The following is a 50,706-nucleotide window of genomic DNA, read 5'->3' on the forward strand; positions in this document are numbered from 1 at the left end:
GGCATTCTGATTGCGGCGGCGTTCCTGGCGAATCCGGAGCTGGGCCTGGTGACCGGCCTGGCCATCATCGCGCACGAAATTCCGCAGGAAATTGGCGACTTCATCGTGCTGCTGAACGCCGGCTTCTCGCGCACCCGCGCTTACGTGTACAACCTGTTGTGCAGTCTGCTGGCGATTGCCGGCGGCCTGCTGGGCTATTACACGCTGGACCGTGCCAGCAGCCTGATTCCCTATGTGCTGGTGTTTGCCTCGTCCGGCTTCATCTACATTGCCGTCAGCGACCTGATGCCGCAGATGCAGCGCCGCGCCACCATGCGCGAGACCGTGCCGCAAGTGCTGCTGATCGCCGCCGGCGTCGCCATCGTCGTCTTCCTGGTCGGCGGCCACCACTAAGCCTGACCTATCGTCACCGCACGAGTCATGTTAAAAATTCTTGGAAAAGCTTCTTCCATCAACGTGCGCAAGGTCTTGTGGACATGCGCCGAGCTTGGCATTGAGTTCGAGCGGGAGGATTGGGGCGCGGGATTTCAATCCACGGCGCAGGACAGTTTTCGTGCGCTCAATCCGAACGCGATGGTGCCTGTTATCGTCGATGGCGATTTCGTGCTGTGGGAATCGAATACGATCTGCCGCTACCTCTGCAACAAGACGAACGACGGGCGGCTGTTGCCGGTTGAGCCGCAGGCGCGTGCGCGTGTCGAACAGTGGATGGATTGGCAGGCTACCGAATTGAATAATGCCTGGCGCTATGCGTTCATGGCGCTGGTGCGCAATAGTCCCGCGCATCGCGATCCGGCGCAGATCGAAGCTGGTGTCGCGCACTGGAACCGGCACATCGGCATCCTTGATCATCATCTTGCGACCATCGGGCGCTATGCGGCTGGCGATCATTTCTCCCTGGCCGATGTGGTGCTCGGCCTGTCCGTTCACCGCTGGTTATCCACGCCGATGGAGCGGCCGCTGTATTCTGCAATTACCGGGTACTACGAGCGGTTGAGTGAAAGGCCTGCTTTCCATATCTTTTGCCGCAACGGCGAACCTTGAAAGAGAATTCGCTTGCGCAGCAGCCTTCACCCTGAGCCTGCGCCAGCTCAACTTGCCATCGTCTCCACCCGGAGTATGATGGCGGCATGAATTCCCGCCTCAAAAAACAAGCCGAAGCCTTGGCGGCCCTCTCCGCCGCAGACCGCGCTCGCCTCGAGCATTTGGCTGTTCTCGCACAACTTACTGCTGACGAAATCTGGCCTGAAGTCTGGCAATATGGTTTCGACGACGTTGAGCAAAGTATTCAAGCAGATATCGAGGGACAAGAAGACATCGCCGCAGGCAGAACAATATCGAATGAAGACGTAATGGCGCAGGCACTTCAGATTGTGGAAGCAAATGCGCGGCGCAAACGCAAAACCGGCTAGGCTGGTAATCAGTTGGTCAGCGAGAGCACAAAAATCGCTCGATCAAACGATCGGGCATGTCTATGCACAGGACACAAACACTGCCCGGTTGATCATCCAGCGATTGCAGAAAGCGCTCGACCTGATTGCTACGCAGCCTGCCATCGGTACGCCCACTAAAATCGCTGGTTTATATCGATTCCCGATACCGAAAACTGGTCATACGATTGAGTATCGGATTCATCAAACGAGTATTACGATCATGCGCTGGGCGCGGCACACCCGTAAATCTTAGTTGGGGCCGGTGGCGACTGGCCGCGTGGGGTCGCCGACCCATTCGCTCCACGAGCCGGGGTAGAGCGCGGCGCCTGGGAGGCCGGCGACTTCCAGGGCCAGCAGGTTGTGGCAGGCGGTGACGCCGGAGCCGCACTGCATGATGGCTTTCGATGGATCGGCAAACAGCGGCGCGAATTCGGCTTTCAGCTGCTCGGCGTTCTTGAAGCGGCCTTCGGCCGTCAGGTTGTCCTTGAAGAAGCGGTTCTTGGCGCCCGGGATATGGCCGCCCACCGGATCGATGGTTTCGTTCTCGCCGCGATAACGGTCGGCCGCGCGCGCGTCGACCACGGTGCGGCCCTGCATGTCGATGTTGGCCAGCACCTCATCCGCCGACACGGTGCTGACCAGCGACGAGCGCTCGCTGATCGCGCCCGGCGTGCGGCGCTCGGCATGCGTGACCAGCGGCAGGGCCTCGGCCTGCCAGGCCACCAGACCGCCATCCAGCACCGCGACCGCCGCATGGCCGACCCAGCGCAGCAGCCACCACAAGCGCGCCGCGAACATGCCGCCATGGGCATCGTAAGCCACCACCTGGGTGTCGTCGTCGATGCCCCAGCCGCGCAGGGTTTCGATGAACGCCGCCTTGCCCGGCAGCGGATGACGGCCGAGGAACTTGCCGTCCGCCCCGATCTTCGCGCCCGACAAATCCGTATCCACATTGGCAAACTGCGCGCTGGCGATATGGCCGATGGCAAAGCTGTCGAAGCCCGCGTTCGGATGCATCAGGTCGTGGCGGCAGTCAAGGATGACCCATTTCGGATCTTCCAGGTGCTGGGACAGGGTGGCGGCGTCGATCAGGGTCGTGTACATGAACTGGTTCCTTATACTTCGCTGGCGATGGGATCGGTATCGGCAATGGCCTTGCCGCGTGGCGTGCTGCGCGTATTGTAGAACGTTGCCGCCATCCCTGACGCGAGAATGATGCCGATGCCCGCCCAGCTATGCCAGTCGAACACGTCGCCGAAGATAAACACGCCCCAGACGCTGGAGAACACGATGCCGGTGTACTGCAAGTTCGCCACCACCAGCGTGTTGCCAAGGCGATAGGCGCGCGTCATGGCGATCTGCGCGCTGGTGGCGCACACGCCGATGGCCAGCAGCAGCAAGCCGCTGCGCACGCTGGAGATTGGATGCCATACCGGACCGTCGCTGCCGCCGGTCAGGAACACGCCGACGATGCCGGCGGCCAGGTTCATGACGGTGAAGTAGAACACCACCCGGTTTTCCGGCTCACCGGCCAGGCCCATTTTGCGCACCTGCATGTAGGCGGTGGCGGTAATCACGCTGGAACCCAGCGCAATCAGCGCCGGCGTCAGTTGATTGGCATTGAAAGCGGGGCGCAGCAGCAGCGTGACGCCGACAAAGCTCAGCCCCACCGCCACCATCAGCGGCCATTTGATGTCGCCCTTGGCGTGCCACCAGCCCATGGCGAACAGCCACACGGCGATCCAGATCGGCGACATGTAATTGAGGGTCATGGCGGTGGCCAGCGGCAGCTGGCCGATCGAGTAATACCACAGCCACAGCGAGGTGACGCCGATCAGGCCGCGCCAGACGTGGGCGCCCGGCATCGAGGTGCGGAAGGTTTCGCCGCGCAAGGTGACCAGGGCGCCGAGGGTGATCACGCCGACCACGCCCCGGTACATGACCAGCTCGGATGTTGAGAATTCTGCAGAAGCCAGCTTGACGCAGACGCCCATGACGGCAAACATAAAACTCGCAAACAACATCCAGAGTGACTGCATCGTGAAACCTTATAAATCCATTTTACGTTGGTACCACTCGTGGAAGTGTTGCATGCCGTCTTCCATCGGTGATTGATACGGCCCGCCGTCCGTCTCGCCGCGGTCCATGAGGACTTTGCGGCCGGCGTCCATGCGTCGGCCGATTTCGTCGTCTTCGATACAGGTTTCCATGTAGGCGGCGCGCTCGGCCTCGATGAACTCGCGCTCGAACAGCACGATTTCCTCGGGATAGTAGAACTCCACCACGTTCCTGGTGCGGTTCGGGCCTTCCGGCCACAGGGTCGAGACGATCAGCACGTGCGGATACCACTCGACCATGATGTTCGGGTACAGGGTCAGCCAGATGGCGCCGTACGGCGGCGGTTCGCCGCCACGGAACTTGAGCACCTGCTCCTGCCAGTGCTTGTAGATTTCCGAGCCGGACTTCTGCAGGCCCTTGTGCACGCCCACCGTCTGCACGCTGTACTCGCGGCCGAACTCCCAGCGCAGGTCGTCACAGGTGACGAAGCTGCCCAGTCCGGGGTGGAACGGCTCGACGTGGTAGTCCTCCAGGTAGACCTCGATGAAGGTCTTCCAGTTGTAGTCGCAGTGGTGGACTTCCACGTGGTCCAGCATGTAGCCGCTGAAATCCAGATCCTTGGTCACGGACAGCTGGTTCAGCTCTTCCATGACGTTGTAGCCGTTTTGCTCGAACAGCAGGCCGTTCCAGCTTTGCAGCTGGGTCTTCGGCAGGTTCAGGCAAGGCGTTTCCGGGAAGTGCGGCGCGCCGATCAACTCCCCCTTGAGGTCGTAGGTCCAGCGGTGCAGCGGGCAGACGATGTTGCTGGCGTTGCCGCGGCCATTGAACATCAGCGCCTGGCGGTGGCGGCAGACGTTGGACAGCAATTCGATGCCATTGGCGTTACGCACCAGCATGCGGCCTTCGTTTTCGGCGGCCAGTGTGGCGAAATCGCCAACATTTGGCACCATCAGCTCGTGGCCGACATAGCGCGGACCGGCCTTGAATAATTGCTGCATTTCACGCTGCAGTAGCGTTTCGTCAAAATAGACGTTGACCGGAAGTTGCGCGGTTGGCCGCGCTAGCTTGGCGTGGGTACCCAGATCGGACATCCAAACCCCCCTTAATATATACATCAAACCAAGAAGAGACAGAATCCGTAAAGACGACCCGCATTCAAATGCGTTGAGGTGGTATTTAGGACAGAACCGGCGATTATACCGTGTTTTGCGCGGTACAGACAGCCCAGCTTGCTCGCTTATTGTGCAAAACATTGCAATAACTGCATGCTCGACAGGGCAAATGAGGGCGATTGCGCTAAAATCCAGAGTCCGCGGTGTGCCTGGACGCTAATGTTCCACGGGATAAGGTGGTTTGTTCTAAAATATCGGGCTACACTGCGCTGGCCTGGCTGTGCCCAAGATAACTGATAACTATGTCTAAGAAATTAACTGCCGACGCGACCGCCGCCGCCCTCGCTCCCGCTTCGTTTGAAGAAGCGATGGCGGAACTGGCGCAACTGGTCGCACAGATGGAGGCGGGTCAACTGCCGCTGGAAGCTTCGGTGGCCGCCTATGCGCGCGGCTCGGAGCTGGTGAAGTTCTGCGCGGCCCAGCTGGAAAAAGTGGAATCCCAGGTCAAGGTGCTGGAAGGCGAGATGCTCAAGCCTTTCGTGGCCGTTGGCGAGGGCGAACAATGAGCGCCGCCTTCGACGACTGGATGAAAACCGTGCAGGCCGGATCGGAAAACGATTTATCCGGTTTCCTGCCGTCGTCCGACACCATTCCCGCCAAGCTGCACGAAGCGATGCGCTATGCGCTGCTGGGCGGCGGCAAGCGCGTGCGCCCGCTGCTGGTGTACGCGGCCGGCGCCCTGTTCGGCGCCGATGCGGCCACGTTGAGCCGCGCGGCGGCGGCGGTGGAAATGATCCACGCCTACTCGCTGGTGCACGACGACATGCCGTGCATGGACGACGACGCACTGCGCCGCGGCAAGCCGACGGTGCACGTGGCCTACGACGAAGCGACCGCGCTGCTGGTCGGCGACGCGCTGCAGTCGCAAGCCTTCCTGGTGCTGGCCGAGACCGCCACCGTGCCGCCGGCGCGCGTGGCGGCGATGCTGCGCCTGCTGGCCCATGCCTCCGGCTCGGCCGGCATGTGCGGCGGCCAGGCCATTGATCTCGATAGCGTCGGCGTCAGCCTGACGCTGGAACAGCTGGAGTGCATGCACCAGCTGAAAACCGGCGCCCTGCTGCGCGCGTCCGTGGTGCTGGGCGCCCTGGCCGGCAAGGAGCTGGACGACACGGAACTGAACGCGCTGAACATCTACGCGCGCGCCATCGGCCTGGCGTTCCAGGTGGTGGACGATGTGCTTGACGCGACGGCTGATTCGGCCACGCTGGGCAAAACCGCCGGCAAGGACGCCGCCGACAACAAACCGACCTACGTATCCATACTAGGTTTGGCGCCGTCGCGCGCACTGGCGGAAAAATTGCGGCTCGACGCGCATGCAGCGCTCGCGCCGTTTGGAGAAAAAGCTTTGCGATTACGCGAACTCGCGGACCTGATCGTGCAGCGGAAGGCATAAATGAACTTGCTCGAAAAAATAGAATCCCCGGCCGATGTACGCAAACTCTCGTACAGCCAACTGACGCCGCTGGCGCATGAACTGCGCGCCTACCTGCTCGATTCCGTGTCGAAGACCGGCGGCCACCTGTCGTCCAATCTCGGCACGGTGGAATTGACGGTGGCGCTGCACTACGTGTTCAACACGCCGCACGACCGCATCGTCTGGGACGTGGGCCACCAGACCTACTCGCACAAGATCCTGACCGGCCGCCGCGAGCGCATGCACACGCTGCGCCAGCTGAACGGCATCTCGGGCTTCCCGAAACGCGACGAAAGCGAATACGACACCTTCGGCACCGCGCACTCGTCGACCTCGATTTCGGCGGCGCTGGGCATGGCGCAGGCGGCCAAGATCAAGGGCGAGCATCGCCACGCCATCGCCGTCATCGGCGACGGTTCCATGACCGCCGGCATGGCGTTCGAGGCGCTGAACAACGCCGGCGTGCAGGACGACGTCAACCTGCTGGTGATCCTGAACGACAACGACATGTCGATCTCGCCGCCCGTCGGCGCGCTGAACCGCTATCTGGCGCGGCTGATGTCGGGACAGTTCTACGCCGCCGCCAAGAACGTCGGCAAATCGGTGCTGCCTGGCCCGGTGCTGGAGCTGGCCAAGAAGCTGGAAGAACATGCGAAGGGCATGGTGGTTCCGGCCACGATGTTCGAGGAATTCGGCTTCAACTACATCGGCCCGATCGACGGCCACGACCTGGAATCGCTGATCCCGACGCTGCAGAACATCAAGCAGTTGAAAGGCCCGCAGTTCCTGCACGTGGTGACCAAGAAGGGCCAGGGCTACAAGCTGGCCGAGGCCGAGCCTATCCTTTACCACGGCACCGGCAAGTTCAATCCGGCCGAAGGCATCAAGCCGGCGGTTGCGCCGTCGAAAAAAACCTACACCGAAGTATTCGGCGACTGGCTGTGCGACATGGCCGCCGCCGACAAGAAGCTGGTCGGCATCACGCCGGCCATGCGCGAAGGTTCGGGCATGGTGCGCTTCGACCAGGAATATCCTGACCGTTACTTCGACGTCGGCATCGCCGAGCAGCACTCGGTGACCTTCGGCGCCGGCCTGGCCTGCGAAGGCCTGAAACCGGTGGTGGCGATCTACTCGACCTTCCTGCAACGCGGCTACGATCAGCTGATCCACGACGTGGCGCTGCAAAACCTGGACGTGACCTTTGCGCTGGACCGCGCGGGCCTGGTGGGCGCCGACGGCGCCACCCATGCCGGCAACTACGACATGGCCTACCTGCGCTGCATTCCGAACATGGTGGTGATGGCCGCATCGGACGAAAACGAATGCCGCCAGATGCTGACCACCGGCTACCACTACAACGGTCCGGCCGCGATACGCTATCCACGCGGCGCCGGCATCGGCGCGGTGATCAAGCCGGAACTGACGTCGATTGAAATCGGCAAGGGCGAAATCAAGCGCAGCGGCCAGAAGATCGCCATCCTGGCCTTCGGCTCGATGGTGGCGCCGTCCGTGGCCGCCGGCGAAACGCTGAACGCCACCGTGGCCAATATGCGCTTCGTCAAGCCGCTGGACGTGGAACTGGTCAAGCAGCTGGCCGCCGATCACGATTACTTCGTGACGGTGGAAGAGGGCTGCATCATGGGCGGCGCCGGCGCCGCCGTGGCGGAAGCGCTGGCCGCCGCAGGCCTCGCCAAGCCGATGCTGATGCTTGGCCTGCCGGACAAGTTCATCGACCATGGCGACCCGGTCAAGCTGCTGGCCAGCGTTGGCCTGGATGCCGCCGGCATCACCGCGTCGATCAAGCAGCGTTACCTGAGCGACGAACCGCGCCTGGTCGTCAATAACGGCTGATCACCTCCGCCACGGCGGCGGCCATCGCTTCGTATCCGGCGTCGCCCGGATGCAGGTGGTCGCCGCTGTCGTAACGCGGCAGCATGCGCGACGGGTGGTCCGGGTCGCGCAGCAGCGCATCCATATCGGCCACCGCGTCGAATTCCTGACTCTCCCTGATCCATCGATTGACCTGCCGGCGTAGTGCGTCCTTGGCGGGCGTGTAATAGCCTTCGATGGCCGTGCCTTCGAACGGCGGCAGCGTGGCGCCGATGATGCGCACCTTGCGCGCGTGCGCCTGCGCGATCAGCTGGCGGTAGACGGCGATGATGCGCTCCGCCGTCATCGGCGCTTCCTGCGGCGCGAACACGCTTTGCGGCCAGCCGATATCGTTAATCCCCATCAGCACCACTGCCGTTTGCACGCCGGGCTGCGCCAGCACGTCCTGCTCGAAGCGCGCGGCGGCGTTGACGCCCATGCGGTCGCCCAGCAGCCGCGCGCCCGAGATGCCGGCGTTGACGACGCCGACTCCGACGTCAACGCTAGGGCCAGGGCCAGGGCCAGGGCCAGGGCCAGGGCCAGGGCCAGCGCCTGCGTCGACACCAATGCTGAGGCGCGCGGCCAGATAATCCGGCCAGCGCCGGTCGCGGTCCGGCGTCGAGCCATTGCCGTCCGTGATCGAGTCGCCAAACGCCGCCACAGCCTGGGTTGGCTCCGCCGCATCCACCCAGATCCCGCTCAACAGCGCACGCCCATGCAGCGCTTGCGCCGTCTGCCACGTCACCGCGCCGGCCTGATTGCCTTCCACGATGGCGCCGGTCTGCTGCGCGCCCCAGTGAAAAGTCGCCAACGCTGTGCGCTCCGGCAGATACACGCTGACAGCCAGCTTCTCCAGCGCCGCCACCGGCATCTCCAAAGCGTCGCTCACCAAGGGCGCACCGGACGGAATGGCGACGCCACGCTGTCCGCCAAAAGTCAGCAAGCGTCCGGCCTCGCCGTCGCGCGCCAGCCGTGCCTCGCCGATCACCAGCGGCTGCGTGCTGTAGCGGTTCGACAGCACCACCCGCACACGCCGCCCGCCAACGCTGATGCGCGCCGTTTCGCGCACGGTTTGCCGCTCCAGCGCAGCGGGAACGCCCGTCGGCAGCGCAAATTCCTGTTCGCCCCATGCCGCATGCGGGCTGGCCTGCCAGGTCGCGACCCAGTTATCCGCCGCAAGCAGTGGCCCGGCAATGACTGCGCATAGCGCGCCAGCGATAAATCTCTTCATGATTGCTCTCCTGTCGAAAAGCTCACGATAGGTCATTCCAATTGAGCGCAGAAGACGTATAAATTGACTATACTTCATTCAATTATGGAATGAGGTCGCATGGACACTATCCGATCGCTACGCTGTTTTGTCCGCGCCGTGGAACTGGGCAGCCTGTCCGCCGTCGCGCGCGAAGAGGGAACGACGCAGCCGACCATCAGCAAACTGATGGCGGGCCTGGAACGCGACCTCGGCGTGCGCTTGCTGGAGCGCAGCACCACCAGCCTGCAGCCGACGCCGCAGGGACGCCGCTTCTACCAGCGCGCGCTGGCCGTGCTGGCCGAGTACCAGGATGCCGTGGCCGAGGCGCGCGGCCAGACCGAAACGCCGGCCGGCCTGATACGCCTGAACGCGCCGGCCGCCTTCGGCCAGTTCCGCCTGAATGGTTTGCTGGCACCGTTCCTGGCGCAATATCCGCAGGTGGACATCGAACTGATACTCGACGACCGCATGGTCGATCTGGTCAAGGAAGGCGTGGACATCGCCGTCCGCCAGGGACGCCAGCTGCCGCCGGACGCCATCGCCAGGCTGGCCGGCACCTCGCCGCGCCAATTGGTGGCCGCGCCGTCCTACCTGAAAGCGCGCGGCAAACCGAAGCAGCCGCAGGATCTGGCGCGGCACGACTACATCCGCTTCGCCTGGCTGGTCGATGCCGATCTGCTCACATTGCACAATGGTGAACGCACCGAAACCGTCCAGACGCGTGGCCGCTACCGCGTCAACCATGCGCTGGCGATCCGCGAGAGTCTGGCGGCCGGCGGCGGTATCGGCCTGTGTCCCCTGTGGCTGGTGCAGGATCTGCTCAATGACGGCGCCTTGGTGCGCGTGCTGCCCGCGTGGCATGGACAACCGCAGCCGCTGCATCTGCTGTCGCCATCGCGCCGCTACCAGCCGTTGCGCGCACGCCTGCTGCTGGATTATCTGGCGGCGCAGATCGCACTGCTACCTGGATACAACGCTTCCTGAAATTTTCTTGCCTATGGCGCAGGCTGTCCTATATTGATATAAACAGTTTATATCAGGGACTGGCATGAAGCTGATTACCGCAGGCTTGATGTTGTTGGCGATAGCGCTGCCGGCCGCCTCGCAGGTGCCGGAATCCGGCCGTGTGCAGGAACTGGTCTTCAGCGCCGCCGAAGTCGATGCGAGCATGGAGGAGCGCTACATCGACCGTACAGTGGATCTGGCCGCCGACGGCAAACTCGATGAGGACCGCGCGCTGCTGGCGCGCCTGCGCTACATCAGCGCCGAGTTGATACGTGTGGCTATCGAATTGAAACCAGAGGCCGCGCAGTGGCAATGGGAAGTACACACCACCAGCGATGTCGACGTGGATGCCCTGTGTCTGGCCGGCGGCAAGATTCTGGTCGGCAGCGCCTTCGTGCACAGGCTGGCGCTGACCGATGGCGAACTGGCGACGCTGCTGGCGCACGAAGTGGCGCATGCGGTGGCCGAGCATCACCGCGAAACCTTCTCCGAGGCGATGCTGCTGAACCGCTTTCCGGCCGTGCCGCTGGAAGTGGTGATGGCGCGGCTGGACAGCGACCTGTCGCTGCAAATCCGCCTGTCGAAACTATCCAGCCTGCAGGAATCCGAGGCCGATCATCTCGGTATGGTGCTGGCCCACCGCGCCGGCTGGGCGGCGGACGACATGGTCAGCTTCTACCGCAAGCTGGCCGATGGCGAGCAGACGGCGCTGCTCTCCGGCGCCTATCCCGCCAACGCTTCGCGCCTCAGCATGGCGCAGGGGATGGCGCGGCTGTTCGGCGATTAGCCGCGTTTGCGTTCGTGCTGCCACAGCACGTCGCTGCCGCCGGCGTAGCGGTTCAACACGCGCGACAGCACAAACAGCAGGTCCGACAGGCGGTTCACGTACTGGCGCGGATGTTCGTGGATGGTCTCCGCCTTGCCCAGCGTGACAATGGCGCGTTCAGCGCGACGGCAGACGGTGCGGCACACATGCGCCTGCGACGCGGCGCGCGAGCCGGCCGGCAGGATGAATTCCGTCAGCGGCGGCAGCGTGGCGTTGTACTTGGCCAGCAGCGTATCCAGCCGCTCGACGTGCGCTTCCTTGATCATCTGATAGCCGGGAATGCACAACTCGCCGCCCAGGTCGAACAGATCGTGCTGGATCGTGACCAGCTCGTCGCGCAGATCGGCCGGCATCTCCTCGCACAGCAGCAGGCCCAGATGCGAATTCAATTCGTCCACTTCGCCGATGGCGGTGATGCGCACGCTATCCTTGTCCGTGCGGCTGCCGTCGCCCAGACCGGTCGTGCCGCCGTCACCGGTACGCGTAGCAATTTTAGAGAGTCGGTTGCCCATAATATTCAGTCCTTGATGGCGATGCACCGAAGAATACAACAAATGGGCTTACAATCGTGGCTCCATCTGTGTTTTCAGGTGCATGACCATGAACACTGTTTCCGATCTTGTCTCCCGGCGTGCGCAGGTTGCTGCGGCGTTGCAGCATGTGCTGCCGCAGCGCGCTGTGCTGTCGGCTCCGGAGGATACGCGTCCTTATGAATGCGATGGTCTGGCGGCATATCGGCAGCTGCCGATGATCGTCGTGCTGCCCGATACCGAGGCGCAGATTGTTGCGGTGCTCAAGGTGTGCCGCGACCTGAACGTGCCCATCGTGCCGCGTGGCGCGGGCACCGGTTTGTCCGGCGGTGCGATGCCGATTGCCGACGGCGTGGTGCTGTCGACCGCGCGCCTGAACCGCATCGTGCGCATGGACGCTTATTCGCGGACGGCGGTGGTGCAGCCGGGCGTGCGTAACCTGGCGATCTCGGAAGCGGCGGCGCAGCATGGCTTGTACTACGCTCCCGATCCGTCGTCGCAGATCGCCTGCACCATCGGCGGCAATGTGGCGGAAAATTCCGGTGGCGTGCATTGCCTGAAGTACGGCCTGACCGTGCACAACGTGCTGCGCGTGCGCGTGGTGACCATCGACGGCGACGTGGTGGAATTGGGCAGCGAGGCGCTCGATGCGCCGGGACTGGACCTGCTGTCGGTGTTTATCGGCTCCGAGGGCATGCTGGGCATCGTCACCGAAGTGACGGTCAAGCTGGTGCCCAAGCCGGCCACCGCGCGCGTGATCATGGCGTCGTTCGATGAAGTGGTGAAGGGCTGCCATGCGGTGGAGGCGCTGATCGCGGCGGGCATCATTCCCGCTGGCCTGGAGATGATGGACCAGACGTCTTCGCGCATGGTGGAGCCGTTCGTCAAGGCCGGCTACGACACCGATGCTGCCGCCATCCTGCTGTGCGAAGCCGACGGCACCATCGAGGAAGTGGAAGAGGAAATCGCCCGCATGTCGGCGGTGCTGAACCAGGCCGGCGCCAGCGCGATCGCGGTCTCGCAGTCGGAGGCGGAGCGGCTGAAGTTCTGGTCCGGCCGCAAAAACGCCTTTCCCGCCGCCGGCCGCATCTCGCCGGATTACTACTGCATGGACGGCACCATTCCACGCAAGCGGCTGGGCGAGGTGCTGGCGGGGATCGCTGCGATGGAGATCAAGTACGGCCTGCGCTGCGCGAACGTATTCCACGCGGGCGACGGCAATCTGCATCCGCTGATCCTGTTCAACGCGAATATTCCGGACGAGTTCCAGCGCGCCGAAGCCTTCGGCGCCGAGATCCTGGCGCTGTGCGTGGAGGTCGGCGGCACCATCACCGGCGAACATGGCGTGGGCATCGAGAAGATCGATTCGATGTGCGTGCAGTTTGCGCCGGCGGAGCTGGAGGCGTTCTTCTCCGTCAAGCGCAGCTTCGACCCGCATGGCCTGCTCAATCCCGACAAGGCGATCCCCACGCTGCACCGCTGCGCCGAATTCGGCAAGATGCGCGTCAGCGGTGGCGTGCTGCCGTTCGCCCACCTCCCGCGATTCTGATCATGACTGTCTACGACGATTTCGCCGCCCGTATCCGCACCGCGAAGGCGCCGCTGCGCCTGCGTGGCGGCGGCACCAAGGACTGGTACGGCCAGGCGCTGGCGGGCGAGGTGCTGGACACGCGCATCAACAGCGGCATCATTTCCTACGAGCCGACGGAACTGGTGATTACCGCGCGCTGCGGCACGCCGCTGGCGGAGATTGAAGCGCTGCTGGCGCAGCACAATCAGATGCTGGCGTTCGAGCCGCCGCGCTTCGGTCCCGAATCGACCATTGGCGGCGTGGTGGCCAGTGCGCTGTCCGGCCCGCGCCGCGCCAGCGCCGGAGCGGTGCGCGACTTCGTGCTCGGCGTGGTGCTGATGGATGGACGCGGCGAGGTGTTGCGCTTCGGCGGGCAGGTGATGAAGAACGTCGCCGGCTATGACGTCTCGCGCCTGCTGGCAGGCTCACTGGGTACGCTGGGCCTGATACTGGAAGTGTCTTTGAAGGTGCTGCCGGTGCCGCTGCGCGAAGCGAGCCTGCGCTTTAACATGAACGAGATCGATGCGCTGGCGCGCCTGAACGAATGGGCCGGCCAGCCGTTGCCGATATCGGCCAGCTGCTGGCATCAGGATGTGTTGACCTTGCGCCTGTCCGGCGCGGATGCGGCGGTGGAGGCGGCACAGCGCAAGCTGGGCGGGCAGGCGCTGGATGGCGCCGAGGCTTACTGGGCCTCGCTGCGCGATCAGACGCACGCGTATTTCAGCGGCGGTACGTTGTGGCGCATGTCGGTGCCGTCGCATGCCAGCGCGATCATCCTGCGTGGCGAACAGCTGATCGAGTGGGGCGGTGCGCAGCGCTGGCTCAAGGTGGATGATGCTGCCGACGCCGACAGCATACGCCGCACCGTTGCGGCGTCAGGCGGGCATGCGACGCTGTTCCGCGGCGGTGATAAAGCCGCTGGCGTGTTCCATCCGCTGGCGCCGGCGGTGGCGAAAATCCATGAGCGCCTGAAGCAGTCCTTTGATCCTGCCGGCATCTTCAACCCTGGGCGCATGTACTGAACTATGCAAACCAATCTCGCTGACTTCATCAAGAACACGCGCGAAGGCGAAGAGGCCGAAGCGATCCTGCGCGCGTGCGTACATTGCGGCTTTTGCACCGCCACCTGCCCGACCTATCAGCTGCTGGGCGACGAGCTGGATGGGCCGCGCGGGCGCATTTATCTGATCAAGCAGGTGCTGGAGGGCGAGGCGGTGACGGCCAAGACGCAGCTTCATCTGGACCGCTGCCTTACCTGCCGCAACTGCGAGACGACCTGTCCATCCGGGGTGAGGTACGGGCGCTTGATCGATATTGGCCGCAAGGTGGTGGAAGAGCGCGTGCAGCGTCCGCTGGGGCAGCGTGTCAAGCGCAAGGTGCTGGTGGAGGGACTGTCGCGCAAGGCGGTCTTCAAGACGGCTTTGCAGGCGGGGCAGATATTCCGTCCGCTGCTGTCGCCGGCGATGCAGGACAAGGTGCCGCATCGGCAGGATGCGGGTGTGTGGCCAACGCGCGAACATGCGCGCAAGATGCTGGTGCTGGAGGGCTGCGCGCAGCCGGGCATGGCGCCGAATATCAATGCCGCGACGGCGCGCGTGCTCGATGCGCTGGGCGTGCAGCTGATCGTCGCGGCCAAGGCGGGATGCTGCGGCGCGCTGCGGCATCATATGAACCATCAGGAGGCGGCGCTGGACGACATGCGCCGTAATATCGATGCGTGGTGGCCGCATGTGCAGGGCAGCGCGGCGCCGGGCGCGGGCGGCGCGGCGGACGGCGGCGCGGCGGTCGAGGCGATCGTCATGACGGCGTCCGGCTGCGGCGTCACGGTCAAGGAGTACGGCCATCTGCTGGCGCACGATCCCGAATATGCCGGCAAGGCCGCGCGCATTTCGATGCTGACGCGCGACCTGAGCGAGATCATGCCGGAATTCGAGGCCGAGCTTGCGCAGCGCGTCAAGACTGGCGAAGCAGGGCGCGTGGCGTATCACCCTCCCTGCACGCTGCAACACGGCCAGCAGATACGCGGCAAGGTTGAAGGCGTGCTGCGCGCCGCCGGCATCGACGTGGTGCTGTGCGCCGACAGCCACCTGTGCTGCGGCTCGGCCGGCAGCTATTCTCTGCTGCAACCGGAGCTCTCGCTGCAACTGCGCGACCGCAAGCTGGCCAACCTGGAAAACACCGGCGCACAGACCATCGTATCCGCCAACGTCGGCTGCAGCGCGCATCTGCAATCCGGCACCGAAACGCCGGTGATGCACTGGATCGAACTGCTGGACCGCGCCTTAAATTAACGCCAGCTGCGAGGTGCCGCCGGCCGGGGTGCCGTGCAGGCTGAGGATGGGCGGCAGGCTGGCGGCGGCTTGCCACACCTTGGCGGTATCGAAGCTGGCCACCCACGACAGCACCTCGTCTGCCGGCATCGGCCGCGCCACGCCGTAGCCCTGCACCAGATCGCAGCCCAGGCGCATCAGCATCGCGCCATGTTCGATGGTCTCGACACCTTCCGCAATCACACCCAGGCCGAACGAACGCGCCAGCCCGATCACCGCGCTGACCAGGTGCAGGTCGTCGCGGTCCACCAGCATGTTGCGCACGAAGCTCTGGTCGATCTTCAGGATGTCGGCCGGCAGCCGCTTCAGGTAGGACATCGATGAATAACCGGTGCCGAAATCATCCAGCGCAAAACTGATGCCCAGCGCCTGGCAGTCCAGCATGATGCTGCGCACGTGGCTGATATCGCTCAACGCCGATGACTCCAATATCTCCAGCTCCAGCATATGCGGCGGCACTTCCGGGAACTCCGCCAGGATCATCTTCAAGCGCTCGACGAAATCATGGCGCTGGAAATGGCGTGCAGCGATGTTCACGCTGATCACCCAGTCGGTATCGAACGCGCGCCAGGATTGCAACTGGCGCAGCGCCTCGCGCAGCACCCACTCGCCGATATCGACGATGACGTCGGTGTGCTCGACGATCGGCAGAAAATCCATCGGGCCGACGATGCCGCGCAACGGATGGTTCCAGCGCAGCAGCGCCTCCATGCCGACGATGCGGCCCTTGCGCATGTCCAGCTTGGGCTGGTAGTACAGCACCAGCTCATTGGCGCGCACCGCCGCGCGCACTTCGGTGCGGCGGTTGTGGTGGGTGCGTACCTGTTCGTCGAGATCGGCGTCGAAGAAGTGATGGCGGTTGCGGCCCGTGATCTTGGCCTGGTACAGCGCCTGGTCCGCATGCCGCAGCAGGCTGTCCGCGCTGAGGTCATTGCCGGTATAGACCGCGATGCCCACGCTGGCCGACATGCTGACCGCCTTGCCGCTGCAAACGTAGTCGCGCGCCAGTGCGGCCATCAGCTTGCTCATCGCGTACTCGATGGCGGCGCGGTCGCTCAGTTCCGGCAGCAGCAGCACGAACTCATCGCCGCCGAGGCGCGCCACGTAGTGACGCTGGCCGGCAAAGTCGTGCAGGCGGCTGGCAACCTGCTTGAGAATTTCGTCGCCGACGGCCTGGCCCATGGTCTGGTTCACATGCTGGAAGTGATCCAGGTCGAACAGGCATACCGCCAGCAGGTAGTTGTGCTCGCGTGCGCGCTCCACTTCCTGCTCGAAGCGCTGTGCCAGCGCGGTGCGGTTGGGCAGGCCGGTGAGGATGTCGTGATTGCTCTGCCACGAAATCTGCTGCATCAGCTGGCGGCGTTCGGTCACGTCGCGGAACACCAGCACCGAACCTTGCACCTCGCCCTGCGGCGTGCGGATGGCGTTGGCGGTGTACTCCACGGTGCAGGTCTGGCCCATGCGGTTGCGCAGGTTCTGGTTGCCCACCTTGACTACTTCGCCGCCGGCGTAAATCGCCTTCATCGCCTTCAGCAGCGAGTGCTGGCCGAAATTATTCGACAGCACGAACACCTGGTGCAGCTCCATGCCGCGCGCACGTGACTCCGGCCAGCCGGTCAGCTGCTGCGCCACTTCGTTGATGGTGTCGATCTTGCCGTGCAAATCGGTGGTGATGACGGCGTCGCCGATGGAGGCCAGCGTCACCTCGATGCGGTCCTTTTCGACCTGCAACTGCTTCTGCGCCAGCAGGGTGCGCGTCAGCTGCGCGCTCAGGTTGTTCTGGCTTTGCTGCAGCTTGTGCACCAGCGCCTGCACGCGCTGCGCCATGTTGTTGAAGGTGGAGGCCAGCATGCGCGCTTCCAGCGTGCCTTGCACCGGCAGGCGCACATCGTGGTCGCCGCCCTGGAAGCGGTTGGTGGCGTCGGCCAGGCGCGCCAGCATGCGCTTGTTGGCGAGGATGATGATGCCCAGCAGCGTGTAGATGACGATGACGTTGATCGCCGAGATCACCGCCTGCTGGTAGATGCTGCGCCACACGTCGTTGAGCGCGCGCACCGGTTCAAAATCCAGCACCAGCGTGGCGCCGTCGAGGATGACCGTGCGGCTGGCGCGGGCCAGCGGACTGAATCGCACAAACCAGCGCGGATATTGCGGCTCGGCCTGCGGACTGCGCAGCGCTTCCAGATGGCCGCCGGCATAGTCCAGCCGCGCCGCGCTCAAGTCGCCGTTGAGCAGCAGGGCGCCCGACAGCGTGTTGTCCAGCGCGGCGCGATCCGATATGGCGAGCGCCGGCTGCAGCGTCTTGCGTAAATGCGCAGTCACTTCGCCGGCCTCGCGTTGATAGCGGGCGTTGGCGTTGGTGGTTTCGGACTCCAGCATCAGGTGATAGCGCAAGCCCACCACCGTCGCGATCATCAGCAGGATGGGCACGAACAGCCTGGAGTACATCCCCATCCGCAGCCAGTAAGACAGAATTTTTCCCATTAAGGACATAGGCGACTGATTCGACAGGAAGCGAAATCCAATATTACCGAAAAGTTAAGCTTTGCGCCTGTTTTGGAAAACGTTTTCGTCATTGTGTTGTCGGAATCACTCAGCCAGCAGTTTTTCGATGTCGGCAATCAGCTCTTCCGGCTTGGTGGCCGGCGCGTAGCGGTTGTAGACGGTGCCGTCCTTGCGGATCAGAAATTTCGTGAAGTTCCACTTGATGGCCTGGGTGCCGAGGATGCCGGGGGCGTCCTTCTTCAGCTTTTGGAACAGTGGGTGGGCATGGTCGCCGTTGACGTCGATCTTGGCGAACAGCGGGAAGGTGACGCCGTAGTTCTTTTCGCAGAAGGCGCCGATTTCCTCGGCCTGACCCGGCTCCTGCGCGCCGAACTGGTTGCACGGGAAGCCCAGCACTTCCACGCCCTTGTCCTTGAACTGCTGGTACACCGCCTCCAGCCCCTTGTACTGCGGCGTGAAGCCGCACTTGCTGGCGGTGTTGACGATCAGGAGCACCTTGCCCTTGTACTGGCCGAGGTTGACCGGCTGGCCGGACAGGCTGTCGGCGCTGATGTCGAAGATCGTGCTCATTAGATGATTCCCAAATGTTCGGTGCCGGCCGACAGGTCGCGGTTCTTCGCGGCCTTGCCTTCCAGCTTGATGGTCAGGCGCAGGTCGTTGACGGAGTCGGCGTTGCGCAGCGCGTCCTCGTAGGTGATCAGGTCGGCCTCGTGCAGCTCGAACAGCGACTGGTCGAAAGTCTGCATGCCGAGCTCGCGCGACTTCTTCATCAGCTCCTTGATCTCGTGCACCTGGCCCTTGAAGATCAGGTCCGAGATCAGCGGCGAGTTGAGCATGATCTCGATGGCCACCGCGCGGCCCTTGGATTCCTTGCGTGGAATCAGGCGCTGCGAAATCATGCCCTTCAGGTTCAGCGACAGGTCCATCAGCAGCTGCTGGCGGCGTTCCTCGGGGAAGAAGTTGATGATGCGGTCGAGCGCCTGGTTGGCGCTGTTGGCGTGCAGCGTGGCCAGGCACAGGTGGCCGGTCTCGGCGAAGGCGATGGCGTGGTCCATGGTTTCGCGGTCGCGGATCTCGCCGATCTGGATCACGTCCGGCGCCTGGCGCAGCGTGTTCTTCAGCGCCACGGCCCAGTCGTCGGTGTCGACGCCGACTTCGCGCTGGGTGACGATGCAGTTTTTGTGCGGGTGGACGAATTCGACCGGATCTTCGATGGTGATGATGTGGCCGTAGCTGTTCTCGTTGCGGTAGCCGACCATGGCGGCCAGCGTGGTCGATTTGCCGGAGCCGGTGGCGCCGACCATGATCACCAGGCCGCGCTTGGACATCACCACGTCCTTCAGCACGTCCGGCAGGCCGAGGTCTTCCAGCTTGGGGATGTCGGAGTTGATGGTCCGCAGCACCATGCCCACCGCGCCCATCTGCACGAAGGCGGAGACGCGGAAGCGGCCGATGTCGCCGGGGCTGATGGCGAAGTTGGCTTCCTTGGTCAGCTCGAAGCCGGCGGCCTGCTTGTCGTTCATGATGGAACGGGCCAGGTCGAGCGTGTGGGCGGCGGTCAGCGCCTGCGCCGACACCGGCGTCATCTTGCCGTCGATCTTGACGGCCGGCGGAAAGCCGGCGGTGATGAACAGGTCCGAGCCTTTCTTGGCCAGCATCAGGCGCAGCAAGTCGAACATGAATTTTGAGGCCTGATCGCGTTCCATAATCTTCTTTCAAGACGGGGTCAGGTCCCTCATTTCTACACGGTCTCTGCTGTAGCCACGGCTACAGCAGAGACCGTGTAGAAATGAGGGACCTGACCCCGGAGTTTAACCGGGGAAATTGTCGGGCGACTTGGCGGCGTTGCGGGCGGCGGCGGCGCTGATGATGTTGCGGCGGACCAGGTCGGTGAGGTTCTGGTCCAGCGTCTGCATGCCGACGCCGCTGCCGGTCTGGATCGCCGAATACATCTGCGCCACTTTGGCTTCGCGGATCAAGTTGCGGATGGCCGGCGTCGCCACCATGATTTCGTGCGCAGCCACGCGGCCGGCGCCGTCCTTGGTTTTCAGCAGCGTCTGCGAAATCACGGCCTGCAGCGATTCCGACAGCATGGCCCGCACCATTTCCTTTTCATCGGCCGGGAACACGTCGACGATACGGTCGATGGTCTTGGCCGCCGACGAGGTGTGCAGCGTGCCGAACACCAGGTGGCCGGTCTCCGCCGCCGACAAGGCCAGGCGGATGGTTTCCAGGTCGCGCAGCTCGCCGACCAGGATGCAGTCCGGATCTTCGCGCAGGGCCGAGCGCAGCGCGTTGTTGAACGACAGCGTGTGCGGTCCCACTTCGCGCTGGTTGATCAGGCATTTCTTGGATTCGTGGACGAACTCGATCGGGTCCTCGATCGTCAGGATGTGGCCGTACTCGTTTTCGTTGAGGTGGTTGACCATGGCCGCCAGCGTGGTCGACTTGCCGGAGCCGGTCGGGCCGGTCACCAGCACCAGGCCGCGCGGCTTGAGCGCGAACTCGGCGAAGATCTTCGGCGCGTTCAGTTCTTCCAGGCTCAGGATCTTGGACGGAATCGTCCGCAGCACCGCCGAGGCGCCCCGTTCCTGGTTGTAGGCATTGACGCGGAAGCGCGCCAGGCCGGGAATCGCGAACGAGAAGTCGACCTCCAGCATCTCTTCATACGCCTTGCGCTGGCCGTCGTTCATGATGTCATAGATCATGCCGTGCACGTCCTTGTGCTCCAGCGGCGGCAGGTTGATGCGGCGCACGTCGCCGTGCACCCGTATCATCGGCGGCAGCCCGGCCGACAGGTGCAAGTCCGAAGCCTTGTTCTTGACGGAGAATGCGAGAAGTTCGGAGATGTCCATTTATAATCCCTGTGCCCAGACGTTGATGTGGCCAATTTAACGCTTTTTACTCGATGATTATGTCCCCGATCCGCCAGAACTTGCAAGCCATCACCACCACAATTGTTGCCGCTGCCCAAGAATCAGGCAGGCAGCCGGCGTCGGTGCAGCTGCTGGCGGTGTCCAAGACCTTCGGCCCGGAGGCGGTGCTGGAGGCGGTGGCGGCCGGCCAGCGCGCGTTTGGCGAGAACTATCTGCAGGAGGGCCTGGACAAGATCCGCGCCGTGCAGGAGGCCGGGGCGCCGGCGCTGGAGTGGCATTTCATCGGCCCGATCCAGAGCAACAAGACGCGCCCCATCGCGGAGCACTTCGCCTGGGTGCACACGGTCGAGCGCGAAAAGATCGCGCAGCGGCTGTCCGAGCAGCGGCCGGCCGGCATGGCGCCGCTGCAGATCTGCCTGCAAGTGAACATCAGCGGCGAAGCCAGCAAGAGCGGCGTCGCCCCGAATGAACTGGCGGCGCTGGCCCACAAGGTCGCGGCGCTGCCCAACCTGACCCTGCGCGGCCTGATGGCGATCCCCGAGCCGGCCGACGATTTCGACCAGCAGCGCGCGGCCTTCGCGCAGCTGCGGACCTTATATGAACAACTGCGCGCGGACGGGCTGGCGCTCGATACGCTGTCGATGGGCATGTCGGCCGACATGCGGGCGGCGATTGTCGAAGGCGCCACCATCGTGCGCGTCGGCAGCGCCATCTTCGGCGCGCGCAACTATGACAAGGCTTGAGACATGAAGATAGCATTTATCGGCGGCGGCAATATGGCGGCGGCCCTGATCGCGGGACTGGCCAACAAACTGACCGACGGCGCCAACATCCACGTGGCCGACCCGAACGCCGAGGCGCTGGCGCGGCTGCACAAGCAGTACGGCGTGACCACCTCGGCGGCGGCCGATGCGGCGCTGTCCGCCGCTGACGTCATCGTGCTGGCGGTCAAGCCGCAAAGCATGCGCGAGGTGGCGGCGCAGGTGCTGCCGTTTATCGACAAGGCGAAGCAGCCGCTGATCGTCTCGATCGCGGCCGGCATCCGCAGCGCCGACCTGTCGCGCTGGCTGGGCGGCTACGGCGCCATCGTGCGCTGCATGCCGAACACGCCGGCGCTGATCGGCATGGGCATCACCGGCATGGTGGCGATGGCCGGCGTCAGCGCCGGGCAGACCAAGGCTGCCGACGACATCCTACGCGCCGTCGGTCCGACCGTGTGGCTGGACGACGAAAGCAAGATCGACGCGGTGACGGCGGTCTCCGGCAGCGGCCCGGCCTATGTGTTCTACTTCATTGAAGCGATGCAGCAGGCGGCCGAGGAAATGGGCTTGAGCGCGGAGCAGGGCAAGCAACTGACGCTGGCCACCTTCACCGGCGCGGCCCAGCTGGCGCAACAGTCGAGCGAACCGGTAGCGCTGCTGCGCGAGCGCGTCACCTCGAAAGGCGGCACCACCTACGCCGCGCTGACCAGCATGCAAGGCAGCGACGTCAAGGCCGCCATCGTCACCGCCATGAAGGCCGCCGCCGCGCGCGGCAAGGAACTCGGCGACGAGCTGGGCGCCGCCGGCTAAGGCGCCGCGGTTATTCCGTTACGACTTCGCTGGCGATGTCCGCCAGCGTGATCGACGCCATGCGCGTTCGCATCGTCGCTTCCGCTTCTTCCATCACGCCGCGCAATGCGGTGTTGCTGGCCTGTTCGACAGGGCAGCCCGGATGATCCTGCGCGCAGGCGATGGCGAATAGCTCCGGCTCGTCCAGCGCGCTGTAAATATCGAGCACGGTCAGGTCGGCCAGTGGCCGCAGTATCTGCCAGCCGCCGCCGTGTCCGCCTTCCGACGCCACATAGCCGCGTGCCTTCAGGCCCGCCATCGTGCGCCTCACCACCACCGGATTGGTGTCCAGCATCTGCGCGATCGTGTCGGAGGTGGCGCGGCCGCCGCGCAGTGACATGTGGATCAGCACATGCAGCATGCGGCCTAGTTTGCTGTCTTTCTTCATTGTTATCGTGTAACTCTATATGTTGCGCAAGTGCGCTCAAGCGTGTATCGTAACACTCATTGTTACGCATGAGGATCGATATGAGTGCCCTACAACATCGTTTGATCGCGGCAAACGGCATCCAGATGCATGTCGCCGAGCAGGGCAGCGGCCCTGCAGTCTTGTTCTGCCATGGTTTTCTCGAAACCTGGTATGCGTGGCGTCACCAGTTGCCGGCGTTGGCTGACGCTGGCTTTCGCGCGATCGCTCCTGACATGCGCGGCTATGGCCAAACGGACCGGCCTGCCGGCGCCGGTCAATACTCGGTGTGGCATCTGGTCGGCGACATGGTCGGCTTGCTGGATGCGCTGGAAATCGAGCGCGCCATCATCGTGGGTAACGACTGGGGCGCGACGGTGGCATGGCAGGCGGCGCTGTTGCGGCCGGATCGTTTCCACGCGGTGGCGGCGTTTGGCGTGCCGTTGATGGGCCGTGCGCCGATGCCGCCGTCGCAGCTGTTTCCGCAGAATGAGCAGGCGCTGTTTTATACCTTGTATCTGCAGCAGCAGGACGGGCCGCAGGCCGAACTGGAGCGCGATGTGCGCGGGACGCTCGGCAAGCTGTTGCTGGCCGCATCGGCCGACGGCGCAGTTAATCCGTTCAGCATGGTCGCGCGCCAGTCAGGCATGTTGGCGCCGCTGCCGTCCGTTGCGCTGCCGGACTGGCTCAGCGAGGCGGACTTGCAGGTCTATGTGGATGCCTATGCGCGCAGTGGTTTCGGCGGCGCGCTGAACTACTATCGCAATCTGGATCGCAACTGGGAATTGCAGGCGGCGTTGAGCGGCATGCAGCTAGCCGTACCGGCGCTGTTCATGGCTGGCGAACGCGATCCCGGCCTGCAGATGCCGGGCATGCGCGACATCATCGACGCGATGCCCCAACTGGCGCCTGGCCTGGTGCGCAGCGAACTGGTCGCCGATTGCGGCCACTGGATACAGCAGGAACAGCCAGCGCTGGTGAATGCGGCGCTGGTGGCGTTCGCCAACAGCGTCGAGGCAAAAACTATCGGCGCGAAATGAGCGTGCCGATGACCAGGCCGATGGCGGCGCCGATGCCGACGGCGCGCCATGGATTGTCCTGCACGTAGACGTTGACGGTGTCGGCCGCTTCGCGGCTGTGGGCGATGATGCTGTCTTCCAGCTTGCGCAGGTCGCTCTTGGCGGTGCGCAGCGTGTCGTCGAAGCGGGTGCGCGCTTCGGAGGCGACCGCGCTGACTTCGCCGGCGCTGTCGGCCAGCCATTTTTCCGCTTCGTTGATGGTGTGGTTCAGCTCGCCCATCAGGCGCTCGCGGGCGTTGCTGCTGGCGCTCTGGCTGTCGGCGATATCGCTGTTCTGTTTGCTTTGATCCATGGTGTTGACCTCGTCTGTATTCACTGGTGGGAAGGGATGACCAGTGTAAGTATCGGCGATGTCACCACTTTGCGCCCGCTCAATTGGACTTAGCGCAGCGCGTAGTCCAGCGCCACGCCGGCAAACACCACGCCACCCAGCCAGTTGTTGTGGCGGAAAGCGTAGAAGCACGGATCGCGCTCGCGGTTGCGGATCAGCGTGTAGTGGTAGCAGGCCATGCCGGCCGCCACCGCCAGCCCGGCAACAAACCACAGGCGCAGGCCCATCTGCCAGCCGCACACCAGCAGGATCGCCAGGTGCATGGCGTAGCAGAACATGATGATGGCGACGTCGTAGCGGCCAAAGGTGATGGCCGAGGTCTTGATGCCGATCTTCAGGTCGTCGTCACGGTCGACCATGGCATATTCGGTGTCGTAGGCCAGGGTCCAGAAGACGTTGCCGACCAGCAGCAGCCAGGCCACCGGCGGCACCTGGTTCTGGATCGCCGCGAACGCCATCGGAATGCCGAAGCCGAAGGCGATGCCGAGGTAGGCCTGCGGAATGGCGAAGAAGCGCTTGAAATAGGGATAGGTGCCGGCCAGAATCACCGCCGCCACCGACATCTGTTTGGTCAGCGCGTTCAGCGGCAGGATCAGGCAGAAGGCGATCAGCGTCAGCACGACGGCAATCGCCACCGCTTCCTTGCCGCTGACGCGGCCGCTGGTGATCGGGCGCTGCGCGGTGCGCTTGACGAATTTGTCGATGTCCTGGTCGGCGTAGTCGTTGATGGCGCAGCCGGCCGAGCGCATCAGGAAGGTGCCGAGCGTGAAGATAACCAACAGTTTCCAGTCCGGCACGCCGCCGGACGCCATCCACATCGCATACAGCGTCGGCCACAGCAGCAGCACGGTGCCGATGGGTTTGTCCATCCGGATCAGACGAAGGTAGAGCGCCAGCTTGGTCATATGCGACTTCGGGTAACAGGAAAGCGGTCATTATCGCAAATCCTGTGACCCATTGTCATTCGTCGGCGCAGAGAGTGGTGATGCCGGGCAGGTTGCACGACGCCACCACGTCGCACACGGCGTCGATGGCGGCCTTGCGGGTGAAGCTTTTGCGCCACACGATGACCACGCGGCGCGACGGCGCCGGTTCGTCGAACGGGCGGAACTGCAGCATGCCTTCCTTGGTGTCCATGTCCGGCACCGAGGCGCGCGGCAGCACGGTCAGGCCGATGCCGCTGGCCACCATGTGACGGATGGTTTCCAGTGACGAGCCTTCGAAGGTGCGCTGCATGCCGTTGCCCGGCGCCGAGAAGCGCGCCATCTCGGGACATACTTCCAGTACCTGGTCGCGGAAGCAGTGTCCGTTACCAAGCAGCAGCATGTTCTCGGTTTTCAGGTCGTCGGCGGGAATGCTCTTGCGCTTGGTCCACGGGTGCAGCGTCGGCATGGCGACCACGAACGGTTCGTCATACAAGACTTGCATGGCCATACCATGTTCCGGCAGCGGCAGCGCCATGATGGCGGCGTCCAGTTCACCCTGGCGCAGCATTTCCAGCAGCTTGACGGTGAAGTTCTCCTGCAGGATCAAGGGCATCTGCGGCACCTTGTCGATCATGCCTTTGACCAGCGGCGGCAGCAGGTAGGGGCCGATGGTGTAGATCACGCCCAGGCGCAGCGGCCCGGCCAGCGGGTCCTTGTTCTGCTTGGCGAGTTCCTTGATGGCGGCGGTTTGTTCGAGCACGCGCTCGGCCTGGGCGACGATCTGCGCGCCCAGCGGCGTGACGGAGATTTCGGCGCCGCCCCGTTCAAACAGGACCACGCCCAATTCGTCTTCGAGTTTTTTGATGGCGACCGACAACGTCGGCTGGGCGACGTAACAGGCCTCGGCCGCATGTCCGAAGTGCTTCGCTCTTGCAACAGCGACAATGTATTTCAGTTCGGTCAGTGTCATGAAGTTATTTGAACACAGGCGATGCTGGGATGCAATAAATGAACGCCAAGTTGAGCTATTGTAGCGGAATGCTGTCGATATAATGCAGCGTAATTTCGAAAGGCGGTATATGTCTTCCACATTTGGTCCCGAAGAAGCGCAAGCCTACCTGCACAAGCTGCTCAAGGTGATGCACCATACCGGCGGTTCGGACTTGTTCATCGCCGCCGATTTCCCGCCGAGCATGAAGGCGCAGGGCGCGATGAAAGCCATGAGCCAGCAGAAGCTCAGCGGCAGTGTCACGCGCGCATTGGCCCTGTCGATCATGAACGACAAGCAGCAGCGCGAGTTCGAGGCTGAACTGGAATGCAACTTTGCCATCTCGCTGCCCGAGGTGTGCCGCTTCCGCGTCAACGTGTTTGTGCAGCAGCAGAACGTCGGCATGGTGATCCGCACCATCGCCTCCGAGATTCCGTCGCTGGAAAAGCTGGAACTGCCGGAGGTGCTGAAGGACATCATCATGACCAAGCGCGGCCTGGTGCTGGTGGTGGGCGGCACCGGTTCCGGCAAATCGACCACGCTGGCGGCGATGATCGATTACCGCAACACCAACTCGGCCGGCCACATCATCACGGTCGAAGATCCGGTCGAGTACGTGCACAAGAACAAGGGCTGCCTGGTGACGCACCGCGAGGTGGGCGTCGATACGCTGTCCTGGCACAACGCGCTGAAGAACACGCTGCGCCAGGCGCCGGACGTGATCCTGATCGGCGAGATCCGCGACACCGAAACCATGGAGCATGCGATCGCGTTTGCCGAGACCGGCCACCTGTGCCTGGGCACGCTGCACGCCAACAACGCCAACCAGACCATGGACCGCATCATCAACTTCTTCCCGGAGGAGCGCCGCAACCAGTTGCTGATGGACCTGTCGTCCAACCTGCGCGCCATCGTCTCGCAGCGGCTGATCCGCACCGAGGACGGCAGGGGCCGCAAGGCCGCCATCGAAATCCTGCTCAACACGCCGACCATTGCCGAGATGATCTTCAAGGGCAATTTCCAGGCGATCAAGGAAATCATGCACAAGTCGCGCGAGCTGGGCATGTGCACCTTCGACCAGGCGCTGTACGAACTTTATAATAAGGGCTACATCGCCTACGAAGAGGCGCTGCGCAACGCCGACTCGGCCAACGGCCTGCGCCTGCAGATCAAGCTGCACGGCGGCCGCGCCGAACCGGGCGAGGGCGGCGGCGCCTTCGGCGCGCTGAGCATCGAAGAAGAAAAACCGCAAGACGAACCTGAAAAGTAAGAAAGACCTCATGCCTCAATTTGAAGACAAGATCTGCACCCGCGAACAACTGGCGGCGCGCGTCGCCGCGCTGCCCAAGCCAGTGGTGCTGACCAACGGCGTATTCGACATCCTGCACCGCGGCCACGTCACCTACCTGGCGCAGGCGCGCGCGCTGGGCGCCTCGCTGGTGGTGGCGGCCAATACCGACGCTTCCGTCAAACGTCTCGGCAAGGGCGACGACCGGCCGCTGAACAACTGCGGCGACCGCATGGCGGTGCTGGCGGCGCTGGAATCGGTCAGCCTGGTGGTGGACTTCGACGAGGACACGGCGCTGGAAGTGGTGCAGCAGGCGCGGCCCGAAATCTACGCCAAGGGCGGCGATTACCAGATGGATGCGATCCCGGAAGGTAAGGCGGTGCTGGCCTACGGCGGCCAGGCGATCGCCATCGACTTCGAGCATGACCGCTCGACCACCAAGCTGCTGACCAAAGTGCGCGCCCACCAGTCATGAGGCTGCTGCTGATCGCCTTCGCCACGCTGGTGTTCCTCGGCGTGTTGTGGGGCCCGGCCTTTGCGCTGGCGCTGCGCTACTGGCGGCGCGGCGACGCGCGCGCTTTTGGTTCGCTGCGCTACCTGTATCCGGCGCAGCTGCTGGCGACGGTGGCGCTGGCGTTTGGCGCCGACGCCTTCGGCTATCGCCAGCCGGCCGCGATACTGGCCGGCATCACGCTGTGCGTGGGCGTGTGCGGCGCCTTCCTGCTGTTCCTGGCGCGCTGCGTGCGGCGCTGGCGGGCATGAGCGCCGGTTATACCGAGACTGTTTCACAGCGCATCGCCGCGCGCGATCAGCGCTATGCCCTGCCGGATGACGGCGGCATGGCGACCAATGCGGCGCCGCAGATGCTGCGCCAGCATTTCACCGTGGCCGGCGAGTTACGTTCGCTGCAAGCGCCGGCCTGGAGCGATTATGTCGGCCGCATCCTGGAGGTGCCGGTGACGCGCGGCCAAATGGCCAGAGGCTTCTTTGGCGAGCTGGATACCTATGTGTTCAAGGATCTGGTGTTTCTCGACAGCCGCACCGATCCGGTGTGCCAGCGGCGTACCAATGCGCGTATCTCGCGCGACGCCGTGCGCGACTATGTTTTCCATGTGGCGGTGGAAGGCATGGTTGAAACCGTGGCCGGCCCGCAGCAGCGCAGGGTCGATCAGTTCACGCCCGGCATCCTGGCGCTGGACATGGGGCAGCCGATGCAGATGATGCGTCCCAGCCGCGCGCGCGTGCTGGCGTTCTTCGTGCCGCGCGCCATGGTGGAGGCGGAGATTGCCGACGCGCCGGCCATCCATGGCCGCGTGGTGGGCTACACCACGCCGTTGGGACGGCTGATCCTCGGCCAGGTGGCGACGCTGTGTCATCAACTGCCGCAGCTGTCCGATGCCGAGGCGGCAATGGCGATCCGCACCTGCGCGCAACTGATTATCGCCGCCTTCGGCAAACAGGCGCGGCTTTCGGCAGGCGCGCGCGCGGCGGCCAATGCGGCGCTGCGCAGCCAGGTGCAGCGCTACATCCAGGCCAATCTCGGCGAGGAAACGCTGACGCCTGAAACCGTCCTCCAGCAGTTTTCCGTGCCGCGCCCGACGCTGTACCGCATGTTTGAAGCTGAAGGTGGTCTGGGCGCCTATATCCGCCATTGCCGCTTGCGCGAGGCCGCCAATGAGCTGGTGCGCGCGCCCCGGGTGGCGGTGACGCAGATCGCCTACGGGCTGTGTTTCAGCAGCCCGTCCGATTTCATCCGCGCCTTCCGGCGTGTCTATGGCATGACGCCGCAGGATTTCCGCATGCAGTCGCTGCTGCGCGACCTTGGCCTGGCTGGCGCCACCTTCTAGAACAGCGGCATGTCGCCGCGCAGCGCGATATAGAAATTGAGCGCCACGAAGGGCTGGCGGTTTTCATGCGGCAGGTCGCCAATCTGGACCGCCGGTATCGCCGAGTCGCCAGCGGTCTCGGCCGGCGCCGGTCCCGCTTGCAGGCAGGCGTTGTTGGTACCGAAGCTGTCGCCGGGCTGGCGCGGCGTCAGGCCGTTGCCGGCACCGTGGCCGCAGACAGCGCGGCCGGCCAGGTTGGGCAGGCGGAACTTGCCGTCGCTGTCGCCGCCGTAGGTGACGCCGATCAGGGAGAACAGGCCGGGATGGTCCTTGACAGCCACCAGGCTGCCGTCGCACATGGCCCAGCCGGGCGGAGCGAAACCGAAACCGAAAATCTGGATTTCACCGATAAATGGGCTGCTCACAATACGCTCCTAGCACAGCGAGCGGGTTGGGAAGGCGCCATGCGTGGCGATGCAATACGAGGCCGTCAGCGTCGGCATCATGTTGTCGTGCACGGCGGCGAGGGTGCGGCCGAGCGCAGGCATGGCCGCCGGCAGATGGCTTACTTCCAGCGCCACCGTTTCCTTGCCGCCGCCTTCGCCGACCAGGCGGCGCCTGGCGCCGGTGCTGCGGCCCAGTCCCTGGTGGACGGGCACCTGACCGCGCAGGTCCGGCACGCCAAAGGTTGAGGCGCCGTCGCCGCCATAGGTAGCGCCGATGGCCATAAACAGTTCGTCGTGATCCGCGATCCTGTAGATGCCGCCGTCGCACGGCAGCCAGCCTTGCGGCGCGCGGGAGAACGCCAGCATGCGGATTTCGCCGATCATCGGCGTGGGATTCACGCCGCGCAACGCGATGCAGAAGTTGAGCACGCGAAAGGGCTGCATGTTCGGGCGGCCGGCATTGCTGCCGGTGGCGATGAGGGCGTCATTCGACGCCGCTGCCTGCGCGACGTGCGTGAGGCCGGGCTGCAGCATCACGACCTCGGCGCCGCCGCTGTCGTTGAGCGCATACGGAGCGGGCGTCCAGGCTGGATCGGCAGAGGGGCCGGCGCCGACCGGCGTCGCGCCCTGCAGGTTGGGCACGGCGAAATCGTGCACGCCGTCGCCGCCATAGCGTGTGCCGATGACATCGAACAGTTCCGGATATTTTTGGATGGACAGAAACTGGCCGTTGCAGGGAGCGAAGTCCCTCGGCGTGAAGCCGAAACCGGTCATGATAATCTGGCCAATATAGGGTGTGGTCATGCTGCTCTCCGTTGATTACCCCGGCAGATTAGGTAGACGACATTGTTGCGTCAATGCAGGAAAAGATTTTTTCTGGATAAGGTTGTATTTCAATCAAAGTGAGACAGGGTGGCTATCCGTCTTTGGCGCAGGCGCTAAAATCGCGTGGGAACTGTATTACACTGACAGCATGCCAGCCCTGACCCTCACTGAAATCGATGTGCGCAGTTACGCCGCTCCGTTCTCGGACGCGCACGACTTCGCCCAGATGGTGTTGCCGCTCAAGGGCAAGCTGACGCTGGACATCAACGGCGCCGGCGACGTGGTGCATCCGCTGCGCGCCGCCTTCATCGCGCCGGGACTGGTGCACACACAGTTCTCGCGCGAGCCGAACCAGTCGCTGATCCTGGATTTCGACCTGGCCGGCGTGCCGCAAGAAACAGCGGGCCGCCTGGCCGAACGGCCGTATGCGCCGATCGGCGCCGCCGCCGGCAAGCTGATCGACTTCATGGGCGTGATGCATGCGCAGGGCGCGGCCAGCGCCGGCGTGCTGGCCAACTGGACGCCCTTGCTGCTGGAAGCGCTGACCTGTCAGCCGGTACGTCCAGCCTCGCGCCTGCAAGCGGCGTTGACGCGCTTCGAGGCGGCGCCTGGCCAGCCGTGGACCACCGACAGCATGGCCAGGCTGGCCTGCATGAGCGTGAGCAATCTGCACCGCGTGTTCCGCGAAGAGCTGGACACCACGCCGCAAGCCTGGCTGAACGCGATGCGCCTGCGCTTCGTCTGCCGTCAGTTGGTGGAATCGTCGCTGCCGATCGCGCAGCTGGCGACGCTGGCCGGTTACGCCGACCAGAGCGCGCTGACGCACGCCATGCGCCGCGACATGGACATCACGCCGCTGGCCTACCGTAAGCAGAACCAGACAAAAATCCGCTAGCCTCAGACAATCCTTGCTGATCGCGCGCCGCCACAATGCGTCTCGAAAAGGAGATTGCATATGTGGTATGGCGTTGTGTGCGGCCTTGCGGCCGGAGCCTTCTGGGGCATGATTTTTGTGATGCCGCGCTGGCTGGCGGAATTTTCGCCGATGGAGCTGGCGCTGGGGCGCTACCTGGCCTATGGGCTGATTACCTTGCTGCTGTTGCTGCCGCGCCTGAACGGGCTGTTGCGCCGGGTCACGCGTGCGGATTGCCTGGTGCTGCTGCGGCATGCGCTGGCGGGGAACATCGTCTACTACCTGTTGCTGTCGACCGGCGTGCAGCTGGCGGGCGTGGCAGCGGCGTCGCTGGTGATCGGCCTGCTGCCGTTGAGCGTGACCTTGCTGGGGCGGCGCGATCATGGCGCCTTGCCGCTACGTCAGCTGGCGTGGCCGCTGGCGCTGGTGGTGGCCGGCATCGCCTGCATCAATGTGGATGTGTTCACGCATGCGCAGCGGGCGGCGCAGTCGTGGCCGATGGTGGCGCTGGGGATGCTGTGTGCGTTCGGCGCTTTGCTGTGCTGGACCTGGTTCGCGGTCGACAATGCGCGCTTCCTGAAAAGTAATCCGCGCTTCAGTGGCGCAGAGTGGGCGGGCCTGTACGGCATCAGCACCGGTGTGGTGGCGCTGGCGCTGGGCGTGGTGGCGTATGGCTGCGGCTGGGCCGGTGGTGGCGTGCCGCGCGACTGGCTGCGTTTCTGGAGCGTGGTGACCATCGTCGCCTTGGGCGCGTCGGTGATCGGCAACCAGTTATGGAATCTGGCCAGCCGGCGCGTGCCGGTGACCTTGTCGGGCCAGCTGCTGCTGTTTGAAACCTTGTTCGGTTTGCTGTACGGTTTTCTGTACCAGCATCAGGCGCCGCGTCCGCTGGAGCTGGCGGCGATCGTGCTGCTGATCGCCGGCGTGGCCGGTTCGGTGTGGCTGCATGCCCGGCCGCCGGTGGGGCAGCTTCAGGCGCCGCCGGCGTAGCCGTTCTGGCGCCAGGCCTCGAACACCACCACGGCGACAGTGTTGGACAAGTTCATGCTGCGGTTGTCCGGGCGCATCGGCAGGCGGATACGCTGGGCGGTCGGGAAGCTTTCGCGCAGTGCCACCGGCAGGCCGGCCGTCTCCGAGCCGAACACGAACACGTCGCCGGGCTGGAAGCTGGCTTGCGCGAACGGCGAGCTGCCGTGCGTGGTCATGGCGAACATGCGGCTGGTGTCCGGCTGCACGTCGGCCAGGAAGGCGGCCCAGTCCTTGTGCACTTTCATGCGGGCGTACTCGTGGTAGTCGAGGCCGGCGCGCTTGAGCTTGGAGTCTTCCAGCGGGAAGCCCAGCGGCTCGATCAGGTGCAGCTGGGCGCCGGTGTTGGCGCACAGGCGGATGACGTTGCCGGTGTTCGGCGGAATTTCTGGGTGGACCAGGACGACGTGGAACATGCTTTCCTCTTTCTTCTTCAATCTTCAGTGCGGCGGCGTGCGGGCGAACACGAGGTTGCTCACGCGCGCGGCGCCGTGGCGTTTCAATGTGGCCGCCAGTTCGTTCAGCGTGCGGCCGCTGGTCATGACGTCGTCAACGACACCGATGTGGCGGCCTGCCACCAGGGCGGCGTCCGGCACGGCGAAGGCGCCGGCGATGTTCTGCTGGCGGCGATCGGGCGCGACGCTGCTCTGGGCGGCTGTCTCGCGCAGGCGGACGGCCAGTTGCGCGTGCAGGGCGATGCCCAGGCTGCTTGCCAGCGGCCGGGCGATTTCCAGGGCCTGATTGTAGCCGCGTTCGGCCAGCCTGCGCGGTCCCAGCGGCACCGGGCAAAGCAGGGCGGGCAGCGTGAAGTCCGGCTGGGACAGCACGCTGTCGCGCAGCAGGCGGGCGCACAATGGGGCCAGCGCCAGGCGGTGGCCGAATTTCAGTTGCAACACCAGCTGGTCCACCGGCATGGCGTAATCGGCAGCGACCAGGGTGCGGTCGAAGGCCGGCAGGTGCGCTTGACAGACGCCGCATAGCAGCGCCACGCCGGCAGCCTCTTCTGGCCGCGTGGCCGGCGGGCTTGGCCGCTCGGCATCGGTGGGATGGCGGGCCGGGAGCGCGTGGCCGTTTAGCGGATTGGCGCAGACCTGGCAGCGGGCGATGGCGGCGGCGGGGCCGAAAAATTGCGCGGCGCAGCCGGGACACAGGGCGTCGTCGCTGTCGCCGCCGCACAGGGCGCAGGCGCCCGGCAGCAGGTGGTGCAGCAGTGTTCCGCCCCAGCGCCGCAGTAGCGCGCTGAACGGCGCGTGGTAGCTGCGCGGTCGTCCGTTGTCATCGCGTCGTGGCGCGCGGTCAGGCAATGGCTCCGGCGCGGCCGCGTGCTGCGCTGCCCACCTCGCGATCCCGTCGCCGTCGCGCTGCCGCGCCGGCCGTTTCTTGTCATTCATGCCATGCTCCGCCGTCGAAAACCTGACCGGGCGCCGTCGCGATAGCGTTCAACCATGTACACTGCCGACATTATCGCATTACAACGACCTATCATCATGCAAGTCCCCGCCAATCCCCCCAAACTGAGCGCGCCGATCGATCTGGAGCGCGTGCGCCGTCTGTTTTCCCGTCCGGAACGTATCGCGCCGGCCGATTTTCTGCGCCGAGAAGTATCTTCGCGCATGTTTGATCGGCTGGAATTGATTAAAATAGCGCCTTCGCGCGTTTTGGACGCCGGCTCCGGCACCGGCGCCGATCTGCCTTTGTTGCAAAAGTCATATCCCGCCGCCCAGATTCTCGGGCTGGACGCTTCCGAAGCGATGCTGCGCGCCGCGCAAGGCCCGGCCGCCCGGCAATCCTCGCTGAACCAGCTACTGAGCAAGCTGTTGCCGTCAAAGAGCGGCCTCGACCTGGTGTGCGGCGATTTTTCCGAGTTGCCGCTGGGACCGAACTCGCTGGACCTGGTCTGGTCCAACCTGGCGCTGCATTGGCATCCGCAGCCGGACCGCGTGTTTGCCGAGTGGCGCCGCGTGCTGCGCGTGAACAGTCTGTTGATGTTTTCCTGCTTCGGCCCGGATTCGCTGCGCGAACTGCGCACCGCCTTTGCCGAAGCCGACCTGGCGCCGCACGTGCTGCCTTTCGTCGACATGCACGATTTCGGCGATCAACTGGTCGAAGTGGGGTTTTCGACCCCGGTGCTGGACATGGAAACTATCACCGTGACCTACGACACGCCACAAGCGTTGTTGGCTGACGTGCGCGCGCTGGGCGGCAATCCGCTCACCACATTGCGTCGCAGCATGATGGGCAAGCAGGCCTGGCAACGCATGCTGGGCACCCTGGAGCGCGGTCGCCGCGCCGACGGCAAACTGGGCCTGACCTTCGAAGTTATCTACGGTCACGCCTTCCGCCCGGCGCCGAAGGTGACTTCCAAAGGCGAAGCGATTATTCGTTTCGATCCGCCGCGTAAGCCGGGCTGAGGCGGATTGTATGTTGCCATGCGGCGTAAAGCTGCTTGGCAACAATCAGCCCGCGAGATAGTTTATTGCTTGATGTGCTACGTTTTTGTTCTATATAATCAATCACTAACTTTGCCACCCTGGCAAACACAGGTTACATCGAGCACGAACGAGCAGTTGCATTAAGCAGAAGTGCGCATCTCACGATGCGCTGTTGTTTAAGGAGCGTCGCCGGTTCAGTTTACCGATCAGCCGGAAAGACGTTAAAAAAATTATTTTAATTTCTTGGGCAGTTGGGGAAAACATGACATATGTGAAGCGACTTCAAGCGTTGATGCTCGGGCTGGCCATGCTGGCAGCCGGTGTGCCAGCGTGGGCAGCTGACACCGCAACAGGTACCTACAACGCCGCGACGGGCGGCACCGGCGGCCCCGTCGTCGGCGAAATGACATTGCAGCCTCCCGCCACCCAAATCGCCACCGAAGTCTACAGCCTGCACAACTGGATGATGGGCGTCTGCCTAGTCATCTTCTTCGCTGTGTTCGGCGTGATGTTCTATTCGATCTTCAAGCACCGCAAGTCGCTGGGCCACAAGCCGGCCACCTTCCACGAATCGACCGCGGTCGAAGTGGCCTGGACCATCGTGCCGTTCCTGATCGTGATCGGCATGGCGCTGCCCGCCACCCGCACCGTGGTCGGCATGAAGGACACCTCCAACGCCGACATCACCATCAAGGTCACCGGCATGCAGTGGAAGTGGGGCTACGACTACCTGAAAGGCGAGGGCGAGGGCATTTCCTTCCTGTCCAACCTGTCGACGCCGCGCGCGCAAGTGGGCGCGCCGGGCTTCGAGCCGACCGAGAAACGCGGCGACAACTACCTGATGGAAGTCGACAACGAAGTGGTGGTGCCGGTGCACCGCAAGATCCGCCTGATCACCACCGCCAACGACGTCATCCACTCGTGGTCGATCCCGGCCTTCGCCGTCAAGCAGGATGCGATTCCCGGCTTCGTGCGCGACACCTGGTTCAAGGCCGAGCACACCGGCACCTTCCGTGGCTACTGCTCGGAACTGTGCGGCAAGGAGCACGCCTTCATGCCGATCGTGGTGCGCGTGGTGTCGGACGCCGACTATAAAGTCTGGGTCGATGGCAAGAAAAAGGAAATGGCCGCGCTGGCCGACGATCCAACCAAAACCTGGACCATCGACGAGCTGAAAACCAAGGGCGAAAAAGTCTACAGCACCAACTGCGTGGTCTGCCACCAGGCCAACGGCCGCGGCATGCCGGCCACCTACCCGGCGCTGGATGGTTCGCCGGTGGTCACCGGCCCGAAAGCCGAACAAATCAACGTGCTGTTGCACGGTAAGAAGAGCGGGAAATATCCCGTCGAAATGCCTTCTTGGAAGCAATTGTCGGATACGGATATCGCGGCTGTCATTACTTACACCCGCAATAGCTGGACGAACAAGGCTGAGGAAAACATCGTTCAACCAGCCGAAGTTGTGGCTGCACGTAAGTAATCAGGAGCGTTACAGATGAGCACAACCACTTTGGATCACGCCCACGATCATGACCACGCGCACGACCATCCCCATGGTCCGGCGCGCTGGCTGTTCGCGACCAACCACAAGGACATCGGTACGCTGTACCTGTGGTTCTCGTTCATCATGCTGCTGTCCGGCGGCGTGCTGGCGCTGATGATACGTACCGAGCTGTTCAAGCCCGGCCTGCAATTCTTCCAGCCTGAATTCTTCAACCAGCTGACCACCATGCACGGCCTGGTGATGGTGTTCGGCGCCATCATGCCGGCCTTCGTCGGCTTCGCCAACTGGATGATCCCGCTGCAGATCGGCGCGTCGGACATGGCGTTCGCGCGCATGAACAACTTCTCGTTCTGGCTGCTGCCGCCGGCCGCCATCCTGCTGGCCACCTCGTTCCTGGCGCCGGGCGGCGCCACCGCCGCCGGCTGGACGCTGTACGCGCCGCTGTCGACCCAGATGGGCCCAGGCATGGACATGGCCATCTTCGCGATGCACCTGATGGGCGCCTCGTCGATCATGGGTTCGATCAACATCATCGTCACCATCCTCAACATGCGCGCGCCCGGCATGACGCTGATGAAGATGCCGATGTTCTGCTGGACCTGGCTGATCACCGCCTACCTGCTGATCGCCGTGATGCCGGTGCTGGCAGGCGCCATCACCATGACGCTGACCGACCGCCACTTCGGCACCTCGTTCTTCAACGCGGCCGCCGGCGGCGACCCGGTCATGTACCAGCACATCTTCTGGTTCTTCGGCCACCCCGAGGTGTACATCATGATTCTGCCGGCGTTCGGCATCGTCTCGCAGATCCTGCCGGCCTTCGCCCGCAAGCAGCTGTTCGGCTACGCGTCGATGGTGTACGCCACCGCGTCGATCGCGATCCTGTCGTTCATCGTCTGGGCCCACCACATGTTCACCACCGGCATGCCGGTCACCTCGCAGCTGTTCTTCATGTACGCCACCATGCTGATCGCGGTGCCGACCGGCGTGAAGGTGTTCAACTGGATCGCCACCATGTGGCGCGGCTCGATGACGTTTGAAACGCCGATGCTGTTCGCGGTCGGCTTCATCTTCGTGTTCACCATCGGCGGCTTCACCGGCCTGATCCTGGCGGTGACGCCGATCGACATCCAGCTGCAGGACACCTACTACGTGGTGGCGCACTTCCACTACGTGCTGGTGGCCGGTTCGCTGTTCGCGCTGTTCGCCGGCTTCTACTACTGGTCGCCGAAATGGACCGGCCACATGTACAACGAGACCATGGGCAAGACCCACTTCTGGCTGTCGCTGATCACCTTCAACGTGACCTTCTTCCCGATGCACTTCCTGGGCCTGGCCGGCATGCCGCGCCGCTACGCCGACTACTCGGCGCAGTTCACCGACTTCAACATGGTGGCCACCATCGGCGCCTTCGGTTTCGGCCTGTCGCAGGTGTTCTTCCTGTTCTTCGTGATCCTGCCGACCATTCGCGGCGGCAAGAAGGCGGAAGCCAAGCCATGGGAAGGCGCGGAAGGCCTGGAGTGGACCGTGCCGTCGCCGGCGCCGTTCCACACCTTCGAAACGCCACCACAGTTCAAATAACCATGAACGGCCAAAAGAAACCGAACAACCTGCGCACCGCCCTGATCCTGTTCGGCCTGGCGGCGTTCTTCTTCGCCTCGGTGTTCGTCAAGCGCATCTGGCTGAGCTGAGATGACCGAGAACAAAAAGCTGCTGGGCAAGCTGATCGTCATCGCCGCGGTGATGTTCGGCTTTGCCTATGCGCTCAATCCGTTCTATCGCCAGATCTGCGAAGCGCTGGGCATCAATGTGCTGACGCAGAAGGACGGCACGGCGGCCTACGACCAGAACACGCAGGTCGACAAGACGCGCAACGTCACCATCGAGTTCGACGGCAACGCGCAGGGACCGTGGCGCTTCCGGCCGACGCAGGCCAGCATGAGCGTGCATCCGGGCGAGCTGAACACGGTGATGTATGAAGTGGTCAACACCCAGCCGCGCGAGATGAATGCGCAGGCGATCCCGAGTTACGCGCCGCAGAACGCGACGCCGTTTTTCATGAAAGTGGAGTGCTTCTGTTTCAAGCAGCAGACGCTGAAGCCGAACGAGGCGCGCCAGATGCCGGTGGTGTTCTACATCGATCCCAAGCTGCCGCGGGAGGTGAAGACCATCACGCTGTCGTACACCTTCTTCGAGGTGGGCGGCGGCTTGGTCAAGACGGCGGCCAACTGATGGACAAGCAGCCCAGCTTTCTGTATTCGCTGAAGGCCGTGCTGTGGTCGTTCGTGGGACTGCGCCGCAAGCGCGACTTCGACGAGGACCAGCAGGCCTTGAATCCGGTGCACATCATCATCGCGGCGGTGCTGGCGGTGGCGGTGTTCATCGGCATACTGATAACAATCGTCAAATTCGTAGTAGCTAAATAAGTGAGGGGGAGATGAAGATGAGTTCAACAAGTTCACACGGTGGGGCCGCGCCGTATTATTTCGTGCCGGGACCGTCCCGCTGGCCGCTGCTGGCGGGCCTGAGCATGCTGGTGACCATGATCGGCGCGTCGGCGTGGGTCAATGATGCATCGTGGGGGCCGGCCGCGAACCTGATCGGCATCCTCGGCACCATCACCGTGCTGTACTTCTGGTTTGGCGACGCCATCAAGGAATCCGAGGGCGGGCTGTACAGCCAGCGCATCGACCATTCCTATCGCTGGTCGATGAGCTGGTTCATCTTCTCCGAGGTGATGTTCTTCGGCGCCTTCTTCGGCGCACTGTTCTATGCGCGCACCATCTCGATGCCGTGGCTGGGCGACCTGGACCACAAGTTCATCTGGCCGGACTACGCGCCGCACTGGGGTGGCGCCACGCCGGCCGGCACGGTGGAAGAGTTCCGCACCATGGGTCCGTTCCCGATCCCGACCATCAACACCGCCTTGCTGCTGACCTCGGGCGTGACCCTGACCATCGCCCACCACGCGCTGCGCGCCGGCCATCGCGCGCAGACCGCGATCTGGCTGTTCGCCACGATTGTGCTGGGCGCGGTGTTCATGGGCTTCCAGGCCTACGAATATCACCACGCGTACACCGAACTGAACCTGAAGCTGACCTCGGGCATCTACGGCTCGACCTTCTTCATGCTGACCGGCTTCCACGGCTTCCATGTGACCATGGGGGCGATCATGCTGTCGGTGGTGCTGTACCGCGTGCTGAAGGGACATTTCACGCCGGACAACCACTTCGCCTTCGAGGGGGCCGCGTGGTACTGGCACTTCGTCGATGTGGTCTGGCTGGGACTTTACGTGGTCGTGTATTGGCTATAATGGCGTCAGCCGACAAGCCGCACTCCGGTGCGGCTTTTTTTTTACGCCGATTGAGACCCAAAGCGTAACGCAAGCCGCGGGGTCTGACCCGAGGGTCAGACCCCTAGTGGCCGCAGTGCGGGTTTGCTTTAGAAGCGGATGCCCTTGGGTTGAATATAGCCCATCTTGTAAGCCAGCAGGATCAGCAAAAACAGCGTGATCGACAGCGCCACCCGCACCGCCAGCGCGCGCACGGTGTTGTTGCTGCGGCCCTTGTCGCGCATCAGGAAGAACAGCGCTGACCCCAGGCTGCCGAGGATCAGGATGAAGGCGATGGCGACAGCAATTTTCATCTCATTTGTGCGTGGCGATTTGATCGAGGTTCCATTGTAATGGTGTTCCGCTTTAAATTGATTCCTTTCATCGCCACCGTGCTGGTCGTGGCGTTGGGCATACAGCTCGGCAACTGGCAGGAGCGCCGCGCTGCCGAGAAAATCGCGCTGCAAGGCCGGCTGGCCGACGGCGCCGCCGCCGCGCCGCTGGTGCTGGACGGCGTGCCGCAAGCCGCCGACGCGGTGGCCTGGCGTCGCATCACCGTCACTGGCGAGTTCGTGCGCAACTGGCCGGTCTATCTCGACAACCGCCCATACCAGGGCCGGGCCGGATTCTATTTGCTGATGCCGTTTAAAATAGCGGGATCGAACATGCACGTGCTGGTGGCGCGCGGTTGGCTGCCGCGCGATCCGGCGGTGCGCGACAAGCTGCCGGCCTACGCCACGCCGGATGGCACGGTCACCCTGCAGGGCGTGGCGCGCCTGAACGCCGGCCATGTGATGGAACTGGGCAGCACGCAACCGCTGGCGCCCAACGCCATCGTGCAGAACGCCGATCCGCTGCAACTGGCCAGGGACAGCGGCCTGACCATGCAGCCGTTCGTGGTGGAGCAGGCCGGGCCGGCGCAGCCGTCGGGCGACGATGCGCGGATGGTGCGCGACTGGCCGGCGCCGTCGCTGGGCGTGGAAAAACATCAGGGCTATGCCTTCCAGTGGTACGTACTGTCGGCGATGGCGGTTATCTTTTTTGTAGTGAATGGATTCAGACGTGGAAAAACCAAATAATCGCGGCCGCTGGAAGCTGTTGCTGGTGCTGGCCGTGTGCGCGGCGCCGCTGATTGCGTCATACTTCACGTACTACGTGATCAAGCCAAAGGGCGGGGAAACCAATTACGGCGCGCTGATCGATCCGCGCGCATACCCGATTCCGGCCATGGCCAGCACCACGCTGGACGGCAAGCCGGCCCGGCTGGAAGATTACAAGGGCAAGTGGATCATGTTGAAAGTCGGTCCGTCCGACTGCCAGCAGGCGTGCCAGGACCAGCTGTTCGCCATGCGCCAGCTGCGCACCATGCAGGGCAAGGAGATGGAGCGCATCGAGCGCGTGTGGCTGATCACCGACGAGCAGCCGCTGGAAACCATGCTGCTGCGCGTGAACGACGGCACCCGCATGCTGCGCGCGCCGGCCGGCGTGGTGGAGAAGTGGCTGCCGCTGGAGGCGGGCGTGGCGGACCAGGCGTCCGAGCATGTGTATCTGATCGACCCGCTGGGCAATCTGATGATGCGCTTCCCGAAAGGCGCCGTGTCCAGCGATGTGGATAAGGTCAAGCGGGTCCACAAGGACATCACGAAATTGTTGAAGGCTTCGGCCATAGGTTAAACGTATGCATCTCACTCTTGCACAAATGGCGATTACGGCACTGATGATCGCGCTGCTGCCGGCCACCATCGTCTGGACCTCGTCGGACGCCAACAAGTACCGCAAGCTGGTGTGGGTCAGCGTGTTCCTGACGTTCGATCTGATCGTGTTCGGCGCCTTCACGCGCCTGACCGACTCCGGCCTCGGCTGCCCGGACTGGCCGGGCTGCTACGGCGCCGCCAATCCCTTCCTGGCCCACGCGCAGATCGTCGCGGCCGAGGCGCTGATGCCGACCGGGCCGGTGACCGTGGTCAAGGCCTGGATCGAGATGATCCACCGCTATCTGGCCATGACCATCGGCGTGCTGATCGTGGCGATGATGGCGCAGTCCTGGTATCAGTGGCGCAAGACCAGGCGCGCCGAGTACGCGCCATGGCTGCCGACGGCGCTGTTCTTCTTTGTCTGCCTGCAGGGCGCGTTCGGCGCCTGGACCGTGACGCTGAAGCTGCAGCCGGTGATCGTCACCATCCATCTGCTGCTGGGTATGGGCCTGCTGTCGATGCTGGTGTGGTACGGCGGCCGCCAGAATCATCTGCATGCGCCGCGCACGGTGGTCAGCGCCTCGCCGCCGGCCATGCGCAACATCCGCATCCTGGCCGGCGTGGCCGCCGCGCTGCTGCTGGTGCAGCTGGCGCTGGGCGGCTGGACCAGCACCAACTACGCCACGCTGGCGTGCACCGACTTCCCGCTGTGCGGCGGCAAGGTGATTCCCGACATGGACTTCGAACATGGCTTCACGCTGTGGCGCGAGCTGGGAAAGACGGCCACTGGCCACTACCTGCCGTTTTCGGCGCTGACGGCGATTCACTGGGTGCACCGCAATTTCGGCATCCTTGTCGCGCTGGTGGCGGGCTATGCCGCGTGGCGCGCCTGGGGCCATGACGTGCTGCATAAAACCGCCCGCAACATCGCCCTGGCGCTGGCGGCGCAGATCGTCACCGGCGTGGCGACCATCTACCTGAGCTTCCCGCTGACCATCGCGGTTCTGCATAACGCCGGGGCGGCGCTGCTCGTCCTGTTGCTGACCATGTTAAACTACAAGGCTAAGTACCAGTACGACATTGCTAAAAAGGCAGCCTCGGGCGCCGCGCATCCTCCCTCGTCGACGGTACGGCATTGAAAAAGTTGCACTCATGACCACGCAAACCGTAACCATCAAACATCCGAACCGCGCCTCGCAATTCTGGGCGCTGACCAAACCGCGCGTCACCATGATGGCGGTGTTCTGTGCCGTCATCGGCATGTTCCTTGGCACCTCGGAAGGTTTGCCGGATTGGCATCTGGTGCTGTACGCAACGGTCGGCATCTGGCTGCTGACGGGGGCGGCGTTTGCGGTCAACTGTCTGGCCGAGCGCGAGATTGACGCGCGCATGGCGCGCACCGCGCGCCGGCCGATGGCGCTGGGCGACATCAGCGTCACGCAGACGGTGATCTTTGCGCTGGTGATCGGCGGCGCCGGCATGTGGGTGCTGAATACCCTGGTCAATCCGCTGACCATGTGGCTGACCTTCGTCACCTTTCTTGGCTACGCCATCATCTACACCATGATTCTGAAGCCGGCGACGCCGCAGAACATCGTCATCGGCGGCCTGTCGGGCGCGATGCCGCCGGCCTTGGGCTGGGCGGCGGTGGCCAACGACGTGCCGATGGAGGCGTGGCTGCTGGTGATGATCATCTTCGTCTGGACGCCGCCGCATTTCTGGGCGCTGGCGCTGTACCGCCGCGACGACTACGCGCGTTCCGGGCTGCCGATGCTGCCGGTCACGCACGGCATGAAATTCACCCAATTCCACGTCTGGCTGTACTCGATCGCGCTGGCGGCGACGACGCTGCTGCCGTACGCGGTACAAATGAGCGGCCTGATCTACCTGGTTAGCGCCATCATCCTGAACGCCATGTTCCTGCATCACTCGTGGAAGATCTACCGCCACTACACCGACCTGATCGCCCGCAAAGCCTTCACCTGGTCCATCATCTACCTCGGCTTGCTGTTCCTGGCCCTGCTGGTCGATCACTACATCAAAATCTAACGCAACGCAGCTCCTTCAAGGCTCTTTTTGAGGGGGCTCCGTGGAGACTGCTTCCTTGGCGGCCATGCCACAGGTATTCGGAGTCATTGATTGCGGTACGAATCTTTTCTTTAGCGTCGCTTTCATTCATGATGGCCTCCATGCGCGGTATCATGCTGTTAGACCTGCCTCAGCAGACCCAGTTCAACTGAAAGACCTATCTCGATGAAAAAAGTTCTCGCCTTTGCTTTGATCGCTGTTTCCCTATTGGCCGGTTGCGGCGAGAAGAAGGCGGAGGCGCCGAAGGTGGCGTTTCAGAGTACCGATCTGACCGGCGCTTCGTTCGCCAGGGACTTCGCGCTGACCGACCACAACGGCAAGCCGCGCACCATGGCGGACTTCAAGGGCAAGGCGGTGATCATGTTCTTCGGCTATACCCAGTGCCCGGACGTGTGCCCGACCACCATGGCTGAAATGTCCGAAGTGATGAAACAGCTCGGCCCGCAGGCCGACCAGGTGCAGGTGCTGTTCGTTACCATCGATCCCGAGCGCGATACGCAGAAGCTGCTGTCCGAATACGTGCCGGCCTTCGACAAGCGCTTCCTCGGCCTGTACGGCACGCCGGAACAGACCGCCGCCGTCGGCAAGGAATTCAAGGTGATGTACAACAAGGTGCCGGGCACCACGCCGGGCAGCTATTCGATGGACCACACCGCCGCCAGCTATGTGTTCGACAAGCAGGGCAAGATCCGCCTGCTGCTGCGTCCGGGCCAGCCTACCAGCTTCACCGTGCATGACCTGAAACTGCTGTTGTCCTGATCCCCGGAGAGCGTATGCAACAACGCTTCCAGCCCTTCACCCGCCTGGCCGCCGTCATCCTGCTGGTGATCGGCTGTCTGGCCGTGCTGCGGCCGTTCCTGGCGGCGATCTTGTTTGCCGCCGCCATCAGCATCTCCAGCTGGCCGCTGTATTTGCGCCTGCTGGCGCGCCTGAAGCAGCGCCGCACCATCGCCGCGCTGGTGATGAGCATCGGCCTGACCTTGCTGATCATCGTGCCGCTGACGCTGGTGACCTGGAACATCGCCGATAACGCCTCCTCCTACTACGACCAGATCAAGGCCAGCCTCGACAGCGGCACGCTGGACCCGCCGCTGTGGCTGAAAGACATTCCGCTGGTCGGCGAAATGGTCGACAGCTATCTGCGCAAGCTGCTGCACAGCCGCGAGGAACTGCTCAACGTCGCCAAGAACCTGCTGGAGCCGGGACGCCGCCTGCTGCTCGGCGGCGGCATGGTGCTGGGCTCGGGCGTGGCGCAGGTCAGCCTGGCGGTGTTCGTCAGCTTCTTCCTGTACCGCGACGGCCAGGCCATCCTGCAGGCGCTGGCCACCGGCATGGACAAGCTGATCGGTGAACAAAGCATCACCGTGGCCGACACCGTCAGCCGCACCGTGCGCGGCGTGATGTACGGCATCCTCGGCACCGCGCTGGCGCAGGCGGTGGTGGCCGCCATCGGCTTTTTGATCGCCGGCGTGCCGGCGGTGGCGCTGATGTCGGTCGCCACCTTCCTGTTCTCGCTGATACCGGTCGGGCCGCCGCTGATCTGGGGCGGCGCCACCATCTGGCTGTTCAACCAGGGCGACACCGGCTGGGCCATCTTCATGTTCATCTGGGGCATGTTCGTCATCAGCGGCGTCGACAACGTGGTCAAGCCGGTGCTGATCTCGCGCGGCAGCAGCCTGCCGTTCATCCTGGTGCTGCTGGGCGTGATGGGCGGCGTGCTGGCGTTCGGCTTCGTCGGCCTGTTCATCGGCCCGACCTTGCTGGCGGTAGGTTTGGGCCTGCTGCGCAACTGGACCGGCCACCAGCTGGAAAGCAAGCCTCAGTAATTCAGCAGCCGGGCCGCCAGCTCGGCGTTGAGGTGACGCTCGAAGATGCGCTTCAGCGTGCCGTCCTCGCGCATGGCGCGGATGGTCTGGCTGAAGCGTTCCGCCGTCGCCTCGTCGACGTGCTGGCGCGACAGGATCAGGCCGCCGATCACGCTGTCCTTGGGCGGCGCCCAGTCCATCACGCGCAGCGGCGTCGGCGGTTTTTCCTGCTTCAGCTGATACCAGCCCGAGCTGATCGACATCATTGCCTGCACCCGTCCGACCTTGAACAGCCGCAGCAGGGCAGGGTAGTCGGCCGCCTCGTAGACCCGGCCCTGCGCGCGCAGCTGCGTCAGCCAGGCGTCGTAGAATTTACCGTGACGGAAGGATTTGATGACGCCGATGCGCAGGCCATGGTCGGCCGTGAAGTCGTCGATGCTGCGCACCTCGGCCGGCACATTCTGGTGCAGCAGCACGTAGTTGCGTTCCGACAGATAGGGAATCACGCGGCCGAACTTCTCGCGTTCCGGCGTGGACACCGTCGACACCGACATGTCGATGTTCCCGCCATTCATGCCGGCCCAGATGCGCACGCGCGAATCGGTGGTTGGCTCGATGGTGCAGCCCATGCGGCGCGCCACTTCGTCGACCACCTCCTTGTCGATGCCGGTCCAGCTGCCGTCGGCCGCCTTGTAGTAGAGCGCGCCGTATTCGTAGAAGGCGCTGCGCAGGTGGCCGCAGTCGCCGTGCGCGCCGGCCGTGCCCGTCAGGCACAGCAGCGCGGCACACAGGATAAGCCTGGCTAGCATGGTCTCCCCCTGGCGCCGCCTGGGGGCGCCTTTATCAGTCCTGGTCGGCGTTGTCCTCGGTGTCATCCTTGGGGATGACCTTCACCAGCAGGATACGCGGGCCGTTCATTTTCTTGGCGACGATGTCGAAATGGCGGAAGCTGATGCGCTGTCCCTGTTTCGGGATGTCGCCGAGCTTGAGCATCAGCAGGCCGCCCACCGATTCTACCTCTTCCAGGCCCAGTTCCTCATTTTCAATGTCGATGCCCAGCGTGCGTTCGAGCGAGAAGATCGGCAGGCTGGCCTTGCCGATCAGCGTGCCGTCCGGCTGCTTGAGCCAGTCGTTCTCGTTGAGGCGGAATTCGTCGTGGATCTCGCCGACCATCGCGCCGAGCAGATTGTCCAGCGTGATGAAGCCGACCGGGCGCTTGCCCTTTTCGCCGATCAGGGCGAAGTGCGGCGCGCCGTCGCGGAAGCGGCGGAACTGTTCCAGCGCCGCGGTGCGGGCGGAAATCGTCTCGACCGGACGCAGGAAGGGCACCAGGTCGGTGACCTGGCGGCCGGACTGCATGGCGAAGAACAGGTCTTTCAGGTGCACCACGCCGAGCACGGTGTCGCCGTCCTTGTCGTAGTAGGGATAGCGGCTGAAGCGGTTGCGCAGCATGGTGTCGAGGTTGTCCTTCAGCGAGCGGGTGGCGTGCAGGCTGATCACCTCGTTGATCGGACGCATCAGGTCGGACACGGCCAGGTCGCTGAAATCCAGCGAGTGCGCCAGGATGTTGCGCTCGTCCTGGTTGAATTTTTCGCCCGGCTGGCTGGTGCGCAGGATCAGCTTCAGTTCATCGACCGAATAGTGGCTGTCGTGGCCGCCCTTGCCGGACAGGCCGGCCAGCCCCAGCACCATGTTGGCGCTGGCGTTCAGCACCCAGATGAACGGGTACATGGCCCAGTAGAAGCCGTACAGCGGCAGCGCGCTCCACAGGCCGACCACTTCGGGCATGCGGATCGCCAGCGATTTCGGCGCCAGTTCGCCGACCACGATGTGCAGGAAGGAGATCACGCCGAACGCGAACACGAAGGCGATGCCGTGCACCAGCTCCGGCGAGGTGATGCCGATAAAGGTCAGCAGCGGTTCCAGCAGGCCGGCGAAGGCCGGCTCGCCGACCCAGCCCAGGCCCAGCGAGGCCAGCGTGATGCCCAGCTGGCAGGCGGACAGGTAAGCGTCCAGCTCGCCGTGGACTTTGCCGAGGATGCGCCCCTGTATTCCCTTGGTCTTGGCGATCGCGCGAACGCGCGTTTTTCGCAGAGTGACGATGCCGAATTCGGCAGCGACGAAGAAACCGTTCAAAGCAACCAGGAAGATGGCGAGAACGACAAGCAGGAAGTTTTGCATAGGGGCCGAGCGGCGATTTACGTTGTTGAAACCTCCATCTTAGCTGACTGCGCGTTTGCGCAGCGCAAATTCCAGTACTTTCCTAAGCGAAACTTAAGCCAGGATAAGGCTTCCTGGCTTGTCCCCTGGATCAGCGTACCGGGTTGAGCAGCGCCGGCTGGCCGAATTCCACCAGCTTGGCGTTGGACTTGCTGAAGTAGTCGCTCCAGAACGCCTGGAGGGACTGCATGGTTTTCGGATCGCGGTAGCTCTTGCCGTTCGCTGCCTCGTCGGCCAGCAGGCCGGCGCCGATGACATAGACGCGCGCGCCGCCGAAGTCGGCCAGCAGGTGGTTATCTTCGACCGTGCGCAATTCCTTGGCGGGCGCGATATTGCGCACCGACTTGCCCTGCTCGGCGTAGAAGTTGGCGACCGACGAGTTCTCCAGCATGTCGGACACGACCAGCACGATCTTGTCCTGCGCCGCCGACTGCTTGATGACGCTGGAGATCGCCTTCAGGCTGGCGTAGATGTCGGACTTGGCGATGTTGCTGCTGGTGCCCTGGTAGGCGGCGCGCAATGCCTGTCCGGCCGCTTGCGCGGCCTGCTGCGGCTGACGTTGCTGGCATTGATCCAGCTTGGTCAGCACCGGCTTGGCGATGTCGTTGCGCACCTCGGCCGGCAGCGGCGATTCCAGCTTGCCGGACGCCAGCACCTCGGTGTAGTGGCCCTGGGTGTAGGCCGAGAACACGACCACGCTGAAGCTGCTGCCGGCGACCAGGAACGGCTTGACGTTGTTGGCCACCGACTGCTGCAGCGCCGGGCTGAGCGGCGTGGTCTGGTCGACCACCACCAGCAGCTCGCGCGCGGTGGGCGGGAACGGCGGCAATTGTTTGTCCTGGCAACTGCGGACGGCGTCCGTGTTGCCGGCCAGCGCGGCGCCGGCGAGGCAGAATTGCAGTAGCAGGGCGCTCCACTTCACAGCAGATCCTCCAGTTCGGCGTTGCGGGCCTGGCGGGCCTTGTCTTCCTTCTGCTGCTTGAGGGCGACCACGACCTGATCGTTGAGTTCGGCAGGCAGCGAATTCAGCAGGGCCAGCTTGGCTTGCTTGTCCTCGCCCATGGCGTTCAGCTGGGCCACGATGTCGGCGGCGGTGGGCGCTGCAGCTGGCGCGGCGGCTGCAGCCGGTGCAACTGGCACGGCTGCCGGTGCGGCCGCGACAGGCGCCGGTGTGGCGGCGGCCGAGGCTTGCTGCTTGACGCTGGCGGCATGGGCGCGCTCGTGCTGGCGTTCGGCCTGGTCGGCGATACGGGTTTCCTGCACGAAGTCGCGGAAAGTTTTGCTCAGGTGCTGGCCGGAGGTGCCGACCGTGCTGTTCTTGGCCATGATGCGTTGCTGCAGCACCGCCAGACGCGCCTGCGCGGTGTCGGCCACGCGGCGATAGGCTTCGCGCACGGCGGTGTAGCTGGAATAGCGGCCGCCGCCGATGTCGCGGAAGGCTTCCGCGCTGTTCTGGCCGGCAAAGCCCCAGCGGTAGCCGAAGATCACGCCCAGCAATTGCAGGAAGACGAACACGAAGGCCAGCACGATGAAGGTGGCCCAGCCGCCGTGGCGGTCGATGTCGGCTTCGTCGGTCGCCACTTTCTTGTCGGCGTTGTGGTCGGAGGCGGCATCGGCGTCCGGCAGGCGCAGGGTGGTCTTGCTCATGTCCATGCTGTCGGCGGCGGCCTGGTTGCCGCTATCGACCTGATGGGTGACCAGCGCGACACGCGCCGACAGTTCTTTTTCCAGCACCTGGCCGCGCACATAGGTGGCGGCGCCGGCGATCAGCAGCACGATCACCAGCGTGGCGGTCGAGATCACATAGCTTGGATGGGTGCCGACGCGGTTGCACAGCTGGGTGTAGGCAGGCATGTCGCTGTCGCTGCTCTGCGGATCGGACAGGGGAATGGTGCCGGTCGACAGCTTGAACTGGCGCTTGTCTTCCACCCATTCGCGGCGGGCGTTCTTGATCAGGTTGGACTTGTGCAGCTCATGGCCGGCAAAGTGGGTGAACGCCACCAGGATCACCGAGATCAGGAAGGCGATGCCGTAGGCGCCGGTCTGTTGCAGGTTCTCGCTGGCGCCCGGAATGGTGTAACCAGCCAGCACGTACGAGAAACCGAGCGCTTCGACAAACACCATCGACACCGTCAGCAGCCAGATCCAGCCCGGCGTGTTGGTGCGGCCGTTGTCGCCGGCCTTGGTCAGGTAAGCCTTCTTCTCGTTGAAGTCGTGCTCGTCCTGCACGTGGACGAAGTTCTTGTACTCCTGGCACAGCGTGCGCTCGCCGGTGAACCAGCCTGGATGGGCCACGTCTTCATTGGCGTCGCGCGACAGGCTGGCGATGCGGCCGACCAGCGGAAAATTGACCCAGGTGTTGAACCACCACCATTTGACCTGCTGCCACAAGGTGGCCACGACAACCAATGCCAGCATCACGCTGACGATGCTCCAGGCCAGCGCCGGATACGTGGAAATAAACTCCTTCATGACTACATCCCTTTATTTTTGGTTGAGACTAGGTTTGAAATCCGCCGACATCAGGCGCGCGTTGTGCCAGTACACCAGGCTGCCCTTCTTGGCGACGCTGCCGCCGTCGCTGCCGAACACCACGTCGACGCAGGACAGGCCGCCTTTGCCGTTCAGGAACAGGCGGTACAGCAAGCCTTTGTTGCCGAGATAGGTGTTGACTTCCGGCGTGGCGGACAGGGTGGGCGTGACGCTGCCGGCGCGCGCCGGGTTGTAGCCGGCGTAGACCTTGAACTCCGGCAGGTTGGCGGCGGCGCCATCGCCGGCCAGCACGGCGACCTTGTTCAGCACCACCAGGTGGCCGTTGACCTGGTCGGCCCAGGTTTTGCCATACAGGCCGGGCAGGTGTTCGCTGGTGCGGTAGGTTTTGCCGTCGGCCAGCGCCTTGACGCCGTTGGCGGCGCGCGGGTGGTCGCGCGAGCAGTCCGCAATCACCGGCGGTTCGTCGGCGTAGGCGGTGCTGATCAGCGAGAAGGTGGGGCGGCTGCGCGAGGCCAGCTGGCCGATGTCGGCGGCGCCGGTGGCCGTCAGCGGGCTGCCGCCAAAGTCGATGCCGTTGGCGGGCGTGGGCGCGGCGGCGCCTGGCTTGGCCGGCTGCGCTGCTGCGGTTGCGGCCT

Annotated in this window: 56 protein-coding genes and 1 pseudogene (1 of these 57 running past the window's edge); 34 read left to right on the forward strand and 23 right to left on the reverse strand. The window is 64.0% G+C overall.

Translation table 11 applies throughout. The annotated features are described in order from the left end of the window. The 4 genes from GJ695_RS14305 to GJ695_RS30645 all read left to right on the forward strand — a co-directional run. A protein-coding gene (locus GJ695_RS14305) for a ZIP family metal transporter (protein WP_166455224.1) crosses the window boundary here: on the forward strand, positions 1-393 show its 3' portion. Its footprint begins 312 nt before the window's first position; 393 of the gene's 705 nt are visible here — the last part of the coding sequence; the start codon falls outside the window, past its left edge; its stop codon occupies positions 391-393. Positions 394-420: 27 nt separating this feature from the next. Further along, positions 421-1,044, forward strand: a complete 624-nt coding sequence (locus tag GJ695_RS14310; protein ID WP_154365786.1) for a glutathione S-transferase family protein — start codon at positions 421-423, stop codon at positions 1,042-1,044. A gap of 86 nt (positions 1,045-1,130) precedes the next feature. Continuing rightward, positions 1,131-1,412, forward strand: a complete 282-nt coding sequence (locus GJ695_RS14315) for a hypothetical protein (RefSeq protein ID WP_154365787.1) — start codon at positions 1,131-1,133, stop codon at positions 1,410-1,412. After that, complete coding sequence (locus GJ695_RS30645) at positions 1,384-1,686, forward strand: type II toxin-antitoxin system RelE/ParE family toxin (protein WP_154365790.1); 303 nt, start codon at positions 1,384-1,386, stop codon at positions 1,684-1,686. The genes GJ695_RS14315 and GJ695_RS30645 overlap by 29 nt, the downstream gene beginning before the upstream one ends. Here GJ695_RS30645 and GJ695_RS14325 read toward each other — a convergent pair. Genes GJ695_RS14325 through GJ695_RS14335 form a run of 3 tightly spaced genes read right to left on the reverse strand, consistent with a single transcriptional unit; the run spans position 1,683 to position 4,582 of the window. After that, positions 1,683-2,537, reverse strand: a complete 855-nt coding sequence (locus tag GJ695_RS14325; protein ID WP_154365792.1) for a sulfurtransferase — start codon at positions 2,535-2,537, stop codon at positions 1,683-1,685. The two genes, GJ695_RS30645 and GJ695_RS14325, sit on opposite strands and share 4 nt — an antisense overlap. An 11-nt stretch (positions 2,538-2,548) precedes the next feature. Then, on the reverse strand, positions 2,549-3,472 hold the full coding sequence (locus GJ695_RS14330) for a DMT family transporter (protein WP_154365793.1): 924 nt from the start codon (positions 3,470-3,472) through the stop codon (positions 2,549-2,551). A 9-nt stretch (positions 3,473-3,481) separates the two neighbouring features. Further along, positions 3,482-4,582: an aromatic ring-hydroxylating oxygenase subunit alpha gene (locus GJ695_RS14335; protein WP_154365795.1), complete on the reverse strand. Its 1,101-nt coding sequence runs from the start codon at positions 4,580-4,582 to the stop codon at positions 3,482-3,484. Between the two features lie 323 nt (positions 4,583-4,905). On the opposite strand from GJ695_RS14335, the gene GJ695_RS14340 reads away from it, so the two are divergent. From GJ695_RS14340 to dxs, 3 genes are read left to right on the forward strand one after another with little or no spacing between them, the layout of a single operon-like run. Then, positions 4,906-5,169, forward strand: coding sequence for an exodeoxyribonuclease VII small subunit (locus GJ695_RS14340; protein ID WP_154365797.1), 264 nt, complete (start codon positions 4,906-4,908; stop codon positions 5,167-5,169). Continuing rightward, complete coding sequence (locus tag GJ695_RS14345) at positions 5,166-6,056, forward strand: polyprenyl synthetase family protein (RefSeq protein WP_154365799.1); 891 nt, start codon at positions 5,166-5,168, stop codon at positions 6,054-6,056. Before GJ695_RS14340 ends, GJ695_RS14345 begins: the two co-directional genes overlap by 4 nt. Continuing rightward, positions 6,057-7,928: a 1-deoxy-D-xylulose-5-phosphate synthase gene (gene dxs / locus GJ695_RS14350; RefSeq protein ID WP_154365801.1), complete on the forward strand. Its 1,872-nt coding sequence runs from the start codon at positions 6,057-6,059 to the stop codon at positions 7,926-7,928. It abuts the gene before it with no gap. Here dxs and GJ695_RS14355 read toward each other — a convergent pair. Next, positions 7,915-9,177 (reverse strand): SGNH/GDSL hydrolase family protein, encoded by a 1,263-nt coding sequence (locus GJ695_RS14355; protein WP_208023423.1) that lies wholly within the window; start codon positions 9,175-9,177, stop codon positions 7,915-7,917. The genes dxs and GJ695_RS14355 overlap by 14 nt on opposite strands. 99 nt (positions 9,178-9,276) lie before the next feature. On the opposite strand from GJ695_RS14355, the gene GJ695_RS14360 reads away from it, so the two are divergent. Both GJ695_RS14360 and GJ695_RS14365 read left to right on the forward strand, forming a co-directional pair. Further along, the gene (locus tag GJ695_RS14360; RefSeq protein ID WP_154365805.1) at positions 9,277-10,182 is read left to right on the forward strand and encodes a LysR family transcriptional regulator; all 906 of its coding nucleotides are present in this window, start codon (positions 9,277-9,279) and stop codon (positions 10,180-10,182) included. 64 nt (positions 10,183-10,246) lie between these two features. Beyond that, complete coding sequence (locus GJ695_RS14365) at positions 10,247-10,990, forward strand: M48 family metalloprotease (protein ID WP_154365806.1); 744 nt, start codon at positions 10,247-10,249, stop codon at positions 10,988-10,990. Here the strand turns inward: GJ695_RS14365 and GJ695_RS14370 are convergent. After that, a complete protein-coding gene (locus GJ695_RS14370) occupies positions 10,987-11,541 on the reverse strand; it encodes a cob(I)yrinic acid a,c-diamide adenosyltransferase (RefSeq protein WP_154365809.1) in 555 nt (184 codons plus the stop codon). The two genes, GJ695_RS14365 and GJ695_RS14370, sit on opposite strands and share 4 nt — an antisense overlap. Before the next feature lie 88 nt (positions 11,542-11,629). Between GJ695_RS14370 and GJ695_RS14375 the strand changes: the two genes are divergently transcribed. The 3 genes from GJ695_RS14375 to glcF are packed head-to-tail and all read left to right on the forward strand — an operon-like array spanning position 11,630 to position 15,420. Then, positions 11,630-13,108 (forward strand): FAD-linked oxidase C-terminal domain-containing protein, encoded by a 1,479-nt coding sequence (locus GJ695_RS14375; RefSeq protein WP_154365810.1) that lies wholly within the window; start codon positions 11,630-11,632, stop codon positions 13,106-13,108. A 2-nt stretch (positions 13,109-13,110) separates the two neighbouring features. Continuing rightward, the gene (gene glcE / locus GJ695_RS14380; RefSeq protein WP_154365812.1) at positions 13,111-14,151 is read left to right on the forward strand and encodes a glycolate oxidase subunit GlcE; all 1,041 of its coding nucleotides are present in this window, start codon (positions 13,111-13,113) and stop codon (positions 14,149-14,151) included. A gap of 3 nt (positions 14,152-14,154) precedes the next feature. Then, positions 14,155-15,420 (forward strand): glycolate oxidase subunit GlcF, encoded by a 1,266-nt coding sequence (gene glcF, locus GJ695_RS14385; RefSeq protein ID WP_154365814.1) that lies wholly within the window; start codon positions 14,155-14,157, stop codon positions 15,418-15,420. Here glcF and GJ695_RS14390 read toward each other — a convergent pair. The 4 genes from GJ695_RS14390 to GJ695_RS14405 all read right to left on the reverse strand — a co-directional run bounded on the left by GJ695_RS14390 (position 15,412) and on the right by GJ695_RS14405 (position 20,819). Next, on the reverse strand, positions 15,412-17,907 hold the full coding sequence (locus GJ695_RS14390; protein WP_229260528.1) for an EAL domain-containing protein: 2,496 nt from the start codon (positions 17,905-17,907) through the stop codon (positions 15,412-15,414). The two genes, glcF and GJ695_RS14390, sit on opposite strands and share 9 nt — an antisense overlap. Before the next feature lie 141 nt (positions 17,908-18,048). Further along, positions 18,049-18,534 carry a glutathione peroxidase gene (locus GJ695_RS14395; RefSeq protein ID WP_154356620.1) on the reverse strand — a complete coding sequence of 162 codons (486 nt, stop codon included), beginning with the start codon at positions 18,532-18,534 and terminating at the stop codon, positions 18,049-18,051. Continuing rightward, a complete protein-coding gene (locus tag GJ695_RS14400) occupies positions 18,534-19,670 on the reverse strand; it encodes a PilT/PilU family type 4a pilus ATPase (protein ID WP_154365818.1) in 1,137 nt (378 codons plus the stop codon). The genes GJ695_RS14395 and GJ695_RS14400 overlap by 1 nt, the downstream gene beginning before the upstream one ends. Before the next feature lie 105 nt (positions 19,671-19,775). Next, positions 19,776-20,819 (reverse strand): type IV pilus twitching motility protein PilT, encoded by a 1,044-nt coding sequence (locus GJ695_RS14405; RefSeq protein WP_154356618.1) that lies wholly within the window; start codon positions 20,817-20,819, stop codon positions 19,776-19,778. A gap of 59 nt (positions 20,820-20,878) precedes the next feature. Between GJ695_RS14405 and GJ695_RS14410 the strand changes: the two genes are divergently transcribed. After that, a complete protein-coding gene (locus GJ695_RS14410; protein WP_154365820.1) occupies positions 20,879-21,583 on the forward strand; it encodes a YggS family pyridoxal phosphate-dependent enzyme in 705 nt (234 codons plus the stop codon). A gap of 3 nt (positions 21,584-21,586) precedes the next feature. Beyond that, a complete protein-coding gene (gene proC, locus GJ695_RS14415) occupies positions 21,587-22,411 on the forward strand; it encodes a pyrroline-5-carboxylate reductase (protein ID WP_154365822.1) in 825 nt (274 codons plus the stop codon). A 10-nt stretch (positions 22,412-22,421) separates the two neighbouring features. Here proC and GJ695_RS14420 read toward each other — a convergent pair whose 3' ends face one another. Beyond that, positions 22,422-22,838, reverse strand: coding sequence for an Rrf2 family transcriptional regulator (locus tag GJ695_RS14420; RefSeq protein ID WP_154356615.1), 417 nt, complete (start codon positions 22,836-22,838; stop codon positions 22,422-22,424). 80 nt (positions 22,839-22,918) lie between these two features. On the opposite strand from GJ695_RS14420, the gene GJ695_RS14425 reads away from it, so the two are divergent. After that, the gene (locus GJ695_RS14425) at positions 22,919-23,896 is read left to right on the forward strand and encodes an alpha/beta fold hydrolase (RefSeq protein ID WP_154365824.1); all 978 of its coding nucleotides are present in this window, start codon (positions 22,919-22,921) and stop codon (positions 23,894-23,896) included. Here GJ695_RS14425 and GJ695_RS14430 read toward each other — a convergent pair. The 3 genes from GJ695_RS14430 to GJ695_RS14440 form a co-directional block, all read right to left on the reverse strand. After that, the gene (locus GJ695_RS14430; protein ID WP_154365826.1) at positions 23,880-24,227 is read right to left on the reverse strand and encodes an ElaB/YgaM/YqjD family protein; all 348 of its coding nucleotides are present in this window, start codon (positions 24,225-24,227) and stop codon (positions 23,880-23,882) included. The genes GJ695_RS14425 and GJ695_RS14430 overlap by 17 nt on opposite strands. Before the next feature lie 89 nt (positions 24,228-24,316). After that, a complete protein-coding gene (gene ubiA, locus GJ695_RS14435) occupies positions 24,317-25,171 on the reverse strand; it encodes a 4-hydroxybenzoate octaprenyltransferase (protein WP_154365828.1) in 855 nt (284 codons plus the stop codon). A 55-nt stretch (positions 25,172-25,226) separates the two neighbouring features. Continuing rightward, on the reverse strand, positions 25,227-26,162 hold the full coding sequence (locus tag GJ695_RS14440; protein ID WP_154365830.1) for a hydrogen peroxide-inducible genes activator: 936 nt from the start codon (positions 26,160-26,162) through the stop codon (positions 25,227-25,229). 109 nt (positions 26,163-26,271) lie between these two features. On the opposite strand from GJ695_RS14440, the gene GJ695_RS14445 reads away from it, so the two are divergent. Genes GJ695_RS14445 through GJ695_RS14460 form a run of 4 tightly spaced genes read left to right on the forward strand, consistent with a single transcriptional unit; the run spans position 26,272 to position 29,315 of the window. Further along, complete coding sequence (locus GJ695_RS14445) at positions 26,272-27,450, forward strand: PilT/PilU family type 4a pilus ATPase (protein ID WP_154365831.1); 1,179 nt, start codon at positions 26,272-26,274, stop codon at positions 27,448-27,450. Between the two features lie 10 nt (positions 27,451-27,460). Next, complete coding sequence (gene rfaE2, locus GJ695_RS14450) at positions 27,461-27,943, forward strand: D-glycero-beta-D-manno-heptose 1-phosphate adenylyltransferase (RefSeq protein ID WP_154365833.1); 483 nt, start codon at positions 27,461-27,463, stop codon at positions 27,941-27,943. Further along, the gene (locus tag GJ695_RS14455; protein WP_154365836.1) at positions 27,940-28,230 is read left to right on the forward strand and encodes a hypothetical protein; all 291 of its coding nucleotides are present in this window, start codon (positions 27,940-27,942) and stop codon (positions 28,228-28,230) included. The genes rfaE2 and GJ695_RS14455 overlap by 4 nt, the downstream gene beginning before the upstream one ends. Further along, complete coding sequence (locus GJ695_RS14460; protein WP_154365838.1) at positions 28,227-29,315, forward strand: helix-turn-helix domain-containing protein; 1,089 nt, start codon at positions 28,227-28,229, stop codon at positions 29,313-29,315. Before GJ695_RS14455 ends, GJ695_RS14460 begins: the two co-directional genes overlap by 4 nt. On the opposite strand, the gene GJ695_RS14465 is transcribed toward GJ695_RS14460, so the two are convergent. After that, complete coding sequence (locus GJ695_RS14465) at positions 29,312-29,719, reverse strand: phage tail protein (protein ID WP_166455221.1); 408 nt, start codon at positions 29,717-29,719, stop codon at positions 29,312-29,314. The two genes, GJ695_RS14460 and GJ695_RS14465, sit on opposite strands and share 4 nt — an antisense overlap. A gap of 9 nt (positions 29,720-29,728) precedes the next feature. Further along, on the reverse strand, positions 29,729-30,544 hold the full coding sequence (locus GJ695_RS30120) for a phage tail protein (RefSeq protein ID WP_229260529.1): 816 nt from the start codon (positions 30,542-30,544) through the stop codon (positions 29,729-29,731). Between the two features lie 169 nt (positions 30,545-30,713). Between GJ695_RS30120 and GJ695_RS14475 the strand changes: the two genes are divergently transcribed. After that, the gene (locus tag GJ695_RS14475; protein WP_154365840.1) at positions 30,714-31,460 is read left to right on the forward strand and encodes a helix-turn-helix domain-containing protein; all 747 of its coding nucleotides are present in this window, start codon (positions 30,714-30,716) and stop codon (positions 31,458-31,460) included. Between the two features lie 60 nt (positions 31,461-31,520). Further along, the gene (locus GJ695_RS14480; RefSeq protein WP_154365842.1) at positions 31,521-32,468 is read left to right on the forward strand and encodes a DMT family transporter; all 948 of its coding nucleotides are present in this window, start codon (positions 31,521-31,523) and stop codon (positions 32,466-32,468) included. Here GJ695_RS14480 and trmL read toward each other — a convergent pair. Both trmL and GJ695_RS14490 read right to left on the reverse strand, forming a co-directional pair. Continuing rightward, positions 32,450-32,920, reverse strand: a complete 471-nt coding sequence (gene trmL, locus GJ695_RS14485; RefSeq protein WP_154365844.1) for a tRNA (uridine(34)/cytosine(34)/5-carboxymethylaminomethyluridine(34)-2'-O)-methyltransferase TrmL — start codon at positions 32,918-32,920, stop codon at positions 32,450-32,452. The genes GJ695_RS14480 and trmL overlap by 19 nt on opposite strands. A 24-nt stretch (positions 32,921-32,944) precedes the next feature. Further along, positions 32,945-33,895 carry a ComF family protein gene (locus tag GJ695_RS14490; protein ID WP_154365846.1) on the reverse strand — a complete coding sequence of 317 codons (951 nt, stop codon included), beginning with the start codon at positions 33,893-33,895 and terminating at the stop codon, positions 32,945-32,947. 96 nt (positions 33,896-33,991) lie between these two features. On the opposite strand from GJ695_RS14490, the gene GJ695_RS14495 reads away from it, so the two are divergent. From GJ695_RS14495 to GJ695_RS14520, 7 genes are all read left to right on the forward strand, one after another. Then, positions 33,992-34,915, forward strand: coding sequence for a methyltransferase domain-containing protein (locus GJ695_RS14495; protein ID WP_154365848.1), 924 nt, complete (start codon positions 33,992-33,994; stop codon positions 34,913-34,915). A 283-nt stretch (positions 34,916-35,198) separates the two neighbouring features. Continuing rightward, positions 35,199-36,416: a cytochrome c oxidase subunit II gene (coxB, locus tag GJ695_RS14500; protein ID WP_154365850.1), complete on the forward strand. Its 1,218-nt coding sequence runs from the start codon at positions 35,199-35,201 to the stop codon at positions 36,414-36,416. A gap of 15 nt (positions 36,417-36,431) precedes the next feature. After that, positions 36,432-38,021, forward strand: coding sequence for a cytochrome c oxidase subunit I (gene ctaD, locus GJ695_RS14505; RefSeq protein WP_154365852.1), 1,590 nt, complete (start codon positions 36,432-36,434; stop codon positions 38,019-38,021). A 2-nt stretch (positions 38,022-38,023) separates the two neighbouring features. Then, positions 38,024-38,131 carry a cytochrome oxidase small assembly protein gene (locus GJ695_RS30125; RefSeq protein ID WP_217363440.1) on the forward strand — a complete coding sequence of 36 codons (108 nt, stop codon included), beginning with the start codon at positions 38,024-38,026 and terminating at the stop codon, positions 38,129-38,131. Between the two features lies 1 nt (position 38,132). Next, on the forward strand, positions 38,133-38,672 hold the full coding sequence (locus GJ695_RS14510) for a cytochrome c oxidase assembly protein (protein WP_154365854.1): 540 nt from the start codon (positions 38,133-38,135) through the stop codon (positions 38,670-38,672). Then, positions 38,672-38,866: a DUF2970 domain-containing protein gene (locus GJ695_RS14515; RefSeq protein ID WP_154365856.1), complete on the forward strand. Its 195-nt coding sequence runs from the start codon at positions 38,672-38,674 to the stop codon at positions 38,864-38,866. The genes GJ695_RS14510 and GJ695_RS14515 overlap by 1 nt, the downstream gene beginning before the upstream one ends. Positions 38,867-38,883: 17 nt before the next feature. Further along, complete coding sequence (locus GJ695_RS14520) at positions 38,884-39,753, forward strand: cytochrome c oxidase subunit 3 (RefSeq protein ID WP_154365858.1); 870 nt, start codon at positions 38,884-38,886, stop codon at positions 39,751-39,753. 128 nt (positions 39,754-39,881) lie between these two features. On the opposite strand, the gene GJ695_RS14525 is transcribed toward GJ695_RS14520, so the two are convergent. Next, positions 39,882-40,085 carry a twin transmembrane helix small protein gene (locus GJ695_RS14525; protein WP_154365860.1) on the reverse strand — a complete coding sequence of 68 codons (204 nt, stop codon included), beginning with the start codon at positions 40,083-40,085 and terminating at the stop codon, positions 39,882-39,884. Between the two features lie 33 nt (positions 40,086-40,118). Between GJ695_RS14525 and GJ695_RS14530 the strand changes: the two genes are divergently transcribed. The 6 genes from GJ695_RS14530 (at position 40,119) to GJ695_RS14555 (ending at position 45,379) form a co-directional block, all read left to right on the forward strand. After that, positions 40,119-40,850, forward strand: a complete 732-nt coding sequence (locus GJ695_RS14530; RefSeq protein WP_166455225.1) for an SURF1 family protein — start codon at positions 40,119-40,121, stop codon at positions 40,848-40,850. Continuing rightward, positions 40,822-41,445, forward strand: coding sequence for an SCO family protein (locus GJ695_RS14535; protein ID WP_154365864.1), 624 nt, complete (start codon positions 40,822-40,824; stop codon positions 41,443-41,445). Before GJ695_RS14530 ends, GJ695_RS14535 begins: the two co-directional genes overlap by 29 nt. A 4-nt stretch (positions 41,446-41,449) precedes the next feature. Next, a complete protein-coding gene (locus GJ695_RS14540) occupies positions 41,450-42,604 on the forward strand; it encodes a COX15/CtaA family protein (protein WP_166455222.1) in 1,155 nt (384 codons plus the stop codon). 13 nt (positions 42,605-42,617) lie between these two features. Beyond that, positions 42,618-43,514 carry a heme o synthase gene (cyoE, locus tag GJ695_RS14545; protein WP_154365866.1) on the forward strand — a complete coding sequence of 299 codons (897 nt, stop codon included), beginning with the start codon at positions 42,618-42,620 and terminating at the stop codon, positions 43,512-43,514. A gap of 204 nt (positions 43,515-43,718) precedes the next feature. Further along, a complete protein-coding gene (locus GJ695_RS14550) occupies positions 43,719-44,312 on the forward strand; it encodes an SCO family protein (RefSeq protein WP_154365867.1) in 594 nt (197 codons plus the stop codon). Positions 44,313-44,326: 14 nt separating this feature from the next. After that, positions 44,327-45,379 (forward strand): AI-2E family transporter, encoded by a 1,053-nt coding sequence (locus GJ695_RS14555; RefSeq protein ID WP_154365869.1) that lies wholly within the window; start codon positions 44,327-44,329, stop codon positions 45,377-45,379. Here GJ695_RS14555 and GJ695_RS14560 read toward each other — a convergent pair. From GJ695_RS14560 to GJ695_RS29630, 5 genes and pseudogenes are all read right to left on the reverse strand, one after another. After that, positions 45,373-46,167, reverse strand: coding sequence for a substrate-binding periplasmic protein (locus GJ695_RS14560; protein ID WP_154365870.1), 795 nt, complete (start codon positions 46,165-46,167; stop codon positions 45,373-45,375). The two genes, GJ695_RS14555 and GJ695_RS14560, sit on opposite strands and share 7 nt — an antisense overlap. A 34-nt stretch (positions 46,168-46,201) precedes the next feature. Further along, positions 46,202-47,539 carry a hemolysin family protein gene (locus GJ695_RS14565; protein WP_154365872.1) on the reverse strand — a complete coding sequence of 446 codons (1,338 nt, stop codon included), beginning with the start codon at positions 47,537-47,539 and terminating at the stop codon, positions 46,202-46,204. A gap of 130 nt (positions 47,540-47,669) precedes the next feature. Next, positions 47,670-48,500: a hypothetical protein gene (locus GJ695_RS14570; protein ID WP_154365874.1), complete on the reverse strand. Its 831-nt coding sequence runs from the start codon at positions 48,498-48,500 to the stop codon at positions 47,670-47,672. Continuing rightward, entirely contained in the window at positions 48,497-50,050 is a 1,554-nt protein-coding gene (locus GJ695_RS14575; protein ID WP_154365876.1) for a hypothetical protein, read from the reverse strand. Before GJ695_RS14575 ends, GJ695_RS14570 begins: the two co-directional genes overlap by 4 nt. 12 nt (positions 50,051-50,062) lie before the next feature. Next, a pseudogene (locus GJ695_RS29630) lies at positions 50,063-50,706 on the reverse strand (OmpA family protein); the annotation flags it as partial.

The organism is Duganella alba (assembly GCF_009674495.1).
Lineage (GTDB): Bacteria > Pseudomonadota > Gammaproteobacteria > Burkholderiales > Burkholderiaceae_D > Rugamonas > Rugamonas alba.

Excerpts from the sequence above, each read along its gene's own strand:
- GJ695_RS14360 (WP_154365805.1), top strand. The coding sequence starts at position 9,277 with ATGGACACTATCCGATCGCTACGCTGTTTTGTCCGCGCCGTGGAACTG.
- GJ695_RS14390 (WP_229260528.1), bottom strand. The coding sequence starts at position 17,907 with ATGTACTCCAGGCTGTTCGTGCCCATCCTGCTGATGATCGCGACGGTG.
- GJ695_RS14480 (WP_154365842.1), top strand. The coding sequence starts at position 31,521 with ATGTGGTATGGCGTTGTGTGCGGCCTTGCGGCCGGAGCCTTCTGGGGC.
- GJ695_RS14420 (WP_154356615.1), bottom strand. The coding sequence starts at position 22,838 with ATGAAGAAAGACAGCAAACTAGGCCGCATGCTGCATGTGCTGATCCAC.
- GJ695_RS14445 (WP_154365831.1), top strand. The coding sequence starts at position 26,272 with ATGTCTTCCACATTTGGTCCCGAAGAAGCGCAAGCCTACCTGCACAAG.
- ubiA (WP_154365828.1), bottom strand. The coding sequence starts at position 25,171 with ATGACCAAGCTGGCGCTCTACCTTCGTCTGATCCGGATGGACAAACCC.
- GJ695_RS14455 (WP_154365836.1), top strand. The coding sequence starts at position 27,940 with ATGAGGCTGCTGCTGATCGCCTTCGCCACGCTGGTGTTCCTCGGCGTG.
- GJ695_RS14535 (WP_154365864.1), top strand. The coding sequence starts at position 40,822 with ATGGATTCAGACGTGGAAAAACCAAATAATCGCGGCCGCTGGAAGCTG.
- GJ695_RS14430 (WP_154365826.1), bottom strand. The coding sequence starts at position 24,227 with ATGGATCAAAGCAAACAGAACAGCGATATCGCCGACAGCCAGAGCGCC.
- GJ695_RS14330 (WP_154365793.1), bottom strand. The coding sequence starts at position 3,472 with ATGCAGTCACTCTGGATGTTGTTTGCGAGTTTTATGTTTGCCGTCATG.
- GJ695_RS14510 (WP_154365854.1), top strand. The coding sequence starts at position 38,133 with ATGACCGAGAACAAAAAGCTGCTGGGCAAGCTGATCGTCATCGCCGCG.
- GJ695_RS14460 (WP_154365838.1), top strand. The coding sequence starts at position 28,227 with ATGAGCGCCGGTTATACCGAGACTGTTTCACAGCGCATCGCCGCGCGC.
- glcE (WP_154365812.1), top strand. The coding sequence starts at position 13,111 with ATGACTGTCTACGACGATTTCGCCGCCCGTATCCGCACCGCGAAGGCG.
- GJ695_RS14325 (WP_154365792.1), bottom strand. The coding sequence starts at position 2,537 with ATGTACACGACCCTGATCGACGCCGCCACCCTGTCCCAGCACCTGGAA.
- GJ695_RS14400 (WP_154365818.1), bottom strand. The coding sequence starts at position 19,670 with ATGGAACGCGATCAGGCCTCAAAATTCATGTTCGACTTGCTGCGCCTG.
- GJ695_RS14355 (WP_208023423.1), bottom strand. The coding sequence starts at position 9,177 with ATGAAGAGATTTATCGCTGGCGCGCTATGCGCAGTCATTGCCGGGCCA.
- GJ695_RS14440 (WP_154365830.1), bottom strand. The coding sequence starts at position 26,162 with ATGACACTGACCGAACTGAAATACATTGTCGCTGTTGCAAGAGCGAAG.
- GJ695_RS14575 (WP_154365876.1), bottom strand. The coding sequence starts at position 50,050 with ATGAAGGAGTTTATTTCCACGTATCCGGCGCTGGCCTGGAGCATCGTC.
- GJ695_RS14555 (WP_154365869.1), top strand. The coding sequence starts at position 44,327 with ATGCAACAACGCTTCCAGCCCTTCACCCGCCTGGCCGCCGTCATCCTG.
- ctaD (WP_154365852.1), top strand. The coding sequence starts at position 36,432 with ATGAGCACAACCACTTTGGATCACGCCCACGATCATGACCACGCGCAC.
- GJ695_RS14520 (WP_154365858.1), top strand. The coding sequence starts at position 38,884 with ATGAGTTCAACAAGTTCACACGGTGGGGCCGCGCCGTATTATTTCGTG.
- GJ695_RS30125 (WP_217363440.1), top strand. The coding sequence starts at position 38,024 with ATGAACGGCCAAAAGAAACCGAACAACCTGCGCACCGCCCTGATCCTG.
- coxB (WP_154365850.1), top strand. The coding sequence starts at position 35,199 with ATGACATATGTGAAGCGACTTCAAGCGTTGATGCTCGGGCTGGCCATG.
- GJ695_RS14365 (WP_154365806.1), top strand. The coding sequence starts at position 10,247 with ATGAAGCTGATTACCGCAGGCTTGATGTTGTTGGCGATAGCGCTGCCG.
- GJ695_RS30120 (WP_229260529.1), bottom strand. The coding sequence starts at position 30,544 with ATGACCACACCCTATATTGGCCAGATTATCATGACCGGTTTCGGCTTC.
- GJ695_RS14475 (WP_154365840.1), top strand. The coding sequence starts at position 30,714 with ATGCCAGCCCTGACCCTCACTGAAATCGATGTGCGCAGTTACGCCGCT.
- GJ695_RS14540 (WP_166455222.1), top strand. The coding sequence starts at position 41,450 with ATGCATCTCACTCTTGCACAAATGGCGATTACGGCACTGATGATCGCG.
- GJ695_RS14310 (WP_154365786.1), top strand. The coding sequence starts at position 421 with ATGTTAAAAATTCTTGGAAAAGCTTCTTCCATCAACGTGCGCAAGGTC.
- GJ695_RS14490 (WP_154365846.1), bottom strand. The coding sequence starts at position 33,895 with ATGAATGACAAGAAACGGCCGGCGCGGCAGCGCGACGGCGACGGGATC.
- GJ695_RS14565 (WP_154365872.1), bottom strand. The coding sequence starts at position 47,539 with ATGCAAAACTTCCTGCTTGTCGTTCTCGCCATCTTCCTGGTTGCTTTG.
- GJ695_RS14395 (WP_154356620.1), bottom strand. The coding sequence starts at position 18,534 with ATGAGCACGATCTTCGACATCAGCGCCGACAGCCTGTCCGGCCAGCCG.
- GJ695_RS14560 (WP_154365870.1), bottom strand. The coding sequence starts at position 46,167 with ATGCTAGCCAGGCTTATCCTGTGTGCCGCGCTGCTGTGCCTGACGGGC.
- GJ695_RS14550 (WP_154365867.1), top strand. The coding sequence starts at position 43,719 with ATGAAAAAAGTTCTCGCCTTTGCTTTGATCGCTGTTTCCCTATTGGCC.
- GJ695_RS30645 (WP_154365790.1), top strand. The coding sequence starts at position 1,384 with ATGCGCGGCGCAAACGCAAAACCGGCTAGGCTGGTAATCAGTTGGTCA.
- GJ695_RS14335 (WP_154365795.1), bottom strand. The coding sequence starts at position 4,582 with ATGTCCGATCTGGGTACCCACGCCAAGCTAGCGCGGCCAACCGCGCAA.
- dxs (WP_154365801.1), top strand. The coding sequence starts at position 6,057 with ATGAACTTGCTCGAAAAAATAGAATCCCCGGCCGATGTACGCAAACTC.
- GJ695_RS14410 (WP_154365820.1), top strand. The coding sequence starts at position 20,879 with ATGTCCCCGATCCGCCAGAACTTGCAAGCCATCACCACCACAATTGTT.
- trmL (WP_154365844.1), bottom strand. The coding sequence starts at position 32,920 with ATGTTCCACGTCGTCCTGGTCCACCCAGAAATTCCGCCGAACACCGGC.
- GJ695_RS14495 (WP_154365848.1), top strand. The coding sequence starts at position 33,992 with ATGCAAGTCCCCGCCAATCCCCCCAAACTGAGCGCGCCGATCGATCTG.
- GJ695_RS14315 (WP_154365787.1), top strand. The coding sequence starts at position 1,131 with ATGAATTCCCGCCTCAAAAAACAAGCCGAAGCCTTGGCGGCCCTCTCC.
- GJ695_RS14405 (WP_154356618.1), bottom strand. The coding sequence starts at position 20,819 with ATGGACATCTCCGAACTTCTCGCATTCTCCGTCAAGAACAAGGCTTCG.
- GJ695_RS14525 (WP_154365860.1), bottom strand. The coding sequence starts at position 40,085 with ATGAAAATTGCTGTCGCCATCGCCTTCATCCTGATCCTCGGCAGCCTG.
- cyoE (WP_154365866.1), top strand. The coding sequence starts at position 42,618 with ATGACCACGCAAACCGTAACCATCAAACATCCGAACCGCGCCTCGCAA.
- GJ695_RS14425 (WP_154365824.1), top strand. The coding sequence starts at position 22,919 with ATGAGTGCCCTACAACATCGTTTGATCGCGGCAAACGGCATCCAGATG.
- GJ695_RS14370 (WP_154365809.1), bottom strand. The coding sequence starts at position 11,541 with ATGGGCAACCGACTCTCTAAAATTGCTACGCGTACCGGTGACGGCGGC.
- glcF (WP_154365814.1), top strand. The coding sequence starts at position 14,155 with ATGCAAACCAATCTCGCTGACTTCATCAAGAACACGCGCGAAGGCGAA.
- GJ695_RS14340 (WP_154365797.1), top strand. The coding sequence starts at position 4,906 with ATGTCTAAGAAATTAACTGCCGACGCGACCGCCGCCGCCCTCGCTCCC.
- proC (WP_154365822.1), top strand. The coding sequence starts at position 21,587 with ATGAAGATAGCATTTATCGGCGGCGGCAATATGGCGGCGGCCCTGATC.
- GJ695_RS14515 (WP_154365856.1), top strand. The coding sequence starts at position 38,672 with ATGGACAAGCAGCCCAGCTTTCTGTATTCGCTGAAGGCCGTGCTGTGG.
- GJ695_RS14345 (WP_154365799.1), top strand. The coding sequence starts at position 5,166 with ATGAGCGCCGCCTTCGACGACTGGATGAAAACCGTGCAGGCCGGATCG.
- rfaE2 (WP_154365833.1), top strand. The coding sequence starts at position 27,461 with ATGCCTCAATTTGAAGACAAGATCTGCACCCGCGAACAACTGGCGGCG.
- GJ695_RS14375 (WP_154365810.1), top strand. The coding sequence starts at position 11,630 with ATGAACACTGTTTCCGATCTTGTCTCCCGGCGTGCGCAGGTTGCTGCG.